The 41156-nt window shown below is 70.0% G+C and carries 37 protein-coding genes, 1 tRNA gene and 1 pseudogene (1 of these 39 cut by a window edge); 18 read left to right on the top strand and 21 right to left on the bottom strand.

Annotated elements, in window-relative coordinates:
- Positions 1-271: 271 nt before the first annotated feature.
- Positions 272-3973 (bottom strand): vitamin B12-dependent ribonucleotide reductase, encoded by a 3702-nt coding sequence (locus PKE85_RS06970; RefSeq protein ID WP_271204049.1) that lies wholly within the window; start codon positions 3971-3973, stop codon positions 272-274.
- Positions 3974-4473: 500 nt separating this feature from the next.
- Between PKE85_RS06970 and PKE85_RS06965 the strand changes: the two genes are divergently transcribed.
- Together PKE85_RS06965 and PKE85_RS06960 are read left to right on the top strand one after the other, a co-directional pair.
- The gene (locus PKE85_RS06965) at positions 4474-4896 is read left to right on the top strand and encodes an NADH:ubiquinone oxidoreductase subunit NDUFA12 (protein WP_271204048.1); all 423 of its coding nucleotides are present in this window, start codon (positions 4474-4476) and stop codon (positions 4894-4896) included.
- Between the two features lie 88 nt (positions 4897-4984).
- Positions 4985-5473, top strand: a complete 489-nt coding sequence (locus PKE85_RS06960; protein WP_271204047.1) for a DUF2155 domain-containing protein — start codon at positions 4985-4987, stop codon at positions 5471-5473.
- Positions 5474-5589: 116 nt separating this feature from the next.
- Here the strand turns inward: PKE85_RS06960 and PKE85_RS06955 are convergent, their stop codons facing one another.
- Positions 5590-8205, bottom strand: coding sequence for an Rne/Rng family ribonuclease (locus tag PKE85_RS06955; protein WP_271204046.1), 2616 nt, complete (start codon positions 8203-8205; stop codon positions 5590-5592).
- A 769-nt stretch (positions 8206-8974) separates the two neighbouring features.
- Between PKE85_RS06955 and PKE85_RS06950 the strand changes: the two genes are divergently transcribed.
- From PKE85_RS06950 to PKE85_RS06940, 3 genes are all read left to right on the top strand, one after another.
- Positions 8975-10195, top strand: coding sequence for an N-acetylmuramoyl-L-alanine amidase (locus PKE85_RS06950; protein WP_271204045.1), 1221 nt, complete (start codon positions 8975-8977; stop codon positions 10193-10195).
- A 156-nt stretch (positions 10196-10351) separates the two neighbouring features.
- Positions 10352-12808 (top strand): penicillin-binding protein 1A, encoded by a 2457-nt coding sequence (locus tag PKE85_RS06945; RefSeq protein ID WP_271204044.1) that lies wholly within the window; start codon positions 10352-10354, stop codon positions 12806-12808.
- A gap of 40 nt (positions 12809-12848) precedes the next feature.
- On the top strand, positions 12849-13463 hold the full coding sequence (locus tag PKE85_RS06940) for a cation efflux transmembrane domain-containing protein (protein ID WP_271204043.1): 615 nt from the start codon (positions 12849-12851) through the stop codon (positions 13461-13463).
- On the opposite strand, the gene PKE85_RS06935 is transcribed toward PKE85_RS06940, so the two are convergent.
- From PKE85_RS06935 to PKE85_RS06925, 3 genes are read right to left on the bottom strand one after another with little or no spacing between them, the layout of a single operon-like run.
- The gene (locus tag PKE85_RS06935) at positions 13453-14937 is read right to left on the bottom strand and encodes a M48 family metalloprotease (protein WP_271204042.1); all 1485 of its coding nucleotides are present in this window, start codon (positions 14935-14937) and stop codon (positions 13453-13455) included. The two genes, PKE85_RS06940 and PKE85_RS06935, sit on opposite strands and share 11 nt — an antisense overlap.
- Complete coding sequence (locus PKE85_RS06930) at positions 14934-15770, bottom strand: thermonuclease family protein (protein ID WP_271204041.1); 837 nt, start codon at positions 15768-15770, stop codon at positions 14934-14936. Before PKE85_RS06930 ends, PKE85_RS06935 begins: the two co-directional genes overlap by 4 nt.
- A 45-nt stretch (positions 15771-15815) precedes the next feature.
- Entirely contained in the window at positions 15816-16703 is an 888-nt protein-coding gene (locus PKE85_RS06925) for a cation diffusion facilitator family transporter (protein WP_271204040.1), read from the bottom strand.
- Between the two features lie 230 nt (positions 16704-16933).
- Between PKE85_RS06925 and PKE85_RS06920 the strand changes: the two genes are divergently transcribed.
- The 4 genes and pseudogenes from PKE85_RS06920 to PKE85_RS06905 all read left to right on the top strand — a co-directional run bounded on the left by PKE85_RS06920 (position 16934) and on the right by PKE85_RS06905 (position 20002).
- A tRNA-Arg gene (locus tag PKE85_RS06920) sits at positions 16934-17010 on the top strand.
- 394 nt (positions 17011-17404) lie between these two features.
- A pseudogene (locus PKE85_RS06915) lies at positions 17405-17747 on the top strand (IS3 family transposase); the annotation flags it as partial.
- A 645-nt stretch (positions 17748-18392) separates the two neighbouring features.
- Positions 18393-18569, top strand: coding sequence for a hypothetical protein (locus PKE85_RS06910; protein WP_271204039.1), 177 nt, complete (start codon positions 18393-18395; stop codon positions 18567-18569).
- Between the two features lie 71 nt (positions 18570-18640).
- On the top strand, positions 18641-20002 hold the full coding sequence (locus PKE85_RS06905) for a hypothetical protein (RefSeq protein WP_271204038.1): 1362 nt from the start codon (positions 18641-18643) through the stop codon (positions 20000-20002).
- Positions 20003-20205: 203 nt separating this feature from the next.
- Here the strand turns inward: PKE85_RS06905 and guaA are convergent, their stop codons facing one another.
- The 6 genes from guaA to guaB all read right to left on the bottom strand — a co-directional run bounded on the left by guaA (position 20206) and on the right by guaB (position 25890).
- Positions 20206-21768, bottom strand: coding sequence for a glutamine-hydrolyzing GMP synthase (gene guaA / locus PKE85_RS06900; RefSeq protein ID WP_271204037.1), 1563 nt, complete (start codon positions 21766-21768; stop codon positions 20206-20208).
- Positions 21769-21865: 97 nt separating this feature from the next.
- Positions 21866-22096, bottom strand: a complete 231-nt coding sequence (locus tag PKE85_RS06895) for a hypothetical protein (protein ID WP_271204036.1) — start codon at positions 22094-22096, stop codon at positions 21866-21868.
- Between the two features lie 61 nt (positions 22097-22157).
- Positions 22158-23450 carry an RsmB/NOP family class I SAM-dependent RNA methyltransferase gene (locus PKE85_RS06890; protein ID WP_271204035.1) on the bottom strand — a complete coding sequence of 431 codons (1293 nt, stop codon included), beginning with the start codon at positions 23448-23450 and terminating at the stop codon, positions 22158-22160.
- Between the two features lie 12 nt (positions 23451-23462).
- Positions 23463-23888, bottom strand: coding sequence for an MAPEG family protein (locus PKE85_RS06885; RefSeq protein ID WP_271204034.1), 426 nt, complete (start codon positions 23886-23888; stop codon positions 23463-23465).
- Positions 23889-24161: 273 nt separating this feature from the next.
- Positions 24162-24365, bottom strand: coding sequence for a hypothetical protein (locus PKE85_RS06880; protein ID WP_271204033.1), 204 nt, complete (start codon positions 24363-24365; stop codon positions 24162-24164).
- Between the two features lie 34 nt (positions 24366-24399).
- The gene (gene guaB, locus PKE85_RS06875) at positions 24400-25890 is read right to left on the bottom strand and encodes an IMP dehydrogenase (protein ID WP_271204032.1); all 1491 of its coding nucleotides are present in this window, start codon (positions 25888-25890) and stop codon (positions 24400-24402) included.
- Positions 25891-26372: 482 nt separating this feature from the next.
- Between guaB and PKE85_RS06870 the strand changes: the two genes are divergently transcribed.
- Both PKE85_RS06870 and PKE85_RS06865 read left to right on the top strand, forming a co-directional pair.
- Entirely contained in the window at positions 26373-27167 is a 795-nt protein-coding gene (locus PKE85_RS06870) for a thymidylate synthase (protein ID WP_271204031.1), read from the top strand.
- The gene (locus PKE85_RS06865; RefSeq protein WP_271204030.1) at positions 27164-27646 is read left to right on the top strand and encodes a GNAT family N-acetyltransferase; all 483 of its coding nucleotides are present in this window, start codon (positions 27164-27166) and stop codon (positions 27644-27646) included. The genes PKE85_RS06870 and PKE85_RS06865 overlap by 4 nt, the downstream gene beginning before the upstream one ends.
- Here the strand turns inward: PKE85_RS06865 and PKE85_RS06860 are convergent.
- The 4 genes from PKE85_RS06860 to PKE85_RS06845 form a co-directional block, all read right to left on the bottom strand.
- Entirely contained in the window at positions 27598-27984 is a 387-nt protein-coding gene (locus PKE85_RS06860; RefSeq protein WP_271204029.1) for a lipid-A-disaccharide synthase N-terminal domain-containing protein, read from the bottom strand. The genes PKE85_RS06865 and PKE85_RS06860 overlap by 49 nt on opposite strands.
- Positions 27974-28711 carry a glycosyltransferase family 2 protein gene (locus tag PKE85_RS06855; RefSeq protein WP_271204028.1) on the bottom strand — a complete coding sequence of 246 codons (738 nt, stop codon included), beginning with the start codon at positions 28709-28711 and terminating at the stop codon, positions 27974-27976. Before PKE85_RS06855 ends, PKE85_RS06860 begins: the two co-directional genes overlap by 11 nt.
- A complete protein-coding gene (locus tag PKE85_RS06850; RefSeq protein WP_346433355.1) occupies positions 28708-30261 on the bottom strand; it encodes an ArnT family glycosyltransferase in 1554 nt (517 codons plus the stop codon). The genes PKE85_RS06855 and PKE85_RS06850 overlap by 4 nt, the downstream gene beginning before the upstream one ends.
- 161 nt (positions 30262-30422) lie before the next feature.
- Complete coding sequence (locus PKE85_RS06845; protein WP_271204026.1) at positions 30423-30974, bottom strand: tyrosine-protein phosphatase; 552 nt, start codon at positions 30972-30974, stop codon at positions 30423-30425.
- A 283-nt stretch (positions 30975-31257) separates the two neighbouring features.
- On the opposite strand from PKE85_RS06845, the gene PKE85_RS06840 reads away from it, so the two are divergent.
- The 5 genes from PKE85_RS06840 to PKE85_RS06820 all read left to right on the top strand — a co-directional run bounded on the left by PKE85_RS06840 (position 31258) and on the right by PKE85_RS06820 (position 34683).
- Positions 31258-31629 carry a hypothetical protein gene (locus tag PKE85_RS06840; RefSeq protein WP_271204025.1) on the top strand — a complete coding sequence of 124 codons (372 nt, stop codon included), beginning with the start codon at positions 31258-31260 and terminating at the stop codon, positions 31627-31629.
- The gene (locus PKE85_RS06835; protein ID WP_271204024.1) at positions 31626-32153 is read left to right on the top strand and encodes a dihydrofolate reductase; all 528 of its coding nucleotides are present in this window, start codon (positions 31626-31628) and stop codon (positions 32151-32153) included. The genes PKE85_RS06840 and PKE85_RS06835 overlap by 4 nt, the downstream gene beginning before the upstream one ends.
- A gap of 165 nt (positions 32154-32318) precedes the next feature.
- The gene (gene hflK, locus PKE85_RS06830) at positions 32319-33602 is read left to right on the top strand and encodes a protease modulator HflK (RefSeq protein WP_271204023.1); all 1284 of its coding nucleotides are present in this window, start codon (positions 32319-32321) and stop codon (positions 33600-33602) included.
- Complete coding sequence (gene hflC, locus PKE85_RS06825) at positions 33599-34501, top strand: protease modulator HflC (RefSeq protein ID WP_271204022.1); 903 nt, start codon at positions 33599-33601, stop codon at positions 34499-34501. The genes hflK and hflC overlap by 4 nt, the downstream gene beginning before the upstream one ends.
- A complete protein-coding gene (locus PKE85_RS06820) occupies positions 34498-34683 on the top strand; it encodes a DUF2065 domain-containing protein (protein ID WP_271204021.1) in 186 nt (61 codons plus the stop codon). Before hflC ends, PKE85_RS06820 begins: the two co-directional genes overlap by 4 nt.
- A gap of 37 nt (positions 34684-34720) precedes the next feature.
- On the opposite strand, the gene PKE85_RS06815 is transcribed toward PKE85_RS06820, so the two are convergent.
- From PKE85_RS06815 to PKE85_RS06805, 3 genes are all read right to left on the bottom strand, one after another.
- Entirely contained in the window at positions 34721-35629 is a 909-nt protein-coding gene (locus PKE85_RS06815; RefSeq protein ID WP_271204020.1) for a ferric iron reductase, read from the bottom strand.
- Positions 35630-35663: 34 nt separating this feature from the next.
- Positions 35664-36827: an HPP family protein gene (locus PKE85_RS06810; RefSeq protein ID WP_271204019.1), complete on the bottom strand. Its 1164-nt coding sequence runs from the start codon at positions 36825-36827 to the stop codon at positions 35664-35666.
- Positions 36828-36889: 62 nt separating this feature from the next.
- Complete coding sequence (locus PKE85_RS06805) at positions 36890-37378, bottom strand: Rrf2 family transcriptional regulator (RefSeq protein WP_271204018.1); 489 nt, start codon at positions 37376-37378, stop codon at positions 36890-36892.
- A gap of 100 nt (positions 37379-37478) precedes the next feature.
- Between PKE85_RS06805 and PKE85_RS06800 the strand changes: the two genes are divergently transcribed.
- A complete protein-coding gene (locus PKE85_RS06800) occupies positions 37479-37865 on the top strand; it encodes a group III truncated hemoglobin (RefSeq protein WP_271204017.1) in 387 nt (128 codons plus the stop codon).
- 44 nt (positions 37866-37909) lie between these two features.
- Positions 37910-39121: an NO-inducible flavohemoprotein gene (hmpA, locus tag PKE85_RS06795; protein ID WP_271204016.1), complete on the top strand. Its 1212-nt coding sequence runs from the start codon at positions 37910-37912 to the stop codon at positions 39119-39121.
- 85 nt (positions 39122-39206) lie between these two features.
- Here the strand turns inward: hmpA and PKE85_RS06790 are convergent, their stop codons facing one another.
- The 3 genes from PKE85_RS06790 to ilvC form a co-directional block, all read right to left on the bottom strand.
- Positions 39207-39674: an SRPBCC family protein gene (locus PKE85_RS06790; protein ID WP_271204015.1), complete on the bottom strand. Its 468-nt coding sequence runs from the start codon at positions 39672-39674 to the stop codon at positions 39207-39209.
- A gap of 124 nt (positions 39675-39798) precedes the next feature.
- On the bottom strand, positions 39799-40584 hold the full coding sequence (xth, locus tag PKE85_RS06785; RefSeq protein WP_271204014.1) for an exodeoxyribonuclease III: 786 nt from the start codon (positions 40582-40584) through the stop codon (positions 39799-39801).
- Between the two features lie 279 nt (positions 40585-40863).
- On the bottom strand, positions 40864-41156 hold the 3' end of the coding sequence (gene ilvC, locus PKE85_RS06780) for a ketol-acid reductoisomerase (RefSeq protein ID WP_271204013.1). The gene runs 727 nt beyond the window's last position; 293 of the gene's 1020 nt are visible here — the last part of the coding sequence; the start codon falls outside the window, past its right edge; its stop codon occupies positions 40864-40866.

Below are 41156 nucleotides of genomic sequence, written 5' to 3'. Positions count from 1 at the left end.
AAAAACAAATCACCCACCAGAGCCTCCCTCAATCGAGACTCTGAATCACGTTTCAATCCAAATTAATAAGTCCTGAGCCTAGCACACCGCTCCCCCAAGTGACGTTTCTATTATGTTCCTTCAGGGTTATCCGGGCGGCCTAAAAGACCGCCCGGCACAACCCGAGGTAGTTCCTCAGTCTCTGGCTGACGCGACACCTTTATGGGGTTCGCCGCGACAGTCTTTTGCGATGGATGTCACCCTTTTGGGATGGTCATCAGCCGTCCCGTCATCACGAGCACCCGCTTGTGGAGCCGCAGGTGTCGCATTTCAGGCAGGTGCCGTTGCGGACCATGGTGAAGTTGCCGCATTCGGAGCAGTTTTCGCCCTCGTAGCCCTTCAGGCGGGCCTCGGCGCGGCGGTCGTCGGCGGTCTTGGCGGCGGGGGCCGGCGCGGGCGCCTCCCAGGCCAGGTGGCCGAGTTCGGCGGCGGGTTCGGGCGCGGGCGCAAGCTCGCGCTTGAACGCGGTCGCGCCTTGGACGCCAAGCGCCGTGGTCGCGGGGCGGGCGCCGCCGATGGCGGTCACGTTCGAGGCCGAGCCCTTGGGCTCCGCGGAGCCGCCGGGAATGGCCGCGAGCTGGCGTCCGCGCAGAAGACCCTTGGACACCGGCGCGGGGGCCGGGGCCTTGTCCTGGTTCACGCCGGAGCCGATCGCGTCGGGCGCGATCTCCGACGGGTCCACATGGGCGAGGTCGTAGCGGGACAGATAGGAGATCGCGAGCTCGCGGAACACGTAGTCCAGGATCGAGGTCGCGTTCTTGATGGTGTCGTTGCCCTGCACGAAGCCGGCCGGCTCGAAGCGGGTGAAGGTGAAGGCCTCCACATACTCCTCCAGCGGCACGCCGTACTGCAGGCCGAGCGACACCGCGATGGCGAAGTTGTTCATCACCGAGCGGAAGGCCGCGCCTTCCTTGTGCATGTCGATGAAGATCTCGCCGATGCGGCCGTCGTCATACTCGCCGGTGCGCAGGTACACCTTGTGGCCGCCGACGATGGCCTTCTGGGTGTAGCCCTTGCGGCGGCCCGGCAGCTTCTCGCGCTCGCGGATCACCTGCACCCGCTCCACGATCTTCTCGATCACCTGGGCGGTGCGGGCGGCGGCGGGGGAGGCCACCAGCTGCTCGAGGGCGTCGTCGTCCTCGTCCGCGTCGGAGATCAGCTGCGCGCTGAGCGGCTGGCTGAGCTTGGAGCCGTCGCGGTAGAGCGCGTTGGCCTTCAGCGCCAGCTTCCACGACAGCATGTAGGCCGCGGAGCAGTCCTCCACCGTGGCGTCGTTCGGCATGTTGATGGTCTTGGAGATCGCGCCCGAGATGAAGGGCTGCGCCGCCGCCATCATGCGGATGTGGCTCTCCACCGACAGGAAGCGCTTGCCGGTGCGGCCGCACGGGTTGGCGCAATCGAACACCGGATAGTGCTCTGCCCTCAGATGCGGCGCGCCCTCCACCGTCATGGCGCCGCACACATGGGTGTTGGCGGCCTCCACGTCGGCCTTGGAGAAGCCGAGATGGGCGAGCAGATCGAAGGCGGGGTCGTTCAGCTTCTCGGCCGGAACCTTCAGCGGGCCGGTGAGCAGCGCCTCGCCCAGCGTCCACTTGTTGAAGATGAACTTGACGTCGAAGGCGGACTTGGCGGCCGCCTCCAGCGCCTTGATGGCCTCGGTGGGGAAGCCCCTGGCGGACAGCGTCGCCGGGTTGATGGCGGGGGCCTGGGCCAGCGAGCCATGGCCGACCGCGTAGGCCTCGATCTCGGCGATCTGGTGCTCGGCGTAGCCCAGCGCCCGCAGCGCCTCGGGCACGGCGCGGTTGATGATCTTGAAGTAGCCGCCGCCGGCGAGCTTCTTGAACTTCACCAGCGCGAAGTCGGGCTCGATGCCGGTGGTGTCGCAGTCCATCACCAGGCCGATGGTGCCGGTGGGCGCGATCACCGAGACCTGCGCGTTGCGGAAGCCGTTGGCTTCGCCCAGCGTCAGCGCGCGCTCCCACGCGGCGCAGGCGGCCGAGACGATGGACTGGTCCAGGCAGGAGGCGGCGTCGAGCGGCACGGGGAGGGTGGCGAGGCCTTCATAGCCGCCGGCCTCGCCGCGGGCGGCGCGGGCGTGGTTGCGGATCACCCGCAGCATGTGGTCGCGGTTTTCCGGATAGCCCTCGAAGGCGCCCAGTTCGCCCGCCATCTCGGCGGAGGTGGCGTAGGCGACGCCGGTCATCAGCGCCGACAGCGCGGCGCAGAGCCCGCGGGCGGATTCCGAATCGTAGGCGACGCCTGACGACATCAGCAGGCCGCCGATGTTGGCGTAGCCGAGGCCGAGCGTGCGGTAGCGCCAGGAGAGCGCCGCGATCTGGCGCGACGGGAACTGCGCCATCAGCACCGAGATCTCGAGCACCACGGTCCACAGCCGGCAGGCGTGGGCGTAGGCCTCCACGTCGAAGCTCTTATCGGCGCGGCGGAACTGCAGCAGGTTCAGCGACGCCAGATTGCAGGCCGTGTCGTCGAGGAACATGTACTCCGAGCACGGGTTCGACGCGCGGATCGGGCCCGAGGCCGGGCAGGTGTGCCAGTCGTTGATGGTGGAGTGGAACTGGATGCCGGGATCGGCGCAGGCCCAGGCGGCGTAGGACACCTGGTCCCACAGCCCGCGCGCCTTCAGCGTCTTGGTCACCTTGCCGGTGGTGCGGCCGATGAGGCTCCAGTCGCCGTCCTGCTCCACGGCGCGCAGGAAGTCGTCCGTCACGCGCACGGAGTTGTTGGAGTTCTGCCCCGCGACGGTGAGATAGGCCTCGCCGTCCCAGTCGGTGGTGTAGGTGTCGAAGTCGAGCTCGGTCACCCCTTGCGCCGCCTGCTGCAGCACGCGCTTGATCAGGCTGTCGGCCACCTGCGCCTTGCGGGCGAGCTTCACCTCGCGCTTCAGCGCCGGGTTCTTCTCCGGGTTGGAGCAGTCGCCGTCGGGGCCGTCGCAGTTGACGCAGGCCTTCAGGATGGCGGCGAGGTGCTTCTTCACCACCTTCGAGCCGGTGACAAGGGCCGCGACCTTCTGCTCCTCCTTCACCTTCCAGGAGACGTAAGCCTCGATGTCCGGATGGTCGGCGTCCACCACCACCATCTTGGCGGCGCGGCGGGTGGTGCCGCCGGACTTGATGGCGCCGGCGGCGCGGTCGCCGATCTTCAGGAACGACATCAGGCCGGACGAGCGTCCGCCGCCGGACAGCCGCTCGCCTTCGCCGCGGAGCTGGCTGAAGTTGGAGCCGGTGCCGGAGCCGTATTTGAACAGGCGCGCCTCGCGCACCCACAGGTCCATGATGCCGCCGTCGTTCACGAGATCGTCGGAGACGCCCTGGATGAAGCAGGCGTGGGGCTGCGGCCGCTCATAGGCGCTCTCGGAGGCGCGCACCTCGCCGGTGCGGTGGTCGGCGTAGAAGTGGCCCTGGCTCGGGCCGTCGACGCCATAGGCCCAGTGCAGGCCGGTGTTGAACCACTGCGGCGAGTTCGGCGCGGCCTTCTGGGTGGCGAGCATGTAGGCCAGCTCGTCGAAGAAGGCGCGCGCGTCCTCCTCGCCGTCGAAATAGCGATGGGTCCAGCCCCAGTAGGTCCAGGCGCCGGCCAGCCGGTCGAACACCTGCCGGGCGTCGCGCTCGCCGCCGAAGCGCTCGGCCTCGGGAAGGACGGCGAGGGCGTCCTGATCGGCGACCGAGCGCCACAGCCAGGACGGGACCGTGTTCTCCTCCACCGGCTTCAGCTTGGCCGGCACGCCCGCCTTGCGGAAATACTTCTGCGCAAGGATGTCGACCGCCACCTGGCTCCAGGCCTCCGGCACGTCGATGTCGGCGGCGCGGAACACCACGGAGCCGTCCGGGTTGCGGATCTCGCTGGTCGCCTTGCGGAAGGCGATGTCCGCGTAAGGAGAGCGGCCGGCGGTGGTGTAACGGCGTTCGATCCGCATGGGTCCCGAAGCTCCAGAGCGTCTGCTGCGCGGAAAGGCTCGTCCAGCCAACGCGCAAGGGTGCGTTTCCGCGCAAAGGGGGCCTGCGCGAATGCGAACGGAAGGCGGGGCCATCCGGTGTCGGACTGATCTTGTCCGCCGAAGGAGCCCTCTTGGCCCTCGTTCGGCGGGAGTGAAAGCTAACGCGAGTCGCGGGTCCCGGTCGAGCCGGGATTTGCGCCTCCCGATCCTTATTCACACTATCCATGGCGCATCCGCCACGGTCGTGACACTAGATATGGTGTCGGAGAGTCGTGAATGAAAGGTTGACGGGCGGTGGTTTCGGGGCGGGAAAGCCGTGCGCGCCGAAGGGGTTCCCGCGCCTGCGCGGCTCCGGCCGGCGGTGTGGACAAGAGCGGGGACAGCCTGTTTTTCACCCGCGCGGCGCATGCGGCTGGACATCGCGGCGCGGGGAGACCATACCTCTCGCGTGTCCCGCGCGACGGAGGCTCCTGCGTCCCATGTCCCTGATGAGCGTCCTGACCGACATCTTCACCTGGTGGAACGGCGCGACCGTCGGCACCCGCTTCGCCCTGTCGCGCGGCGGGGAGTTCGTGGGCGAGGACGAGTTCGGCAACCGCTACTACCGGCTGAAGAACGACCCGGAGAAGAACGCCGCCTTCGGGACCGAGCGCCGCTGGGTGGTATATTCCGGCTACGCCGAGGCCTCCGCCATTCCCACCGGCTGGCACGGCTGGATGCACCACACCGTCGACACGCCCCCGGTCGATGAATCCTATGCCCCGCGCTCCTGGCAGAAGCCGCACCGCGCCAACGGGACCGGCACGGCGCAGGCCTACCGGCCCAAGGGCTCCGCGCTGTCGCCCGAGCGTCGTCGCCCGGCCGCGACCGGCGATTACGAGGCCTGGACGCCGGGCGCCTGACGGGCGTCGCTCCATTCGCGTCTTGAGACGGCCGGATTTCGGGCGTTACGTCGCGCTCACACGTTTCAGCCGGGGAATCAGTCCGATCGTGCGCGCCGTCCGCCGTCTGCCGCCCGCCGCCGCTCTGGCGGCGACCCTGCTCGCGCCCGCCGCGGCCCTCGCCCAGAACCCCGGCACCAGCGTGGCCCCCGCGCCGAGAAGCGGGCAGGGGGAGGTGATCGCGCCCACGCCCCGGATCGAAAATCCGGTGGCGGTGTTCAACGGCCTCGACAAGATCACCGGCCGCATCACCGAATTCGACGTGCCGATCGAGAAGACGGTGGCCTTCGGCGCGCTGAAGGTGACGCCGCACGTGTGCTACACCCGCCCGCCCACCGAGCAGCCCAACACCACCTCCTATGTGGACGTGGATGAGCTGTCGCTGAAGAACGAGCAGCGCCGCATCTTCTCGGGCTGGATGTTCGCGTCGAGCCCCGGGCTCTCCAGCGTCGAGCACCCGATCTACGACGTGTGGCTGATCGACTGCAAAGGCGGCGCCCGCCCCGAGGCGCCCCAGGGGCCGACGCTCGGCGAGTGACGCCCAAGGGCTTGCCCGCGCCTTCCCATGCAAAAACGCCCGGCTTGGCCGGGCGTTTTTCGTTTCGGGTCCTGGTCCGGAGGGGCCGCGCCTGAGCGCGGCTCCTCCGATCCGGGTCAGTCTTCGCCCGAGCGGCGGCTCCACCAGCCGGTGCGGCGGGGACGCGCCGGATCTTCGGCGACGGCCTCCAGCTCCGGGGTGCGGCGCGGCGCGGCGTCGTCGCCGCTGGCGTCCACGGTTTCCGCAGCGTCCGCAGCCTCTTCGGCCTGCGGCGCCGGCTCGGCGACGGGCGCGTCCTGCGGGCCCTCGGGGGTGACGAGGGTGGCCTCGACCGGGGCGGGCGCCTCGGGCGCCGCTTCCGGCTCCGGCGAGTTCACCGGGGCCGGGGCCAGCTCCACGTCCGCCTGGGCGGCGGCGACGTCGGACGCCGCGGCGTCCGCCTCGTCCGGGGTCGAGGCCTCGGCGCTCTCGCCGGCCTCCACGTCCTTGCGGCTGCGGCGTCCGCCGCGCCGGCCGCGGCGGCGGCGCTTGCCGCCGTCCTCGGACGCGTCGTCGCCGGAGTCCGCCTCAGCCGCGACGGGTTCGGCCACGTCCTCGGCGGCGACGTCCGGCTTCGGCTCGGCCGGGGCCTCCGCGTCGGCGACCGCGTCGGTCGTCTCGCCGTCCGCGTCGTCGCCGTCGTCCTGCGCTTCGGCGCCGTTCGGCTCGCCTCCGCCGCCGCGACGCTTGCGGCGACGCCGGCGCCGGCGGGAGCCGCCCTCGGCGCGTTCCTCGTCCTCGCCGCCGCGCTCGGCGCGGGCCTCCGGCGCGGGGGTCTCGGCGACCTCCTCGTCCTCGGACGCCACGTCGGGCTCTTCCGGCTCGATGCTGTCCACGCGCACCTGGGTCGCGATCGCCCGCGGCTCGCCGGAGGCGGGCTCGGTGCGCTCGATGATCAGATGCTGGCCGGTGGGCAGATGGCCTTCCGGCGCGAACAGGATCTCGACCCCGAACCGGGTCTCGATCTCGCGCAGATGGGCGCGCTTCTGGTTGAGGATGTAGAGCGCCACCTCGTTGCGGGTCTTGACCAGAACGTTGCGCGAGGCGTCCTTGCGCAGCGCCTCCTCCACCATGCGCAGCACGTGCAGCGCGACGGAGGGCACGGCGCGCACGGTGCCGACGCCGCTGCAGGTCGGGCAGACCTCGCTGGAGCTTTCCAGCACGCCGGTGCGGATGCGCTGGCGCGACATCTCCATCAGGCCGAAGTGCGAGATGCGGCCGAGCTGGATGCGGGCGCGGTCGTCCTTCAGGCAGTCCTTGAGCTTCTTCTCGACCGCGCGGTTGTTGCGGCTCTCGTCCATGTCGATGAAATCGATGACGATGAGGCCGGCGAGGTCGCGCAGGCGCAACTGGCGGGAGACCTCCTCGGCCGCCTCCAGATTGGTGCGGAGCGCGGTGTCCTCGATGTTGTGCTCGCGGGTGGAGCGGCCCGAGTTCACGTCGATCGCGACCAGGGCTTCCGTCTGGTTGATGACGATGTAGCCGCCGGACTTCAGCGTCACCACGTTCGAGAACATGGCGTCGAGCTGGGCCTCCACGCCGGACTTGGAGAACAGCGGCTGGCTGTCGCGGTAGGGCTGGACGATCTTGGCATGGCTCGGCATGAGCATGCGCATGAAGTCCTTGGCCTCGCGGTAGCCCTCGTCGCCCGCGACCAGAACCTCGTCGATGTCCTTGTTGTAGAGGTCGCGGATGGAGCGCTTGATCAGCGAGCCTTCCTCATAGACCAGCGTCGGCGCCGACGACTTCAGCGTCAGGTCGCGCACGGTCTCCCACAGGCGCATCAGATATTCGAAGTCGCGCTTGATCTCGGGCTTGGTGCGGTTGGCGCCGGCGGTGCGCAGGATGACGCCCATGCCCTCCGGCACCTCCAGGTCGGAGGCGACCTCCTTGAGGCGCTTGCGGTCCTGGGCCGAGGTGATCTTGCGGGAGATGCCGCCGCCGCGGGCGGTGTTGGGCATCAGCACCGAATAGCGGCCGGCGAGCGACAGGTAGGTGGTCAGCGCCGCGCCCTTGTTGCCGCGCTCCTCCTTGACGACCTGCACCAGCAGCACCTGGCGGCGCTTGATGACCTCCTGGATCTTGTAGGAGCGGACGTGGCGGGGCTTGCGCTCCGGCAGGTCCTCCAGCGCGTCGCCCGCGCCGATGGACTCGACCGGATGGTCCTCCTCGTCATGGTCGCCGTCGGCCTTGGCCTCCTGCTCGGCCACATGCTCCTCGACCGCAGCCTCCGCGGAGGACGGCGCGGCCTCGGCGTCGTCGCCGGTGGTCTCGGGGGCGTCGGCGGAGACGGCGTCGTTCTCGTCCGCCGGGGCGGCCTTGGGACGCGCGCGGCCGCGGCGGCGACGGCCGCCCGCGGGCTTCTCGGTCTCTTCGGCCTTCTCGCCGTCCTCTTCGGCGGCGTGCGCCTTCTCTTCTTCGGCGAGGAGCGCCTGACGGTCGGCGACCGGGATCTGGTAATAGTCGGGGTGGATCTCGCTGAAGGCGAGGAAGCCGTGGCGGTTGCCGCCGTATTCGACGAACGCCGCCTGAAGCGACGGTTCGACCCGCGTCACCTTCGCGAGATAGATGTTCCCGCGGAGCTGCTTGCGGTTGGCGCTCTCGAAATCGAACTCTTCGACCCGGGAGCCTCGAACGACCACGACCCGAGTCTCCTCGGGATGCGTGGCGTCGATGAGCATCTTGTTGGCCATGAACGGAACTCTTGATGTGTGCGGCCGGGCGGCCCGGCGTCCGTCGCAGGCGACGGGGCGGGCGCGCTCAGGACGCGGCGGGCGCGTCCGGCTGCAGGGATGGGGAGGGGGGAGCGGTCCGGCGACCGACGCCCGGCCGGCGCCTGACAGGCGGCGGTCGGACGATGGAAGCTGGACGCAGGCCGGGGAGCCCGGCGGATCGAGATCCGGGATGACGCGGAAGCGGCGGTGATCGCCGTGCGCATTCTCCGTCGGACCTCGCAAATCTGGTCGCGCAGGACGAAGCGCCCGGCGCGCGTGAAACAAGCGGCGAACCCCGGAGCCCAAGGCTCCGGAGGCCCACGACGTCGATCTGACGAAACCGGAACGCCATCGAGTAAGGCGCGCCGCACGCCGCCGACGCATGCGCGGTGGGCGGCGGACATCGCTCGTGGCTGGCGCAAGGCGCGCTCCCCTATGTTCAGGGAGCGAAACGCGGCCGCCGCGCAAAGCGACGTTTCGACAGTCGCGGACGGCGACGCCAGACCCGGTAGCACGGGAAAGATTCGCCCCACCACGACGTGAGCGAATGTCTCTTAGCGGACGCTGCGGCGTATTGACAAGCACGATCGCTGTGCAGCGCTACGCGGGAGGCGCCTGCGGGACGTGCCGTGAAAGCCACAGACGCGGATCGCCGGCCGGGCCATGCTTAGGGGCGGGTTAACCCGAAGCGGCTAATTCCGTAAACCCACTCGGCTGCTCCACCGTCGCAGGGAGGCGTCCGGCTGTCATGATTCGCCTGCTGATCCTCGCGCTGGCCGTCGCCGGCGGCCTCTGGACCGGCGCGCCCGCGCGCGCCGGGGAGGCGGGAGCGCGGGCGACGCCGGTGGCGACCGACGGCCGGCTCGCGGGCGACGACGAGCGCACCCGGCTGGTGATCGACCTCACCGCCGCGACCCCGATCCGCGCCTTCGCGCTGGCCGACCCCTACCGCGTCGTCATCGACCTGCCCGAGGTCACGTTCCGGCTGCCGGAGAAGGCGGGCGAGCAGGGGCGGGGGCTGATCGCCGCCTACCGCTACGGCATGTTCGCGCCGGGCCGCTCGCGGATCGTGGTGGACGTGATCCGCCCGGTCGCCATCGACAAGGCCTTCGTGCTGGAGCCGGTGGAGGGCCAGCCGGCCCGGCTGGTGCTGGACCTTACGCCCACCGACCGCAAGAGCTTCCTGCGGACCATCGCCCAGGCGCCGGCCCAGGACATCACCGGCGCGACGCCCGCGCCAAAGGTCGAGACGGCGCACGGCCTGCCGATCGTGGTGATCGACCCGGGCCATGGCGGCGTGGATCCCGGCGCGGCCGGCCCCGGCGACGTCTCCGAGAAGGACATCGTGCTCGCCTTCGCCCGACGGCTGAAGGAGAAGCTGGAGGCGTCCGGCGAGCGCAAGGTGGTGCTCACCCGCGACGACGACAGCTTCATCTCGCTTCCCGACCGGGTGAAGGTGGCGCGGGAGCACGCCGCGGCGTTGATGATCTCGATCCACGCCGACACGCTGTCCAATCCGTTCGGGGTGCGCGGCGCCACCGTCTACACCCTGTCCGACAAGGCCTCGGACAGGGAGGCGGAGCGGCTGGCGGAGAAGGAGAATCGCGCCGACCTTATCGCGGGCCTCGACCTGTCCGACGAGCCGGACGAGGTGGCGGGCATCCTGTTCGATCTGACCATGCGGGAAACCCGCGGCTTCACCGCCGATTTCGCCCGCCGGCTGGTGAAGGATCTCAAGACCGCGGCCACGCTGAACAAGAATCCGCTGCGCTCCGCGGGCTTCCGGGTGCTGAAGGCGCCCGACGTGCCCTCGGTCCTGCTGGAGCTCGGCTATCTGTCGAGCAAGGAGGACGCGAAGCAGCTCATGTCGGAGGCGTGGCGCGACAAGGCCACCGACGCCGTGGCGAAGGCCGTGGACGGCTATTTCGAGACCCGTGTCGCCGCGGGCTCACCCGGGCGCCTGAATTAGCGCCAGCCGGTTCGCGCCGTACAATCTCCACAAAAGCCCCCGATCCCGGTATGGAGACAGGCGGCGCAGGCGATGGGGCGTCGTGTAAAGGCGCGTTTGGCTTGGAGCCGGACGCGCGCGGCGCTCAAAGGCCATCGGAAACGGAACGAATCCCTGATGCGTCTGCTGGTCCGGTTCCTCGGTTTCCTGTTCGCCGCCGGCACGATCGTCGCGCTCTGCGGCGCGGCCGTGGCGGGCTATTTCGCCTGGAGCTACGGACGCGAACTCCCGGACTACGAGCATCTCGCCAATTACGAGCCGCCGATCATGACGCGGCTGCACGCCAGCGACGGCCGCCTCATCGCCGAATACGCCAAGGAGCGCCGGCTGTTCCTGCCGATCCAGGCCATGCCGAAGCGGCTGACAACCGCGTTCATATCGGCTGAGGACAAAACCTTCTACAGCCATGGCGGACTGGACTTTTTCGGCATCGCCCGCGCCATGCTGACCAACATCCAGAACCAGGGCCGGCGGCCTCAGGGCGCGTCCACCATCACCCAGCAGGTGGCGAAGAACTTCCTGCTGACCAACGAGACCTCCATGGAGCGCAAGATCAAGGAAGCGCTCCTGTCGCTGCGCATCGAGCAGACCTACTCCAAGGACCGGATCCTCGAGCTCTATCTCAACGAGATCTACCTCGGCATGGGCGCCTACGGCGTGGGCGCGGCCTCGCTGGTCTATTTCGACAAGTCGGTCAACGAGCTGACGCTGGCGGAAGCCGCCTATCTGGCCGCGCTGCCGAAGGCGCCGAACAACTATCATCCGTTCCGCTACCCGGAGCGCGCCATGGAGCGCCGCAACTGGGTGATCGACCGCATCGTGGAGAACGGCTACGCCACGGCGGAGGAGGGCGCGGCGGCGAAGAAGGAGCCGATCGACGTCAATCCGCGGCCGACCGGCACGCAGCTGGTGGCGAGCGAGTACTTCAACGAGGAAGTGCGCCGCGTCGTTTACGAGAAGTACGGCGAGAAACGCCTCTACGAGGGCGGGCTCTCCGTCCGCACCACGCTCGATCCCAAGATGCAGGTGCTCGCCCGTAAGGCCCTGGGCGACGGTCTGGTGGCCTTCGACCAGCAGCGCGGCTGGCGCGGGCCGGAGCGGGAAATCGAGGTGGCGGGCGACTGGGGCCTCGCGCTGGCGGACATCCCGGCCTATGGCGACATCCAGCCGTGGCGGCTCGCCGTGGTGCTGAGCGCCACCGCCGCGCAGGCGACCATCGGCCTGCAGCCCGGCCGCGACAAGGCCGGCGCGGTGCTGCGCGAGCGCAGCACCGGCGTCATTCCGCTCGAGGGCGTGCGCTGGGCCCGCTGGGCCGCCGGCCCGGAGCGCGGCCGCGCGGTCAAGACCGTGTCGCAGGTGCTGAAGGCCGGCGACGTGGTCTATGTGGAGCCGCTGAAATCGGGCGGCTCGGAGTACCGCCTGCGACAGGTGCCGGACATCTCCGGCGGTCTGGTGGTGATGGAGCCCTACACCGGCCGCGTGCTGGCGCTCGCGGGCGGCTTCTCCTACGATGAGAGCCAGTTCAACCGCGCCACCCAGGCGCTGCGGCAGCCGGGCTCCTCGTTCAAGCCGTTCATCTACGCCGCGGCGCTCGACAACGGCTACACCCCGTCCAGCGTGGTGCTGGACGCGGCGATCGAGATCAATCAGGGCGCGGGCGTGGGCGTGTGGCGGCCGGAGAACTACGCCAAGAAGTTCTATGGCCCGCAGACCCTGCGCTTCGGCATCGAGAAGTCGCGCAACGTCATGACCGTGCGTCTGGCGCAGGACATGGGCATGCCGCTGATCTCGGAATACGCCCGCCGCTTCGGGGTGATCGACGACCTGCCGCCGTATCTGTCCATGTCGCTCGGCGCCGGCGAGACCACGGTGCTGCGCATGACCGCGGCCTATTCCATGTTCGCCAACGGCGGGAAGAAGATCACCCCCACCGTGATCGACCGCATCCAGGACCGCACCGGCAAGACCATCTACCGCCACGACGATCGCGAATGCATCGGCTGCAACGGCGGCGAGTGGCGCCATCAGGACGAGCCGAAGCTGGTCGACCACCGCGAGCAGGTGATCGATCCGATGACGGCCTACCAGATCACCTCCATGATGGAGGGGGTGGTGCTGCGCGGCACCGCCACCAGCGTGAAGGCGGTCGGCAAGCCGATCGCCGGCAAGACCGGCACCACCAACGACTACAAGGACGCCTGGTTCGTGGGCTTCTCGCCGGACCTGACCGTGGGCGTCTATCTCGGCTACGACAAGCCGCGCTCCATGGGCGACGGGGAGACCGGCGGCACGGTGGCGGCGCCCGTGTTCACCGAGTTCATGAAGGCCGCGCTCGCCGACAAGCCGCCGGTGCCGTTCCGCGTGCCGCCCGGCATCAAGCTGATCCGCATCAACCCGTCCACGGGCATGCGGGCGTCCGCCGGCGATCCGAAGATGATCCTCGAGGCGTTCAAGCCGGGCACCGCGCCGCCGGACAGCTACTCCATCATCGGGCAGGCCGGCGGCAGCCGTCCGGAGATGGTGACGCCCGAGGCGGACCGGGCCATCCGCTCCGGCACGGGCGGGCTGTACTGACGCGCGGCCGGGCAGGCTGAACGGGGCGAGGGAGGCGGAAGTGACGAACGCGTCCTCTCCCCATGACGGCGCTCCGCCGCCCGGCCTGCGCCGCACCGTCGGGACGGTGGCGGCGCTCAACCTCGGCTATTTCGGGGTGGAGTTCTGGGCCGCGCTGGCGCTGGGCTCGGTCGCGCTGTTCGCGGACAGCATGGATTTCCTGGAGGACGCCTCCGTCAACCTGCTGATCCTGCTGGCGCTGGGCTGGTCGCTCAGAGCCCGCGCGCGGGTCGGGGCGCTGCTGGCGCTGATCCTGATCGCGCCGGTCGCAGCCACCGTCTGGACCGCCTGGGACCAAATCGTGGACCCGACGCCGCCGGACGCCGTGGCGCTGTCGGCGGTCGCGCTGGGCGCGCTCGGCGTCAATCTGACCTGCGCCCTGCTGCTGGCGCGCTTCCGCGCGGCGAGCGGCAGCCTGACCCGCGCCGCTTTCCTGTCCGCCCGCAACGACGCCTTCGCCAATCTGGCGATCATGGCCGCGGGCGTCGTCACGCTCGCCTGGCCGTCGATCTGGCCCGATCTGGTGGTCGGCCTCGCGATCGCGGCGCTCAACATCGACGCGGCGTGGGAGGTGTGGGAGGCGGCGCGCAAGGAGCGCCTCGCCGTCACTCCCTGATCACCTTGACCTTGTAGCCCGGCTGCAGCGGTTCGCCGGGGGCGAGGCCATTGAGCACGGCGAAGCGCTCCACGGCGCGGTCGGTGAGCGCCATGCGGGCGGCGAAGGCGGCGTCGGTGTCGCCCGGGCGGACGGTCTCGGTCGCCACGCGCAAAGGCTGCGCGCTCTCGATCTCGCTCGCGGACAGCCGACGGAACGACTGCAGCGAGGCGCGGAAGCCGTCGTCGATCTCCGGCGTCAGCTCGCGCGCGGCGAAGATCAGGCGGTAGACGTCGTCGCCGAACCGGATCGCCACGAACCGGAAGGTCCAGTCCCGCCCCTTGGCGACGATGGTGACGGCCTCCATGCCGTTCACCTCCAGCCGCTCGACCGGGCCGGGCTCCGCCCCCTCGATCCAGCCCTCCTGGATGTAGCCGTCGAGCGTGCGGCCGGAGGCGAGCCGGGCGGCGTCGAGGCGCAGCGCCCGCCCGTCCGGCGCGACGCCCAGCAGCGCCTCCGCCCCGTTCTCGAAGGTGAAGCCCTCGGGCGCAAGGAAGGTGAAGCCCAGTCTGGGGTGCAGGAAGCGCCGTCCGCGGGCGTAGCCCTGCGCCGGGTCGTCGCCGTAGACGATGCCGTTCAGCGCCGTGAGGTAGCGGTCCCGGTCGCGCTCGCCGAGCCCCGGCGCGCCGATCTGGCGGGCGGATGTGACGGCGAGCTGCACCCGCTCGGGCGTGGAGGGATGCGTGGACAGGAAGTCGAGCCCCGGCTGGGACGGCTTCTGCCCGAGGGCTGCGCTGCGCAGCTCCGTCTGCCGGCCCATGGAGAGCAGGAAGCGCGACGCGCCGTAAGGGTCGAAGCCGGCGCGGGCGATGTTCTGCACGCCGATGCGGTCGGCCTCCAGCTCCTGGGCGCGGGAGAAGCTCGCCAGCGACAGCCGGCTCTTGGCCAGCGCCACGGCGCCCGCCTCCCGGTTCTCCAGCACGTCGGAGACCACCTTGCTCACGAGCACCGCCTTGCGCTCCTCGTCGGCGCGCTGGAAGGCGTGGCGCGCGGTCACATGCGCCATCTCATGGGCCAGCACGCCGGCGACCTCGGACGTGTCGTTCGCCACCGCCAGCAGGCCTCGGGTGACGTAGAGGCTGCCGTTCGGCAGCGCGAAGGCGTTGATCAGCGGCGAGTTGAGCAGGGTCACCTTGTAGCGCAGGTCGGGCCGATCGGACGCGGCGGCGAGCCGGTCGGCGATGCTGTTCAGCAGCGCGGTGAGCTGGGGCTGCTGATAGACGCCGCCATAGGCCGCGGCGATGCGGGCCTGCTCCTGCGTCACCGCGCTCGGCTGGCCGACCGACTTCGGCGCCGCGGGCGGCACGATCGGGGTCGGCTGGGCCGCATGCCTGTCCGGCTGGATGCTGCTGCAGCCCGCGAGCAGGGCCGCGGCGCAGGCGATCGTCACGATGCGCCGACCGAACCTCCCCATGCCGCAGCGAACTCCCATCATTCGGCCTCCGGCGCGTCGATCCGCTCGATCTGGGCGGCCTCGTCGATCCGTATCGTCGGGCCCGCGGCGCCCCGCAGAACGACGCCCCGCACCCTGAGCCACGCGCCCGGCTCCAGCCCGAGAGCGGTTCGTCCCCCGAGCCGGCGGAGCGCCGGTTCGGATATGGAGAGCGAAAGCGCGTCCCGCCAGCGCCGTCCGAAATTCACGTAAACCCGGCCGCCGGAGGTCCGCACGCTCGCCACGCGGCCTTCGGCCACCTCGAACCGGCCGTCGGCGGGAAACCCCGCGCCATCGGCCGCCTGCCGAACCTCGTAGTACGAATGCGCCCATAAACCAAGGCGTTGGCGGCGCGCGGACGCCTCCGCGGCCCGCAGCGTGGCGTCGCAGCCACGCCCGGCTCGGCTGGCGTCCACCCGCAGGCGGCCCTGCTCCAGCAGCGCGGTCGCGACGCCTGCGTGGTCGGGGACGGCCGGGTCGGCCACGTAGCCCAGGAGCCGGCCGTGGCGGTCCGGCTTGTCCGCGGGCCGGAAGGCGAGGGCGCGGCCGGCGGCGGCGCGGTCGAGCGCGGCGCGGGCCTCGTCCGCCTGCGGCCAGACCCCGGCGGGCGCAACCGACAGCGGCGGCTTTGGCGCGATCACGCCCGCCAGCCGCGCCTCGCGCCCGTCCTGAAGCGCCAGCGTGTCGCCGTCGATCGCGCGCAGCGCCACGATGGGTTCGGGCGCAATCTCGAGCCGGCAGGGCGCGCCCGCCATGGCGGGCGCGGGCGCGCAGGCGATCAGCAGCGCGGCGACGCTCCGGCGGCGGGGCGCGGGGGAGGGGATCGAAGCTCTCACCCGGCCATGGTCGGCCGTCAGGGTGGACGGGCGGTTAAGTCCGGTTCACAGCACCACGATGCCGGCGTGCTTCGCCTTGCTGTCCGGCTCCACGTGGATGGTGACGATGATGTCGGCGTCCTCCGCGTGCAGGGCGCGCTCCACCCGGTCGCAAATGTCGTGGGCCTCGGTGACGCTCATGTCGCCGGACACGACCAGATGGAAATCCACGAAGGTGAGGCGTCCCGCCTGCCGGGTGCGGAGGTCGTGGGCCTCGATCGCGCCCTCGGCGTTGGCGGCGATCACCGCCTTGATGAGGGCGACCGTGTCGTCGTGGGCGGCCTCGTCCATCAGCCCGCCCACGGAGGAGCGCACCAGCTGCGCGCCGGACCACAGCACGTTGACGGCGACGACGCAGGCGATCGCCGGGTCGAGCCACGGCTGGCGGAAGAACAGCGCGGCGGCGATGCCGACCAGCACGCCGACCGAGGACACCACGTCGGACAGCAGGTGCTTTCCGTCCGCCACCAGCGCCGGCGAGCGCAGGGCCCGTCCGCGGCGCAGCAGCAGCAGGCACCAGCCGGCGTTGACGCCGCTCGCCGCGAGGCTGGCGGCGAGGCCAGCGGGCGTCAGCTCGAACGTGCGCGGGTTCTGGAACGCGCCCCAGGCCTCGTTGAGGATCGCGCCGGCGGCCACGATGATCAGCGCGCCCTCGACCACGGCCGAGACGTATTCCGCCTTGTGGTGGCCGTAAGGGTGGTTGCGGTCCGGCGGCGTCGCGGACACGCGGACCGCCACGAAGGCGCCGATGGCCGCCGCCACGTTGACCACGCTTTCGGCGGCGTCCGAATAGAGCGCGACCGAGCCGGTGAGCAGATAGGCGACCGATTTGAGGGCCAGAACGGCGACGCCCACGACGATGCTGCCGAGGGCGATTTTCTGGGTGGCGTCCATGGGGGCGTTCCGGGTCTCGCCGCGCAAGGCGGCGTCAGGCGCCTGCGATTAGACGCCCCGGGGCCGCGCTTCAACGCCTATCTTCGCCACTGCGAAGCGCCTGCAGGAGGTGGCCGGCGCGGTCCGCGATCCGGCCGCCCGACGCCCGCTTTCGCTTGATCGACGCCCCCGCCTTGGCGCATAAAGCGGCGATGGAGGCTTGAACGTCCGTCAAAGGCCGTCGACGCCATGTCCCGGTAGCTCAGCAGGATAGAGCAACGGTTTCCTAAACCGTAGGTCAGGGGTTCGAATCCCTTCCGGGACGCCATCTCGCCACGTAAGGTATTTATATCGCTAGATTTTTTTTGGGTTTGGGAAGTTCTGCCCCGAAAGGTTTCTCCGTCCGCGCGACCTCGGCCTTTGGCAAGCCGCCTTTGATCGGCCTCAGCGGCGTGCCTCTCGATCTCTTTGACGCTCTTGCGCCCTGTGATCGACGTGATCTCGCGGGTCGTGCGTCCGATCTGGGCTGGCCTGCGCGACGCAGTTTTTCGCACGCCATGGAGCCGCGCATCGTTCGGCCAAGCCGGCCTCGTGGATGAGGCCTGTGCGAACCAGGGGCCGAAGCCAGCGACGCTGAAAGCCTCGTCGTAGGCCGTCGTCAGGATCATCAGGCGCGTCCGGGGCCAGTTGGCGGGCGCCGCGCGCAGATCGCCATGCGCAGGGATGGCGAGGCGGCGCTGACCGCCGAACCGAAGGACCGCTGCCGGAGGAGCAGCGACATCGTTGCGCTCGCCGTCCAGTATGGCGGCTCACGACTACCAGCGGATCGCGGCCCTGCCGCGCTCCGCCGGCCGGGTCGTGAACCTGACGCGCGTCGAGCGGATCGGGCGGCGGGAGGGGCTGAAGGTTCCGCAGAAGCGGCACGGGCGCGGGCGGCTGTGGCTCAACGACGGCTTGTTCGTCCGGCTGCGGCCGGATCGGCCGAACCACGTCTGGTCCTGCGACGTCGTCGAGGATCGGCCCCTTGCCGGCCGCACGTTCAGGATGCTCAACGTGATCGCCGAACCGAGGGTCGGCGCAGCCAGTTCACGCGCGAAGGCCTTGCGAAGCGAAGGCCGTGATCGAAAGCTTGAGACGGCGTCACAACGTCCTCCGCCCGCACTCCGGCGCCCGGCTGCAGGCCGCCCGCGCCCGAAACCACGCTGTGGCCGGCTGCGCAACCCGTCCCAACCCCGCCGACCATCGCGTCAGCGGCGCTCATGAACGAACATTGCGCCAGGACTGCTCGATCGGAGGGCGGCCAGTTGTTGGTGGCGAAGCCCGTTTCTCGACCATGCTGCGCCATACCAACATCGCTACCAACAAAGTGGCTGGGTCGGGGTGACGTGCAGCGATGCGGGATAAGAAAGATAATCCTTGCTAAACAAAGGGATCGTGCGACTTCCGGCACGGAGAGGAAGGGTCTGAAACGACCTTAGATCACTCCCACTCGAATATTAAACCGCCTAAAACACCTTATATTTCAATAATCTGAAAGCGCGGCATAGGTTGATATCATGAAAAATGCCATGACTGAGAGCCTTCACTAGCTGCTGCGAAATTTGGTGCCGTTGTCTTTGATCTTATCGGGCCTGTCTTACGCAATTTAATGCAATCTCCATTGCACGGAGCTTAGGATGTCCCCCGTCTCCCATTGAACGAGGGCCGACCATGACCCGGCCGAATCTTGAAATCGTCATCGAAGACGCCGGCCTGTACACTATCGCCCGCGATTCTAACGAAACCCTCGGTATAATCGGCCCGATAGATGACCGCGACGCGCTCATGGATGCTGTCGTCGAACGCTGGCCAAATGTCGATCACATCGACCTGCCGAACAGCAACTGATTGCAGCCGCCTTTAGCGGTGCGTCTCCCTCGGCTGCGACTGTGCTAGACTTACGTCGAAGGGGCTTATCCATGGCGACACTGGAATCGCATGTAGAGGCATTGATCACGGAACTAACCCGCGTGCAAGCATCCGGATCGATACCGGATCCGGATGAGGAAGGATTCTCGTTTCCGGGGCAGATTGCCGTCGGCAATGACCGCTTCCTCATGACGACGCGAGAGATGGAGCGGCTGATCGAGCTTTCTTCCCGGGAACTCAAGCGCAGCGATCCAGTCCTAAGCCGCACTCATACCGATAAAGAATGGAACTGGATGGTACGGAGCGCCTTCGGCCCAGCACTAATGCTGATCGATCTCGATGACGATCGGCAGGAGAATGCCCGCACTGTTATCGCTGCCATCCGCGCGGCCGTCAGTAAACCTGCCAAGACATACGGCTCCGCCGAGCATGTGTTCGGCTGCACCCTTTTTGGCAACTTTGAGGTCGCACTGTTTTCGATTGGTCCAGTGCAGTTTGAGCCGCGTTTAGCGTGGCTCTCGCGCAAGCTTTCCGAATGCGATGTCACCAAGACCACCGCACAGCGTGTCACGCGCGTCTGGTCTGGTAACAAACTGCGTAAGCGCAAGACATCGGTCGATTCCTTACGAGAGCGGGATATTCTAGATGCAGTCGGCAAGTGTCCTTACGTGTGCAGCGTTCGCACCGAAGGGCTCGCCTCCGAAGCCGGGCGCCTTAAAGCGCAGACGGCTGCACGCCTTGCAATGACAGGTATTGCCCTGCGCTGGGCCGTATCCTCCAAAGCGCTCGATGGGTTTCGGCTGCTCGTTGATCCGTCAGTTCGCCGCCAGCGCTCTCTGGTGTTCAAACCGAAGGTCAAAACGCTATCTGGCGGCAACCTGATGGGCCTGCCGCATGGTCCGACCATCAGTCCTGAAAACTGGGCGAAAGAATTGACTAAGCACCGCGATGACTTTGACGTGGTGGGCGAGGCAATCGCTTATTACCTCTCGCCCGATGGGAAGGTCGTTCGTCCGACGCTCATGAATACCTTTGCACAGGCGCTGTTGTGGTTCCATGAGGGGTGCCGCGATGAGGTGGATCTGATGGCAGTGGTGAAGTTCTCGGCATGCCTCGACGCTCTCGCGAGTGGCGGCAAGTCAACCGGAATCAGAAGTCTAATCCGCGCCCGGTTGGGCATGCAGGACGACAAGCCGATCCGCAAAGATGGCCCAACCATGCACGACGCTGTACAAGAAATTTACAGCTCGGGCAGAAGCCGCACGATCCACGGTACCAACGACAAGATCGGCAATGACTGGTCATCAACCCGTGTGCTTGCAGAGCAGTTTGCGCGGCTGTGCCTTGTGATGTGTCTGGACTGGGGTGCGTGTAATCCTACCAGTAACGATCCACTGGCCCTCAAGAAATGAGGCAATAGGGGCTGCTATGAGCGGTTATGACGCTTCGGTTCCGGAACTCGATACCATGATCGAGCCAGACTCCGCTTCATGGTATCGGCGACTGTTTCAATCGCATGCCATCCCGACATCATGAAAAATGCCATTGACGATGCAGGATAAGTGATCGTTTCTTCAAAATTTACCAAGCAAAATCAATATGTTACAATTATCGCTCACTCCCACTCGATCGTGCCGGGCGGCTTCGAGGTGACGTCGTAGACGACGCGGTTTACGCCGCGGACCTCGTTGATGATGCGGGTCGCGGCGCGGCCGAGGAAGTTCATGTCGTAGGGGTAGAAGTCCGCCGTCATGCCGTCGACCGACGTCACCGCGCGCAGCGCCAGCACGTATTCATAGGTGCGGCCGTCGCCCATGACGCCGACCGTCTTCACCGGCAGCAGCACCGCGAAGGCCTGCCAGATGACGTCGTAGAGGCCCGCCTTGCGGATCTCGTCCAGGTAGATGGCGTCGGCCTTGCGCAGGATGTCGAGCTTGTCGCGCGTCACCTCGCCGGGGCAGCGGATGGCGAGGCCGGGGCCGGGGAAGGGGTGGCGGCCGACGAAGGCCTCCGGCAGGCCGAGCTCGCGGCCGAGCGCCCGCACCTCGTCCTTGAACAGTTCGCGCAGCGGCTCCACCAGCTTCATGTTCATCCGCTCCGGCAGGCCGCCCACATTGTGGTGCGACTTGATAGTGACGGAGGGGCCGCCGGTGAAGGAGACGCTTTCGATCACGTCCGGATAGAGCGTGCCCTGGGCGAGGTAATCGGCGCCGCCGATCCTCTTCGCCTCCTGCTCGAACACCTCCACGAACAGGCGGCCGATGGTCTTGCGCTTCACCTCCGGGTCGTCGGTCCCGGCGAGCGCGGACAGGAAAGTGTCGCCCGCGTCCACATGCACGAGCGGGATGTTGTAGTGGCCGCGGAACAGGCTCACCACCTCCTCCGCCTCGTTCTGGCGCATCAGGCCGTGGTCCACGAACACGCAGGTGAGCTGGTCGCCGATCGCCTCGTGGATCAGCACCGCCGCCACCGCGGAATCGACGCCGCCGGACAGGCCGCAGATCACCCGGCCGTCGCCCACCTGCGCGCGGATGCGGGCCACCGCCTCCTCGCGATAGGCCGCCATGCTCCAGTCGCCGGAGCAGCCGCAGATGTCGCGCACGAAGTTGGTCAGCAGCTTGGCCCCGTCCGGGGTGTGCACCACCTCGGGATGGAACATCAGGCCGTAATAGTTGCGGGTCTCGTCGGCGATGGCGGCGAACGGCGCGTTCTCCGAGATGCCGATGATGCGGAAGCCCTGCGGCATCTGGGTGATGCGGTCGCCGTGGCTCATCCACACCTGGTTGCGGCTCTTGTCCTCCCACACGCCGGTGAACAGGCGCGAGGGCGCCACCACGTTCAGGTCGGCGCGGCCGAACTCCCGGTGATGGCCGCTCTCCACCGTGCCGCCGAGCTGCTCGGCCAGCGTCATCTGGCCGTAGCAGATGCCGAGCACCGGCAGGCCGCTTTCGAACACCGCCTGGGGCGCGCGGGGCGTGCCCACATCCGCGACCGAGGCCGGGCCGCCGGACAGGATGACGCCCTTGGCGCCGAAGGTGGGAAACACCTCGGCGGCGTTCTGGAACGGGGTGATCTCGCAGTAGACGCCCGCCTCGCGCACGCGGCGCGCGATGAGCTGGGTCACCTGCGACCCGAAATCGATGATGAGGATGCGGTCGTGGGCGGCGTCTGCGGTCATGCGCCTGACTAGCCCGAACGGGCCTTCGCGGGCAACGGTCCGCAGCGCATGGCGCCTGCGAAATTTGATCGCGTCGGCGTAAGGCCGGATCTGGAGATCAGAGCGGCGTGCCGTCCCGGGGCGCGACCGGGCTGCACTCGGTCGGGGCGCGGGGGCCGAAGCGCTGGTTCAGGTGGCCGCAGCCCCAGTCCTTCAGCGGCCCCGGCATCCATCGGGTGAGCGCCGCGCCGACGCGCTCCTCCGGGTTGGGGCCATAGGAGGCGTACCATGACCAGTAGCCGACCGCGGCGATCACGATGACCGCTATCAGCTTCAGAATGGTGCTCATCGCGTGCATGGCTCCGCCTCGCCGTCCCTCATGACGCCAGATGGACCGGAGGCGAGGCGCGTCAAGCCCGGCGCAGCGTCGCCACGAAGAAGCCGTCGGTTCCCGCCCGTCGGGGCGTGAGCAGCAGCGCGTCGCCGGCGGCGTTGGCGTGGGCGGCGAGCGCGGGCGCGCCGGCCCCCACCGCCGCCTCCGCCGCGGGCGCGGCGACGAACTCCGGATGGCGGGCGCGGAAGGCGGCGACCCGGTCCTCGTTCTCCTCCGACAGCAGCGAACAGGTGACGTAGACCAGCCGGCCGCCGGGCTTCACCAGCCCGGCCGCGCGCTCCAGCACCTCGTCCTGCTCGGCGTTGCGCAGCTCAAGCGCTGCGGGGCGCATGCGCCATTTGGCGTCCGGGTTGCGGCGCCAGGTGCCGGTTCCGGTGCAGGGCGCGTCCACCAGCACCAGATCGGCGCGGCCGGCGAGGTCCGCCAGCACGTCGGCCTCGCCCTTGGGCGCGCGGGTCTGCAGGTTGCGGACGCCGGCGCGGTCCGCCCGCTCATGCAGCGGCGCGAGGCGACGGATGTCGGCGTCGTAGGCGTAGAGCTGGCCCCGATTGCCCATGGCGGCGGCGAGCGCCAGCGTCTTGCCGCCCGCGCCGGCGCAGAGGTCCACCACCTGCAGGCCGGGCCCGGCGGCCGCGATCAGCGCCGCGAGCTGGGAGCCTTCGTCCTGCACTTCGACGAGGCCCTTGAGGAAGGCGGGCTCCGCCTGCACCGGCGGGCCGCGGCCGTCGTCGGAGAGCGGCACGCGCAGGCCCCAGGGCGACAGCGGCGTGGGGGAGGGCTTCAGATGGGCCAGCGCCTTGTCGGCCTTGGCCCGGTCGCCCTTCAGGGCGTTGACGCGGAGATCGAGCGGGGCGCGCTGGGCGAGCGCGGCGCCTTCTTCCGCGCGCTCGTCGCCGAACACGCGGGCGAGGGGCGCGTCGAGCCATTCGGGATAGTCGCCGCGCACATGGGCGGGGGCGCCGTCGAGGCTGGCGTTCGCGATCGCCGCGCGCTCGGCCTCCGTCAGCGGCGCCGGCGCGTGGGCCGTCTCCGCGAAGCTCGCGGACAGCGCGTCCGGCTCCGCCCCGCGCACGAAGGCCAGCGCGCCGAGCACGAGCGCCCGGCCGCCGTCGCCGCCCATGCGCCAGGCGAGCGAGGCGCGGGCGCGCAACGCGTCATAGACGAGGCTCGCGATGCGGGCGCGGTCGCCGGAGCCGGCGAAGCGGTGGCTGCGGCCCCAGTCCTTCAAAGCCTCCGCGGCAGGGCGGGGACGGGCGGCGATCTCGTCCAGAACCTCGATGGCGGCGAGCGCGTGGGCGGCAGGGGTCATGGGATCGGGCTTTCAGGCGGAGAGCAGATACACGCGCAGCGCGAACAGGAGCCACATGGCGATGAGGATCACCGCGCCGGCGAGGAACAGCGGGAAGCGCAGCCGGACCTCGTTGGAGCCGGTGTGGACGAAGGCGTGGGCGTAGCGGGTGGCCACGAACAGCCACGACATCAGCACGAACATGAGATCCGCCGCGCGGGTGATCAGCGCCAGCGCCACCAGCAGGTAGAACAATTGCGGCAGTTCGAGCTGGTTGTGGAAGGCGTCGCTGACCGCCTGAGCCTTTTTCGGCCACGGGATGGCGCGGGTGGAGCCGCCGGTGGGCCGGACCTCGCCCGCCTTCACCGCCCCCCAGCGCGCCACGCCCATCCAGACCAGCAGGCCGAAGGCGAGCGCCACGAGGGCGAAGACCGGGGAGAGGATGGCGGCGATGGACATGGGGAGCCTTATGCGAAAGCGGAAACGACGGGCAGGCCTAAGAGGTCGGGTGAAGATCGACACTCGCCGTCATGCCCGAGCTTGGCCATCGGGCGCATCCACGATCTGAACGCCGAAGCGTCCGCGACCCGTAAGTCGTGGATACGGGCATGACGAACGTGCGGGACGCAGTCTGCATGTGTTTCCAGACACGCTCTCATGACGTTCCACACGATTTACGAGGCTGGCGTCGACGACGAGGCTCATCGCCGCGCGCGTTCTTCCCGGACCAGATCAGTGGGGTCGGCGCCAAGCGGCGACGGCGTCATCGCCCCGGACGCGATCCGCCCTCGCGACCCTCTCCTCGGGCGAAGGGCGCCGCGCGCCGGGCTGCCAGTCACGCGCCGTCGCATCGAGCGGGCGGCCCGTGGCGGCTGCCGTCTCCAGGGTCTTCTGATCCGCGACGTCGTCCACGTCGCGGATCATGCCGGTCGCCATGGCGCTCCCTCCCGAAACCTCTCGGTTCGGGAGCTTACACCATGCTGGGGTAGTTCGGGCTCTCGCGGGTGATGGTCACGTCATGGACGTGGCTCTCGCGCAGCGAGGCGCCGGAGATGCGGACGAACTGGGCCTTCTCGTGCAGGTCCGGCAGGGTGGCGGCGCCCACATAGCCCATGGCGGCGCGCAGGCCGCCGGCGAGCTGGTGCAGCACCGCGCCGACCGGGCCCTTGTAGGGCACCTGGCCCTCGATGCCTTCCGGCACCAGCTTCAGCCGGTCGTTCACCTCGGCCTGGAAGTAGCGGTCGGCGGACCCCTGCGCCATCGCGCCCACCGAGCCCATGCCGCGGTAGGACTTGTAGGAGCGGCCCTGCCACAGGAACACCTCGCCGGGGCTCTCGTCGGTGCCGGCGAGCAGCGAGCCCACCATGGCCACGTCCGCGCCGGCGGCGATGGCCTTGGCCAGATCGCCCGAATACTTGATGCCGCCGTCGGCGATCACCGGCACGTCGGCCTTCTTGGCCGCCTCCACCGCCTCCATGATGGCGGTGAGCTGGGGCACGCCCACGCCCGCCACGATGCGGGTGGTGCAGATGGAGCCCGGCCCGATGCCGACCTTGACCGCATCCGCGCCGGCGTCGATCAGCGCCTTGGTGGCGTCGCCGGTGGCGACGTTGCCGGCCACGATCTGAACCTCGTTGGAGATGCGCTTGATGCGGGCCACCACGTCCAGCACGTGCTGGGAGTGGCCGTGGGCCGTGTCCACCACCACCAGGTCGCAGCCGGCGTCGATCAGCGCTTCGGCGCGGGCGTAGCCCTTGTCGCCCACGGTGGTGGCGGCGGCCACCCTGAGGCGGCCCTGCGCGTCCTTGTTGGCGTTGGGGTTGGCGACCGCCTTCTCGATGTCCTTCACCGTGACGAGGCCGACGCAGTGATAGGCGTCGTCCACCACCAGCAGCTTCTCGATGCGGTGCTGGTGCAGCAGGCGCTTGGCCTCGTCCTGGCTCACGCCGTCCCGCACGGTGACGAGGTTGTCCTTCGTCATCAGCTCGGAGATGGGCTGGCGCATGTTGGTGGCGAAGCGCACGTCGCGGTTGGTCAGGATGCCGACCAGCTTGCCGGAGCGGCCGTTGGAGCCCTCCACCACCGGGATGCCGGAGATGCCGTTGCGCTTCATCAGCTCGAAGGCTTCGGCCAGCGTCGCGGTGGGCGCGATGGTGACCGGGTTCACCACCATGCCGCTCTCGAACTTCTTCACCTGCCGAACATGGGCCGCCTGCTCCTCAGGCTCCAGATTGCGGTGAATGACGCCGACGCCGCCGGCCTGGGCCATGGCGATGGCCATGCGGGCCTCGGTCACCGTGTCCATGGCGGAGGAGATAATCGGCAGGTTGAGCGAGATGGTCTTCGTGACGCGGGAGCGGAGGTCCACCTCGCCGGGCATCACCTCCGACAGGCCGGGGCGCAACAGCACGTCGTCGAAGGTGAGCGCTTCCCGCGCAAGAACGTCTTCGATGCGCGCCATGCCAGGCCTCCTCAATGTGACGCCGGTCGCGTCCGGGCGCCGCCCGCCGGAGGCCGCCCCAGTCGCGTCGCGCGGATCAGGCGCGAAACGGGTCGTGGAAAGTGGCGCGGACCTTTATCACGACACAGACGCCGCGCAAATGACGGCTGCGCCGGACAGCCCCGCTTTTCAAGCGGCGCTCCGCCGCAGGATGGAGGCGCCCATACCGTCTGGCGCGCGGGATGGGTTCGGAGCCCATCCGATACGTCACGCTCGCCGTCATCGCCCGCGACCGACAGCACGGAAAACACGCACATCCCGCCTGACCGCAAACAGGTAAGACGCCCGAGCCAGGCTCGGGCGTGACGGCGCGCTTGGATGGCGCGCCTCCGTAACGTCCGAACAGGCTCTTGAGTCCTGTGGACCGCGGACCCGGCCGGACTCGCCCGGCCGGGCCGACAGGCCTAAGGTGACGGGCCGAGCGACATTAGGCCCGACGCCCCATGCACGCCTATCTCGACCTGCTCCGGCGCATCCTCGACGAGGGCGCCGCCAAGGACGACCGCACCGGCACCGGCACGCTGTCGGTGTTCGGCGCCCAGATGCGCTTCGACCTGACGCAGGGCTTCCCCCTCGTCACCACCAAGCGGCTGCATCTCAAGTCCATCGTTCACGAACTGCTGTGGTTCCTCGCCGGGGACACCAACGTCCGCTACCTGCGGGACAACGGAGTCACCATCTGGGACGAGTGGGCCGACGCCGACGGCGAACTCGGCCCGGTCTACGGCCGGCAATGGCGCTCCTGGGCCACGCCCGACGGCCGCGTCATCGACCAGATGGCGGACGTGCTGAAGGAGCTGAAGCGCAATCCGTCGTCACGCCGGCTGGTGGTCTCCGCCTGGAACCCGGCCGACCTGCCGGACATGGCGCTCGCGCCCTGCCACTGCCTGTTCCAGTTCCACGTCTCGGACGGCCGGCTGTCCTGCCAGCTCTACCAGCGCTCGGCGGACGCGTTCCTCGGCGTGCCGTTCAACATCGCGTCCTACGCGCTGCTGACCCATCTCGTCGCCCATGACGCGGGGCTCGGGGTCGGCGATTTCGTCCACACCCTCGGCGACGCCCATCTCTACCTGAACCATGTGGAGCAGGCGCGCGAGCAGCTCGCCCGCGAGCCGCGGCCGCTGCCGAAGCTGCGGCTCAACCCGGCGACGCGCTCCGTCTTCGACGTGCGCTACGACGACGTGGCGTTCGAGGGCTACGATCCCCATCCCGCCATCAAGGCTCCGATCGCCGTATGACCGTCTCCATCCGCTCCGCCGGACCGGCCGACGCCGGGCTGGTGTTCGCGCTCGTCAAGGAACTCGCCGCCTATGAAAAGCTGGGCCATGAGGTGATGGCCACCGAGGCGGACATGGTGGAGGCGCTGTCGGGACCGGCGCCGCGGGTGTTCGCGGAGATCGCCGAGCGGGACGGCGTCGCCCTCGGCTTCAGCCTCTGGTTCTACACCTTCTCGTCCTTCGTCGGCCGCTGCGGCATCTGGCTCGAGGACCTCTATGTGCGTCCCGACCAGCGCGGGCAGGGGATCGGGCGCGCTCTGATCGAGAACCTCGCGCGCCGGTGCCGGGACGAGCGGCTCGGCCGGCTGGAGTGGTCGGTGCTGGACTGGAACGCGCCGTCGATCGCGTTCTACGAGAGCCTCGGCGCGCGGCCGAATGCGGGCTGGACGGTCTATCGCACCGCGGGCGAGGCGCTGGCGCGGCTCGCGGGAGAGGTCTGACGCCGCGCGTTCAGCGCCGCGCCGCGCCGGGCGCGGCGGACGATGAACTGCAGGTTGCGGGCGTAGATGAACAGGCCCATGGCCTGGCCGACGATGAACACCGGGTCCTTGCGCCCGATGGCGTAGATCAGCAGCAGCGCGCCGCCGCCCAGGCTGAACAGCCAGAACGCCGCCGGCACCACGCTGCGCCCGGCCTTCTCGCTCGCGACCCACTGCACCAGGAAGCGCGCCGTGAACAGCGCTTGGGCGATCCAGCCCAGCATGATCCAGGCGTCGAGCTGGGCCACGAACACGTCGTGCAGATAGGCGCCGATGGCGGAGACGAGGTCAGCGGGCATCCGGCGTCACCTCCAGCGCGGCGGGCGCCTTGCGGGCCCGGCGAATGAGCCACCACACCCCGGCGAGGTCGGCGAGGCCGATCCACAGCCGGTCCCACATGCCGTACTTGGAGCGCCCGGCGCCCCGCGGCCGATCGGTCACGTCCACATGGCGCACCGTGCGTCCCTCCCGCGCCACCAGCGCGGGCAGGAAGCGGTGCAGCCCGTCGAAATAGGGTAACGCCAGATAGAGCTCGCGGGGAAACGCCTTGAGGCCGCACCCCGTGTCGCGGGTCGAATCCTTCAGCACGGCGGAACGGACGCCGTTGGCGATGCGCGACTGCAGCGCCTTGAAGCCGCCGTCGGTGCGCCGCGTGCGCTGGCCGGCCGCGAGCCCGGCTTGCGGCAGGCCGTCCACGAGGGCGTCGATCAGGCGCGGCAGGAAGATGGGGTCGTTCTGGCCGTCGCCGTCGAGCGTCGCCACGATCTCGCCCCGGGCCGCCCGGACGCCGGCGCGCACCGCCGCCGACTGGCCGCAGGAGACCTCGCGCCTCAGGTGCCGGACCATGGGACGCCTGCGGCGGGCCTCCGCGATCTCGGCGGGCGTGGCGTCGGTGGAGCCGTCGTCCACCAGCACGATCTCGAAGGCGCGGCCCGCCATGGCCGCCACGATCTCCTCCACCAGCGGGCCGATGTTGCCCGCCTCGTCCTTCAGCGGCGCTACGATGGAGACGAGGCGCTCCGTCATGGCGCGACCCCATAGACCACGTAGGAGACGTGTTTTGCGCCGTTGATGGCGACGCCGGAGACCTCCGCCACCCGCCGGGGCGTCACGCCTTCAGTTGTAAGCGCGCTGTCGAAGGCGGCCTGCTGGCGGCGCTCCACGAAGGCCGCGCGGCAGCCGCCTTGCTTCAGGAAGCGCGCGGCGCCGGCGCCGTCGGTCAGGATCAGGTCCGTGCGGGTCAGCAGGATCAGGCTCGGCTCCCGGAAGCCCGCCACGGCGGCGAGCGGCTCGGCGCAGCCGAGCGCGGGCAGCGTGTCCGCGAGCCGCTTCATGGGGAACAGCGCGTCGAGATCCCGCGCCGCGAGGCCGAACACCGCCGCCGTCATCACCGCCGAGGCGGCGAAGGCCGCGACCAGCGAGACCAGCGCCCGACCGCGCCAGAACGGCGGAACGGCCGCCGCCGCCAGCGCGAAGGCCAGCGCCCCGGCGATGAGGAAGGGCAGGTTGGCGCCGCCATCGAGACGCCAGATCAGCCAGGAGAAGCCGATGGTGAGCGCCAGAGGTCCGAACGGGACCAGCAGGATCAGCGCCTTGGCCCAACGCCGGCCGATCGCCATGCGGCCGTCGGCGGCGGTCCAGCCCACCGCCAGCGCCAGCGCCGGATAGAGCGGCATGACGTAGTGCGGCAGCTTGGTGGGCACCAGTTCGAACATGATCCAGGCGGGGACGGCCCAGGCGAGGATGACCTTCGCCCACGGCTCCCGCCGCGCGGCCCACAGGCCGGGCGCCGCCACGGCGAAGTAGGGGGCGAGCGGCCAGAACGTGCCCCAGGCCGCCACGAAGAAGGCGCCGGGCGGCGCGCCGTGGCTTTCCTGAGGGCCGGCGGCCTTCAGCAGCAGGTCCTTGCCGAGGCTGTCCACGAAGAAGCCGCCGCCGGATTTCAGCCCGATCATGATCAGCCACGGCGCGGCCATGGCCGCCACGATCGCAAGGCCAAGCGCCGCGTTGAGGCGCTTCAGCAGCGCAAGCGAGCGGTCGGCGAGGCAGAGCGCCGCGATCGCGAAGCCCGCGATCAGCGGAACGATCGGGCCCTTGATCAGCACGCCGGCGCCGACGGCGACCCAGAACAGCAGCGTGACGCCGAGGGGCGGGGCGCGGCGGGCGAGCGTCGCGAGATAGATCCGGATCAGCGCGCCGAAGGCGAGCGTCGCGGTTGCGAGCAACGCGGCGTCGGTGGTGGCGAGCCGCGCCTCGACGGCGGCGATCAGCGTGGCGGCGAAGCCGGCGGCGCCGGCCAGCGCCCCGCGCCGGTCCATGATGGCGAGGCCGGCCCAATAGGTGGCGAGCACGGCCGCGAGCATGCCGAGGAAGGAGGGCAGGCGGTAAAGGCCGATGGTCCGCTCCGCGTCGGGGACGCCCAGCGCGTCCGCCGTGGCGACGGAGGCGGCCTGCAGCCAGTAGACGCCGGCGGGCTTGTTGTGCCGGGCCTCCTGCTGCAGCCGGATGTCGACGAAGTCGCCCCTTTCCAGCATCTGGCGCGAGGCCTGTGCGAAGCGCGGCTCGTCGCGGTCGATGGGGGGGATGGCGAACAGCCCCGGCAGCGTCGCCGCCAGCGTCAGCAGGACGAGCGCGATCAGCGCCAGGGCGTGGCGGGGGCCCTTCGACAGGTCGGCGGCCGGCGGCGTTTCGGGATGCGGGCGCGTGGGCGTAGGTCCGTGATGGTGCGGTGCGGCGTTCAGCGTAGCGCTAGATCACGGTTTTGTATGTCGGCGAGATGACGCTGGGCGACAAAGGCGTCAAAGCTTTGGCCCATGGCCGCCGTCGTGCTGCCGAGCCACGGGAAATGGCCGTGGGCGAGGGTGAGCGCGCGGCCCGCCTCGGCCGGCGCTTGGCCGCCTAGGGCGTAAAGATAGAGCGCGGACGCGAGGCCCGAACGGTCCGCGCCGGCCTTGCAGTGGATCAGAACCGGCTTCTGCGCCTTTGCGATCAGCGTCACCAGCGCCTGCGCGCGCTCGGGCGACAGCGGTTTGGTCGCCGACATCTTGAAGTCGATCAGGACGAGTCCGTTGGCGGCGGCCGCCGCCTTCTCCTCCTGGTACCAGTCCTTGCCCGGCGCCGCGCCGCGCAGGTTGATCACGGAGCCACGGCCGTGGGTTTCGGCGAAGCGGGCGAGATCGGCTGCGCTGGGCTGCCAGGAGCGATAGACCGCGCCGGCCTCCACCACCCCGAAATTGTCGGTCGCCCGCATGTAGCCGATGTAGGCCGCAGGCGGCGTGAGACACGCCATAAGCGCCGCCAAGCCCGCCTTGAGCATTCGAGTCATGTCGGCCCCCGCCCGCGCCGGCTCTGCTCCGCCGGCTCCCGCATGCGACCTTTGGCGGGCGGTCGCGAAACGGCGATGTCGGGCGCGCGACCCTTTGATGACGCGGCGCAACACATGCCCGTCCTCACGGACGCCCCCATGGCGAAGGGAGGCTGGACGGTGTAGGCGTGAAGGGAAGTGAGGCGGTCCCGTGGCGATTCCGGGGCCGCGCCATGGGACAGACGCTGCGGCGGACGGGACTTCGACGATGCGGATCATGATGGGAGCGGCGCTGGTCGTCGCGGGTGTGGCTGTGGGCGGAACGGCGGCCCTGGCCCAGAGCACGCCCAAGCTCTACGCGCAGACCGAGCAGACGCTCAGGGCCAAGCTGAAGTCGGCCTACGCCGGCAAGCCGGCGCGGTTCGGCTTCGAGAACTTCCGCCGCCGCTCCGCGGGCGGCGAGGAGGCGGTGTGCGGCCAGGCCACCATCTACATCGGCCGGGACAAGCCCAGCCTCGTGCGCTTCGTCTACCGCTACGACAAGGGCGACGCCGCCATCGAGACGCTCGGCGCGGAGGACACCCGCACCGTCCAGCAGCTCTGGACGCCGCTCTGCCTGCGCGGCCGCCCGATCGAGTGAGCGTTCCCCTCGTCATCGTCGCGGCGGTCGCGCGCAACCGCGTGATCGGCCGCGACAACGACATGCCCTGGAAGCTGTCGAGCGACTTGAAGCGCTTCAAGGCGCTGACCATGGGCAAGCCGCTGATCGTGGGCCGCCGCAACCACGCCGCCATCGGCCGGCCGCTGCCCGGCCGCCAGACCATCGTGCTGACCCGCGACCGCGGCTTTTCCGAGCCGGGCGTGCATGTGGCGCATGAACTCGCCGACGCGCTCGGCCTCGCCGAGGCGCTGGCGGAGGAGATGGGCGCGGACGAGATCGTCAGCGCCGGCGGCGGCGAGATCTACGCGCTCACGCTGCCGCTGGCCGCGCGCATGCGTCTGACCGAGGTGCACGCTCTGCCCGAGGGCGACGTGCTGTTTCCGGAGTACGACGCCTCCCAGTGGCGGGAGACGGCGCGGGAGGATCACCCCTCCGGGCCTCGCGACGAGTTCCCGTTCTCCTTCGTGGATCTGGTCCGCGAACGCGGGTTGAAGCGGACGTGATCGAACGGCGCGCGACGAAGGATTGATTTTCCGCGCGCGCCGGGCCACCTGCCCCAAGCTTGCGCGCCCTCACGTTGAACGGGAGGCCGCGCCAGCCTATAAGCGGCGAATGACCCCCCATCCGACGGCCCAAGGCCTTGGGACGTCTCGACTTAAGGACGATCGATGCCCTGGAGCAACCAGAGTGGCGGCGGCGGAGGCGGCGGCCCGTGGGGAAACAAGCCCGGCGGGCCGTGGGGGCAGGGACCCCAGTCCCAGGGGCCCACGCCGCCGGATCTGGACGATCTGATCCGCCGCGGACAGGAGCGGCTGAAGGGCGTGCTCCCCGGCGGCGGCGCCGGCGGCAAGGGCGTGTTCGTGCTGGCTCTGGTGGCGGTGGTGGCCTGGTCGCTGTCCGGCTTCTACCGGGTCGAGGCGGACGAGGAGGGCATCGTGCTGCGCTTCGGCGCCTACGACCGCACCACCCAGCCCGGCCTGAACTACCATCTGCCCTATCCGATCGAGACCGTGCTGACGCCCAAGGTGACGGCGCAGAACTCGATCGAGATCGGCATGCGCACCGCCGCGAACGTGGGCGTGCGCGGGGCCTCCAGCCGGGAGGTGCCGCAGGAAAGCCTGATGCTGACCGGCGACGAGAACATCGTGGACGTCAACTTCTCGGTGGTCTGGATGGTCAAGCCGGCGGATCCGGCGGCGGGCCGTCCGAGCGGCGCGGCGAACTATCTGTTCAACCTGCAGAATCCGGAAAGCACCATCAAGGCGGTGGCCGAAAGCGCCATGCGCGAGGTGGTGGGCCGGTCGCGCCTGCAGCAGATCCTGACCGAGGGCACGCCCGAAACCGACGTCAGCGCCACGCCGACCACCCCCGGCGCGCCGCCGGTGGAGCCGGTGCGCAAGCCCGAGGACGTGCAGTCCGCCGCCGTCACCGCCGCGGCGGTGCGCGAGCTGATGCAGAAGACCCTCGACAGCTACCAGTCCGGCATCGACATCGCCCAGGTGCAGCTTCAGAAGATCGCGCCTCCGGGCGACGTCATCGCCGCGTTCCGCGAGGTGCAGGCGGCGCAGGCGGACCGCATCCGCCTCACCAACGAGGCGCAGGCCTACGCAAACCGGGTCGTGCCCGAGGCGCGCGGCCGGGCGGCGCAGACGCTGCAGGGCGCCGAAGGCTACCGCGCCGCGGTGGTCGCCGAGGCGCAGGGCCAGGCGTCCCGCTTCAGCCAGGTGCTGGCGGAGTACGGCAAGGCGCCGGACGTGACCCGCGAGCGCATGTTCCTCGAGACCATGGAGCGGGTGATCGGCGGCGCGGAGAAGGTGATCATCGACCCCAAGACCGCGGGGCAGGGCGTGGTGCCGCTGCTTCAGCTCGACCAGCTCGGCGCCGCCGCCCAGCAGCAGCGTGGCGGTCAGCCGGCGCCCCGCGGCGCCGTGACGACGGGAGGCGGCCAGTGAACCGCAGCATCTTCGGCGGCGTCGCCGCCTTCCTCGCGGTTGCGGCCGTCATTATCGGCTACAGCGCGCTCTACACCGTCAGCCAGACGGAGCAGGCGATCGTGCTGCGCTTCGGCCAGCCGGTGGACACGGTGACGACGCCGGGCCTGCACGCCAAGCTGCCCTTCATCGAGAGCGTGACCCGCATCGACAAGCGCATCCTCGATCTCGACCTGCCGGAGCGCGAGGCCACCGCCAACGACCAGAAGCGTCTGGTTGTGGACGCCTTCTCCCGCTACCGCATCGTGAACCCGCTGCGGTTCCGGCAGGCGGTGGGCACCATCGAGCAGGCCAACGCGCGCCTGTCCAACGTGCTCACCGACGCGCTGCTGGAGGCGATCCGCTCCTCCACCTTCCAGCAGATCGTGCGCGACCGGCGCGACCAGATCATGGCCCGCATCCGCGACCAGGCGAACCGCGAGGCCGACCGTTTCGGCATCGAGATCGTCGACGTGCGCATCCGCCGCGCCGACCTGCCGGAGCAGAACTCCAAGGCGGTGTTCGAGCGCATGCAGTCCGAACGCGCGCAGGAGGCGGCCGAGATCCGCGCCCGCGGCGCCGAGCAGGCGCAGGGCATCACCGCCCGCGCCGACCGCGACGCCCAGGTCATCGAGGCCGAGGCCAACCGCGACGCGCAGGTGATGCGCGGTCAGGGCGACGCCGACAAGACGCGCATCCTCGCCGAGGCCTACGCCGCCAATCCGGAATTCTTCGCCTTCTCGCGCTCCATGGAGGCGTATGAGAAGAGCCTGAAGACCGGCGGCCGGCTGGTGCTGTCGCCGTCGAGCCCGTTCTTCCGCTTCTTCGAGCAGCCGGAAGGCGCGGTTCCCGCCGCAGGCGCGGCCACTCCCCGTCAATGACGGATTTCTTCGTCGCCCTCGGTCTCGTGCTCGTGATCGAGGGCGTGCTGTTCGCCGCCGTCCCCGGCGCGGCGAAGCGCTCCTGCGCCAACATCCTCGCCACGCCGGACGTCCTCCTGCGCGGCGTGGGCCTCGGGGCCGCCGTGCTTGGGCTTGGCGTGATCTGGCTGGTCCGCGGCTGAGGCGTCAGCCCGCCAGCACCCGAAGCCGCGCCGAGCCTCAGGCTTCGCCGAGCTCCCCGCGCATCAACTCCCCAAGCTTGTCATGCAGGTCCTTCGGCTTGCGCAGGACGCAGGTTCCGCACAGCTCGCCGCCGCCGACGGTGTAGTAGCGGCAGCAGCCGCCGCGGGCGCGGAAGCGCTGGCGCGCCAGTTCGCGTCCGGGCGTCCCGCCGTCGACGAGCGCGATCTCCACGAAGCGCATCTCCTTGTTGGCGAGCGGCGATCCCGGTTGTTTGAGGACGGCCAAAGCGTCGGCCACGGCCTGATCCTCCCGTCCAAGGCGGCGGCCGGCCTCCAGCAGCGCATAGGCCAGCGCATCGCCCACGAGCCGCCACAGCGCGGCGACCGGCAGCCGGCTGTAAGCGTTGAGGCGCAGGATCAGCGGGGCCATGTGCCGTTCGAGCGCGGCGCGGGCGTGGTCCGCCAGCGCCTCCCGGTCGGGCAGAAGCAGCGCATGGGGATGGCCGTCCCAGCGCGGATCGTCGGTCGCGAAATGCGCGCCGCTGACGCGCAGGTGCAGCCGTTCGAGCCGGATGTCGCGGTCGAGATAGCGGCTCGCATAGGCCTCCAGCCGATAGCCCAGCCGCTCGGTCTCGATGTCCGGCATCAGGCCGAACCCTGCGATCGCCTCCGCCGCCGGAGTCGCCAGAGCATGGGCGTAGGCGGAGATCAGGTAGGCGGACTGCCCCTTGGCGTCGAGCTCCGGCGAATAGGCGCGCTGGCTCTCCAGCAAGCGGGCCATGCCGGCGCGGTCCTCGCCCCAGAGGGCGGAGACCGGGCGCCACGCCTCGTCCAGCGGGCCGAACGAGACCGGGGAATGGAGGTCGCGCGCCCCCAGCGCCGCGGCCAGCGCGGGGAGTGGCGAAGAGGCTGGGCGTCCGGGCGCGGCGGGGGGCGAAGCGGTCATGACGCGGGAGCATTCCCGCGTCGCGGCGCCGGGTTCAAGCCTCCAGAGGTCGGGGGGCGGGTCCGCTCCGGGCCGCGAGCAGGGCGAGGATCAGGTCGGTCTGTGCGAGGATGCCCGCAAGGCGGCCGTCGCCGTCCACCACGGGCAGGTGGTGCAGGCCGTCGTCGGTGAGCAGCGGCGCGGCGTCCGAAAGCGGCGATTCGGGCCGCAGGGTGCGCACCGGCGACGTCATGATGTCCTCTACCCGCGATGAGGGCGCCTTGAGCCGCTTGGCCGTGATCTCCATCCGGCGGCCGAAGCCGAGGCGGGGGCCGCGCGCGTCCCACACCGCCTTCTCCAGCATGTCGCTCTGGGTGACGATGCCCACCACCCGCGCGGATTCGTCCGTCACGGGCAGGGCCTTCAGCCGCCGCTCCCGCATCAGCTCGGCGGTCGCACGTAAGGAATCGCCCGGCGCCACCGCGATCACGTCGCGGGACATGACGTCGCCGCAGGAGGCGGCGGGCGCGCGGCGGCCGAGCGCATGCAGCTGCGCCCGGCGCATCAGCTCGGCGAGATCGCGGCGGCCCACGTCGAGCACCTGGCCCGTCTCGGCCAGCGCCGCGTCGAGGTCCTCGTCGGTGACGCCCACCCGCGCGGACGGCGCCGCGCCCGGCCGGCTCGTCGCCGGCTTCGCGGGACGGTGGGGATAGGTCCGGCCGGCCAGCGCGTTGAAGGCCAGCGCCGAGGCCAGCAGCAGCGCGGAGTTGCCGGCCACCGGCCAGAGCGCGAAGCCGAAGCCGAGATCATGCACCGGCGCGCCGCCGAGCACCGCGGTCAGCGCCACGGCGCCGCTCGGCGGATGCAGGCAGCGCAGCGCGATCATGGCCGCGATAGCGAGGCCGGCGGCGACGGCGGCCGCGAGGAACGGGGAGGGGATGAGCTGCGCCGCGGCCACCCCGATCAGCGCCGAAACCACGTTGCCGCCCATGATCGACCAGGGCTGCGCCAGCGGGCTCGCGGGCACCGCGAACAGCAGCACCGAAGACGCGCCCATGGGCGCGATCAGCGCCGGCAGGCTCCAGCCGCCGGCACCCACGGCCATATGCGAGATCACCCCCGTCGCCAGAATCCCGACGAAGGCGCCGACCGCGGACGCGGCGTGCTCCTTGCGGCTGTAGCGGGGCAGATCGGGAATGAGGCGTCGCAGGACGGACATGGGCGTCTTCTCATGGGAGGCGCGGCCGGACCGCGCGCCTCGGGAACGGGCGTCGCGAGCCGTCAGCCCGCCACGTCGTCCGGCACGGCCTCGCGCTCGCAGCCGGAGGCGGCCGCAAGCGTCCGGGGCGTCTTCAGCGCGGCGAGAACCGCGCGCAGGCCGTTCGGCCCGCCGGTCACGCTTGCGAGGGTGCGCCGGTCCAGCACCGCCAGAAAGGCGCGCGTCGCCTCCGCCAGCACGCCCTGCACGCCGCAGGCGCCGTTGATGGGGCAACTCGGACAGTCCACCAGGTCGAACCCGTCCTCCATGCGCCGCACCACCTCGCCGATGGTGATGGTCTCCGGGGGGCGCGCCAGCCGCACGCCGCCGGTGCGCCCGCGCAGCGTCTCCACGTAGCCGGCTTTCCCAAGCTCGTGCACCACCTTCATGAGATGGTTCTGGGAGATCCCGTAAGCCGTTGCGATCTCAGATATGGACGACAGGCGATCCGGCCGGGCGGCCAGATAGATCAGGGTCCGGATCGAATAATCCGTGTAGCGGGTGAGGCGCATCGCGGGCTCGATCCGAGGAAAAAGATACATCCTGCTTGCATCTTTTTAGCGGGTCCGGTACGCCAATAAAAGATGCATATGAAATGAATGTTTTCGAGCGATGATCCCGCTGTCCGACGACGATCTCCATGCGCTGGTGCGCGACTTCTACGCCGCCGTCCGGGCCGACGCCGAGCTCGGGCCGCTGTTCGAGGGCGTCGTCGCCGACTGGCCCGAGCACCTCGAGCGCCTGACGGGCTTCTGGTCATCGGTGATGACAGGAAGCGGCCGCTACAAGGGCGATCCGTTCGGCGCCCATGCGGCGATCCGCGACCGCCTCCGCCCGGAGCTGTTCGCGCGCTGGCTGGCGTTGTGGGGCGCGGCCACGGAGCGCCGTTTCCCGCCGGCGGTCGCGGCCGCGCTGCAGGCGAAGGCCGCGCGCATCGCCGCCAGCCTTCAGGCCGGCCTGTTCTTCCGTCCCGACGGGCCCGACCGTTCCGCGGCCTGACGCCGCCGGTTCCGCCCGTCTTCATCGCCTTAAGGAGGCGTCCGATGCCCAAGCCCCTGAGCCCGAGCACGATCGGGATCGTCAAGGCCACCGTTCCCGCGCTGGAGGCTCACGGCTTCCAGATCGTCCGCACCATGTACGGACGCATGTTCCAGAACCCGGCGATCCGGGATCTGTTCAACCAGTCCCACCACGGCGATGGCGCGTCCCAGCCCAAGGCGCTGACCGGCGCGATCCTCGCTTACGCCAGGAACATCGACAATCTGGGCGTGCTGTCGGCTGCGGTGGAGCGCATCGCCCAGAAGCATGTGGGCCTGCAGATCCTGCCCGAACATTACCCTTACGTGGCCGAAGCGCTGCTCGGCGCCATCAAGGAGGTGCTGGGGGAGGCCGCGACCGAGCCGGTGCTGGCCGCATGGGGCGAGGCCTACTGGTTCCTCGCCGACATCCTGATCGAGCGCGAGGCCGCGATCTACCGCCACATCGCCGACGCCGAGGGCGGCTGGAACGGCTGGCGCGAGTTCCGCATCGTCGCCAGGACGAAGGAGAGCGACGCCATCGCCTCCTTCACGCTGGCCCCGGTCGACGGCGGCCCCGTGCTGCGCCACAAGCCGGGGCAGTACCTCACCTTCTGGATCGAGCAGCCGGGCCGGCCGGCGCTGAAGCGGAACTACAGCGTCTCGTCCGCGCCCAACGGTCGGGACTACCGCATCAGCGTGAAACGCGAGCCCCACGGCGTCGTCTCCGGCTGGCTGCACGACGAGGCGCAGGTGGGGACCGTGCTGAAGGTGGGCGCGCCCGCCGGCGAGTTCTTCCTCGAGGGCGTCCCGGAGCGGCCGGTGGTGCTGCTGTCCGGCGGCGTCGGGCTGACGCCCATGGCGTCGATCCTCGCGGCGCTGGCGGAGGCGCGCGCTCAGGTTCCGGTGCATTACGTGCACGCCGCGCGCGACGGCGGCGTCCACGCCCTTGGCGACGAGGTGCGCGCGCTGGTCGCGGACCGGCCGAACTTCTCCGCCTGCACCTTCTACGAGACGCCGCGCGCCGAGGACGGCGACGGCCGCTACGACGTCTCCGGGCGGGTCACGGTGGACTGGCTGCTCGCCAACACGCCTGCGCGGGAAGCCGACATCTATGTCTGCGGCCCCAGGGGCTTCCTCGCCACCTTCGTCCACGGGCTGGAGGCGGCCGGCGTGCCGGCGGCGAACGTCCATTACGAGTATTTCGGCCCGGCGGAAGGCCTGCCGGCCGCAGCCTGAGAGCGCCGTCCGGACCTCCGGTCCGGCGGGTGGAAACAGGAAGAGGCGAGGGCCGCCTGGAGGCGGCCCCCGCCTTGTACCGCGATCAGAACTTGGCCTGCAGCGCGGCGAGGCCGGAGCTGAAGATGCCCTCGATCACCTTCTTCGCGGCGGCTTCGTCCGCGCCCTTGGGCTCGAAGGAGGCGGTCCAGGTCACCGTGGTGGCGTCGCCGTGGCCCTTGAGGGTGAAGCTGGCCTTGTAGTTCGCCACCGGGAGCGGGCTCTCGTCGATGACGTAGGCGTAGCTGTGGCCGGCCTTCTCGGCCGTCTGCGTCTCCACGATCTCGCCGCCGCCCTTGAGCGACAGCGTCCGTTTCTTGCCGCCGTCCGACAGCGTGCATTTTTCGATCGCCGGGTGGAACTGGCCGATGCCGCAGAAGTCCTTGGCGGAGGCGGCCCAGACCTTCTCGGGCGAGGCCTTGATGTCGGCGGTCTGGGTCACCTCGGTCGCGAGCGCGGCGGAGCCGGCGGCGAGCGAAAAGGCGGCGGCGAGCAGGATGCGGCCGGTGGACATGGGGCGTTTCCTCGGAAGCGGCGGGCGTTCGTGCGCCCGCTCGTGACAGTGCGGGGCTGAGCCTCGCAAAATCGTGAGGTCCGAAAAACCCGACGAAGGGATGAAGCGCCGACGGTCGCGGCGTTCAGCCGAAGGCGAAGTCCGCGATTGCGGGCACATGGTCGGACGGCCGCTCCCAGGCGCGGACGTGCTTGTCGATGCGGGTCGTGAGCAGCGCGTCGGCGGCCTGCGGCGACAGCAGCAGGTGGTCGATGCGGATGCCGTCGTTCTTCTGCCAGGCGCCGGCCTGATAGTCCCAGAAGGTGTAGACGCCGTCCGCGTCGTCGCAGGCCCGCACGGCCTCCGTGAAGCCGAGCGCCATCAGGCGCCGCCACGCCGCGCGGGTGTCGGGGCGGAACAGCGCGTCCTCCACCCAGGCCTCGGGACGCCTGGCGTCCTGCGCCGCCGGGATCACGTTGTAGTCGCCGGCGATGACGTAAGGCTCCTCCAGCCGCAGCCGTTCGGCGGCGTGGGCCCGCAGACGCTCCATCCAGGCGAGCTTGTAATCGTATTTGGGGCCGGGCGCGGGGTTGCCGTTGGGCAGGTAGATGCCCGCCACCCGCACCGCGCGGCCGGGGATGGAGACCACCGCCTCCACGAAGCGGGCCTGATCGTCCGCGTCGTCGCCGGGCAGGCCGATGGTCACGTCCTCGAGGGCTAAGCGGGAGAGCAGCGCGACGCCGTTGTAGGTCTTCTGCCCGTGGACCACGACGTTGTAGCCGAGGTCCTCGATGGCGGTCCTGGGGAAGGCGTCGTCGACGCACTTGATCTCCTGCAGGCAGACCACGTCGGGCTCCGCCTCCTTCAGCCAGCGCGTCAGCAGGTCGAGCCGGGTCTTGATGGAGTTCACGTTCCAGGTGGCGATCCGCACCGCGCGCGTCCCGTGTCGGCGTGAGGGGAGGGCGCAACCTAGCCGCCCGGCGTCCGCGGGCCAAGCCTTACGCCCCGAAACGAACGCGGCGGCGGAGAGGGCTCCGCCGCCGTGGGAAACGCGAGACGTTCCGCGCTCTGACGATCCCGCGCGTCGTCATGCCCGAGCTTGCCTCGGGCATCCACGACTTGAACGTCCGAGCTTTCGCTGTCCGTAAAATCGTGGATACCCGGCTTCGCCGGGCATGACGGCGATGTGGCGCGAGCGCCGGCGCGTCGATCAGTTCTTGGACTTGTCGACCATGGCCTTGGCCTTGATCCACGGCATCATGTCGCGGAGCTTGGCGCCGACTTCCTCGATCTGGTGGGCGTCGTTGCGGGCGCGGGTGGCCTTGAACGAGGTCTGGTTGACCTTGTTCTCCAGCATCCAGTTGCGGGTGAACACGCCCGACTGGATGTCGTTCAGCACGCGCTTCATCTCGGCCTTGGTCTCGGGCGTGATGATGCGCGGGCCGGTGACGTATTCGCCGTATTCCGCGGTGTTGGAGATCGAGTAGTTCATGTTGGCGATGC

This window comes from Methylopila jiangsuensis (assembly GCF_027922305.1).
GTDB lineage: Bacteria > Pseudomonadota > Alphaproteobacteria > Rhizobiales > Methylopilaceae > Methylopila > Methylopila jiangsuensis.
Note: the sequence above shows the minus strand (reverse complement) of the source record. Positions and strands in the feature narration are given on the sequence as shown.

Excerpts from the sequence above, each read along its gene's own strand:
- PKE85_RS06890 (WP_271204035.1), bottom strand. The coding sequence starts at position 23,450 with ATGACCCCTGCCGCCCACGCGCTCGCCGCCATCGAGGTTCTGGACGAG.
- PKE85_RS06935 (WP_271204042.1), bottom strand. The coding sequence starts at position 14,937 with ATGATGGGAGTTCGCTGCGGCATGGGGAGGTTCGGTCGGCGCATCGTG.
- PKE85_RS06820 (WP_271204021.1), top strand. The coding sequence starts at position 34,498 with ATGACGGATTTCTTCGTCGCCCTCGGTCTCGTGCTCGTGATCGAGGGC.
- PKE85_RS06860 (WP_271204029.1), bottom strand. The coding sequence starts at position 27,984 with ATGCCCGCTGACCTCGTCTCCGCCATCGGCGCCTATCTGCACGACGTG.
- PKE85_RS06870 (WP_271204031.1), top strand. The coding sequence starts at position 26,373 with ATGCACGCCTATCTCGACCTGCTCCGGCGCATCCTCGACGAGGGCGCC.
- hflK (WP_271204023.1), top strand. The coding sequence starts at position 32,319 with ATGCCCTGGAGCAACCAGAGTGGCGGCGGCGGAGGCGGCGGCCCGTGG.
- PKE85_RS06945 (WP_271204044.1), top strand. The coding sequence starts at position 10,352 with ATGCGTCTGCTGGTCCGGTTCCTCGGTTTCCTGTTCGCCGCCGGCACG.
- guaA (WP_271204037.1), bottom strand. The coding sequence starts at position 21,768 with ATGACCGCAGACGCCGCCCACGACCGCATCCTCATCATCGATTTCGGG.
- PKE85_RS06810 (WP_271204019.1), bottom strand. The coding sequence starts at position 36,827 with ATGTCCGTCCTGCGACGCCTCATTCCCGATCTGCCCCGCTACAGCCGC.
- guaB (WP_271204032.1), bottom strand. The coding sequence starts at position 25,890 with ATGGCGCGCATCGAAGACGTTCTTGCGCGGGAAGCGCTCACCTTCGAC.
- PKE85_RS06790 (WP_271204015.1), bottom strand. The coding sequence starts at position 39,674 with ATGTCCACCGGCCGCATCCTGCTCGCCGCCGCCTTTTCGCTCGCCGCC.
- PKE85_RS06895 (WP_271204036.1), bottom strand. The coding sequence starts at position 22,096 with ATGAGCACCATTCTGAAGCTGATAGCGGTCATCGTGATCGCCGCGGTC.
- PKE85_RS06955 (WP_271204046.1), bottom strand. The coding sequence starts at position 8,205 with ATGGCCAACAAGATGCTCATCGACGCCACGCATCCCGAGGAGACTCGG.
- PKE85_RS06905 (WP_271204038.1), top strand. The coding sequence starts at position 18,641 with ATGGCGACACTGGAATCGCATGTAGAGGCATTGATCACGGAACTAACC.
- hmpA (WP_271204016.1), top strand. The coding sequence starts at position 37,910 with ATGCCCAAGCCCCTGAGCCCGAGCACGATCGGGATCGTCAAGGCCACC.
- PKE85_RS06815 (WP_271204020.1), bottom strand. The coding sequence starts at position 35,629 with ATGACCGCTTCGCCCCCCGCCGCGCCCGGACGCCCAGCCTCTTCGCCA.
- PKE85_RS06865 (WP_271204030.1), top strand. The coding sequence starts at position 27,164 with ATGACCGTCTCCATCCGCTCCGCCGGACCGGCCGACGCCGGGCTGGTG.
- PKE85_RS06805 (WP_271204018.1), bottom strand. The coding sequence starts at position 37,378 with ATGCGCCTCACCCGCTACACGGATTATTCGATCCGGACCCTGATCTAT.
- PKE85_RS06855 (WP_271204028.1), bottom strand. The coding sequence starts at position 28,711 with ATGACGGAGCGCCTCGTCTCCATCGTAGCGCCGCTGAAGGACGAGGCG.
- PKE85_RS06880 (WP_271204033.1), bottom strand. The coding sequence starts at position 24,365 with ATGGCGACCGGCATGATCCGCGACGTGGACGACGTCGCGGATCAGAAG.
- PKE85_RS06910 (WP_271204039.1), top strand. The coding sequence starts at position 18,393 with ATGACCCGGCCGAATCTTGAAATCGTCATCGAAGACGCCGGCCTGTAC.
- PKE85_RS06840 (WP_271204025.1), top strand. The coding sequence starts at position 31,258 with ATGCGGATCATGATGGGAGCGGCGCTGGTCGTCGCGGGTGTGGCTGTG.
- PKE85_RS06950 (WP_271204045.1), top strand. The coding sequence starts at position 8,975 with ATGATTCGCCTGCTGATCCTCGCGCTGGCCGTCGCCGGCGGCCTCTGG.
- PKE85_RS06925 (WP_271204040.1), bottom strand. The coding sequence starts at position 16,703 with ATGGACGCCACCCAGAAAATCGCCCTCGGCAGCATCGTCGTGGGCGTC.
- PKE85_RS06845 (WP_271204026.1), bottom strand. The coding sequence starts at position 30,974 with ATGGCGTGTCTCACGCCGCCTGCGGCCTACATCGGCTACATGCGGGCG.
- PKE85_RS06970 (WP_271204049.1), bottom strand. The coding sequence starts at position 3,973 with ATGCGGATCGAACGCCGTTACACCACCGCCGGCCGCTCTCCTTACGCG.
- PKE85_RS06885 (WP_271204034.1), bottom strand. The coding sequence starts at position 23,888 with ATGTCCATCGCCGCCATCCTCTCCCCGGTCTTCGCCCTCGTGGCGCTC.
- PKE85_RS06965 (WP_271204048.1), top strand. The coding sequence starts at position 4,474 with ATGTCCCTGATGAGCGTCCTGACCGACATCTTCACCTGGTGGAACGGC.
- PKE85_RS06800 (WP_271204017.1), top strand. The coding sequence starts at position 37,479 with ATGATCCCGCTGTCCGACGACGATCTCCATGCGCTGGTGCGCGACTTC.